This window comes from Polynucleobacter sp. es-MAR-4 (assembly GCF_018882055.1).
Lineage (GTDB): Bacteria > Pseudomonadota > Gammaproteobacteria > Burkholderiales > Burkholderiaceae > Polynucleobacter.
Genome location: NZ_JACVPF010000002.1, coordinates 57,672 through 114,964, shown reverse-complemented (window position 1 = coordinate 114,964; position 57,293 = coordinate 57,672). Strand labels below are relative to the sequence as shown.

Sequence of the window (57,293 nt, the reverse complement as noted above, 5' to 3'; positions counted from 1 at the left end):
ACTAAGCCAGAAGATCAGGCCATCGTTTCTAAGATTGGCTTTGTTTGGCCAAATCAACAGACCAGTGGCACACATATCAATATTGCAGGTGGCGGGGTGGCTAAGAATGCACCGCATTCACAAGCTGCCGTTCAGTTTCTCGAATACCTAGCTAGTGATTCTGCGCAGGAATATTTTGCCAATGGAAATAATGAGTGGCCCGTAGTGAAGTCGGTCAAGATTGAGAATGAAGGTTTAAAAATGTTGGGATCATTTAAGGCTGAAAACATTTCTGTTGCTGCTATCGGCAAGAACCAGATTGCTGCTCAAAGATTGCTCGATAGAGTCGGCTATAAGTGAAATATATTAGGGAAAACCCTTGACTTTTAGGGGGTTTTCGTTTACATTAGAACTTCGCTGAGAGCCGGCTTTCAGCATAAGGAGCGTACAGACTAGAGTTTTACCGCAGTTGTGGAGACTGTCAGTACGCTTCTTAGAAACATCTTCAAAAGCAGTGGTCAGGTTGCATCAGCAACCATCTGAAAATCAGAATTGAGCGGCTGCAAATCAAATAGTATTTAAAAACGAATTCCAATAACAGCAGGGTCTCTGCTCATCTGCATTTTATGTGCCCGCCTTATAAGCGCCAAAGGTCGCTAGAATGGTTCCATTCTTGAAAAGATTTGAGCTTCCCTATGAAAATTATCCTGAGCGCTTCAGTGCTTGCAGTCTCCATTGTGATGCTGGCTTGTGGAACGCCGCCCAGTGAATTTGGGGTCTATCGACAGTCTGATGGAACGGTTGGGGTGCATGCCCCAAAATCCGCTAAAGATAATGAGGCTCAGGCAGCCGCAGCGGAGGAGTGTAAAAAGCTAGGAAAGCGAGGCGCCAATATCGTTGAAACTCGCAAGACAGTGAACGACCGCTTTCCTGTGACCTACATTTTTGTGTGTACCGCCTATTAAGTTACGACTGCTTAGCTAAGCAACCATTTCTTAATCGACTTGTTTACACACATTGCATCTAAAGCTAATCCAAAGAACTCTGAGCCATTAGTGACCATGCTCTCAATAGCCTCAACCTTGCCTGATTTCACGCCACGCAAATACGTTGCTGCACGATAGCGTAGGAAGTGCTCATTCTCACCTTCTTCATTATCTGTTGAGCAGATTTCGAGACTGCCATAGCGGGTTTCAGGATTGATGTTCAGAATAGAAAGGCCTAATGCGCCAATCAACTTTTCTGGCACAGGGATGGGCACATAAGAGTAGAGGGAAACTAGCTGCTCTTGTTCGTCAACTTCAATAATGTGGTCGACATCGAACACATCTTTTTCTGTCAACTCGGTTTCACCGGAATCACCGCCACCAAAGGTGGATTCAAATTGCAACATCGCTGTATTGCTATCTTTGGAGATTTCGATCATGTCAGGGTAGCCAAGCAGGCCTTTCCACCAGTACATCAGTGAGAAGGTGCAAGGTTTTACCTCGACTAAACCTTTATTGGTTGATTTGGCGAAGTACAAGCCGTAAAACTCATCATCTTCTTCGAGGCCATACTGATCGACCTTCAGTTTTTTTGGAGCAGCTGCCTTAGGTGATTTCTTAGTAGCTTTCTTAGGGGCAGGTTTTTTGGCCGCAGGCTTCTTCGCCGCTACCTTTTTAACCGCCTTCTTAGCCGCTGGTTTTTTAGCTGCCGTCTTTTTAGCGACAGGCTTTTTGCTTGCTGGTTTTTTCACTACCTTTTTAACCGTTTTTTTAGTTACCGCTTTCTTGGCGACAACTTTTTTAGCGGCTTTCTTTGCAGGGGCTTTTTTTACCACCTTAGTAGCTACTTTCTTTTTTGCTGGAGACTTCTTTGTAGCCATGGTCTATTACCCTTCCTATTGGTAGTTAATGTGCTTAGCGCACAAGTCAATATTACTTCAGTTCTATCGACTTTTGCTGATACCTATATGGGGATTTACCTGGCAATATCAAGGGTCGATCCCCAATTGTTTTCTAAGTATCAAAAGGAGGGGCGGGTGCTTGAATTTAAATGCCAACTTGCTACACTGGAACGGTGCAGTTATGAATAACCTCAACCTAAAGAGAATCTATGTTCCCTGAATATCGTGAGTTAATTAGTAAGCTGAAAACATCAGATCGTCACTTTTCTCATTTATTTGATAAGCACAACAATCTGGATCAAAAGATTCAGAGAATGGAGGCACATACTGAGCCTAGTACTCCGGAAGAAATTGAGACCCTGAAAAAGGAGAAGCTTTTGCTGAAGGATCAGTTATACGCGGTCTTGAAAAAAGCTAGCACCACTTAAGCAACTCAGACCATCAGAACTTGTTTCGGTTCTGGTGGTCTTTTATAGAGATTTATGCTTTCTTTAAAAAGCAGGCTTTGAGCAACATATTGCCCGCCTCTGTTTTGCAGTCAACCTCGTGATCGCCGGAAACCAGGCGGATGCCTTTAATCTTTGTTCCTACCTTCAGAGTGGTAGATGAACCTTTCACCTTGAGATCTTTAATTAAGGTAACAGTATCGCCGTCAGTCAGTAAGTTGCCATTGGCATCTTTTACGATTAGAGCGCCCTCATCCTCTTCTGTAGCTGCTGTCATTGGCCATTCATGGCCACATTGCGCACAAACAAAATTTTCGCCGTCAGGGTAGGTCATATCCTCTTGGCAGGCTGGACATTTTGGAAGGTTGGCAGTGGTATTCATGATGGGCGCGCGTAAAAGTGATGTAAGTACTAATTTTAGTCTACAGCTAGCGGTGTAATTTAGAATCAGTTAACAATGAGTAAATCAATCAAGATCATCATCAGCGCCGTTGGCGGCTTAGTCATTCTGCTTGGATTGGGGATATGGTACGCATCATCCGCAGTTGACCCAGTGCAAATAACGAAATTACTCGCTTCTTCGGTTAAGGCGGCCACTGGGCGAGATTTAAAAATTACTGGGCCAGTTAAGCTAAGCTTCTTCCCTAGAATTGCTGTTTCAGCAGAGCGCTTGAGCTTAAGCAATGCATCTTGGGCATCCCATCCCGAAATGCTTACCCTTCAGAGTATTGAGTTGGATATTAAAATCCTCCCACTACTCAGTAATCGCATTGAGATTGGTAGTGTCAAGCTGGCTGGATTAGAACTGCTTCTCCAAAAAAATGCATCTGGTAAGGCAAATTGGGAAATGGGTACCGAGGGAGCTAATGCCACTCCCGTTTCTGGCGATAGCACTGCTGATAACTCTTCAGTTAGCGACAACTTAATCTACATGGAGAAGGTTTCCATTGTTGATACTCAGATTCAGTATCAAGATGCCTCTGGCTCTATATCAAGTTATCAAATTAAACGTTTGTCATTGGAGGAGAGTGGCGATAAGACAGCCATTACTCTTAATATGCAAACTCAAGGACAAAGCCTGGATCTTGGCGGAAAAACAGGTTCAGTCTCTAGGCTGTTGAAGCAGTGGGATGTTTCATCAACACAATTCCCGGTAGACCTCAGCCTCAGTATGAATGGCAAGTCGCTACTGATTAAGGGTGAAGTATTGAAGTCTCCCAAGGCGATGCCTACATTCACCTTAGCCTTGGATTCAAAGGCATTTGATTGGCCTAGCTTAGGTGCTACTACCAATCAACCTCCTCTGACTTCAGGTGCTGTGAAAGCCGATCAGGTCACCCGTCAAGCTCCACGACCACAGTCCAAATATTTATTTAGTAACGACACCATTCCTTTTGGGGAGATGCCCCAGGCTAAAGGAAAAGTGTTAATCAACATTGCTGAGTTGGGTATACCAAAGCGTAAGCCAATTGAAAATCTTCAGGCTACCTTGCAATTGGATGGCAGCAATATTGAGATTCCAAATTTAACCTTTCAGATGGGCGGGGGAAGTGCTAATGTACAGATTAGCCTCGCTCAGATGAATGCGGCAAATCCTATTCTGTCAGCCAAAGGGGTGACAAAAGATTTCACCTTGGAGAATTTATTGGCCAGGGTTGATCCCAGCTCGAAAGTCAGTGGGGGCAGTATGAAGTTAGCATTTGACATCAAGGCATCCGGAAATAGTCTTCATCAGATGGCGTCAAATTCCAACGGCAAGATCCAGCTGAGCATTGATCAAGCTCGCATGGGCACAAATTTTTTAAATGACGCCGGAGACTTCGTAGTCACGCTCTTGGACTCCATTAATCCGATGCGCAAAAAAACGAGTGAGACAGTATTGGAGTGTGCAGTAGCCTATTTACCGATTAATAATGGCCAGATCAATATAGCCAATACAGTTGGGGTAGAGACAGATCGCTTAGATGTGGTCTTGGCTGGCTCAATTAATCTGAAAACAGAAGCAGTCAATTTCACTATTGATCCGCGAGAAAAATCAGGTTTCACTACGGGCCTCGATTTAGCGGGTCTAGTGAAGATGGGCGGCACACTCACAAATCCTAAGACAGGCATTAACCAGGCTGGTGTAGTTAACAGCGCTGTTTCAATTGGCCTTGGGTTTTTAACGGGCGGTGCAAGTATTTTGGCAGAAAACGCCAGATCAATGACCTCTAAAAGCCATCCATGCCGCGATGCACTCCACCCCTGGTCGGATATCTACCCTGGGGCGAAGTAATTCTTAAAACAATATTCCGCTGATAAAAAGGCTGAATAAAGAAATAAAGATGCTGGCAAAGAATGCGGTCCAGAAGCTGGAGATCGTAAATCCACTGACAACAGCAGAGACCAGCATGAGTACCAATGCGTTCACTACCAACAGAAAGAGTCCCATAGTGAGGACTGTTAGCGGTAGTGTGAAGAGAATTAATAAAGGCTTTACTACCGCATTGGCAAAGCCAAGTAGTAGGGCGGCGATGAGCAGTGAGCCACCATCAGCAAAGCGTAAGCCACTAAAAAGATAGCTAGCAACCCAAAGGGATAGAGAGGTTAAGCCCCATTGAACTAGAAACGGTACTAAGTTACCCATAATGAGCGTCCTTTTATAAATGAGATGCAATATTGACGTTAAATGTTAGCAGGGCTTTAATAGTGAGGGGGAATTTCATCTTTTGGGCTGCTATTGACTGCGCCATCACCGCTGCTGGCCTGCTCTTTAATTGACTTCAGTTCGCGATATAAAAACTCAATCTGTTGTTGTTGCTTGTAGATAGTTTGATTGAGTTGATCAATTAAATCTTCAGTAAAGCTAAGTTTAATTTCAAGGTTGGTGATGCGGTCTTCAGTCATTTCAGTTCCTCTATATTTGGCTTAAGCATCGATCAATTCAAATCGACCATCTTCCATTTCTGCTTTTGGCCTAATCCAAAAGTCATGCGATTGGAGAGATTCATAGACGTAGGCTGGCTCTAGGTTGGCTTCGATGTTGGCAAGCAGCACTACTTTATAAAAGCCGCCTGTCTTGATGTGCCTTAGTTTGCTGCCTGGCTTGAAGATGCCGTCATCGGCATCAGCCATTTTAGGTTTACTCATGTCAAAAAACCGCTTTCTCAGTATGATCTACGAATGACAAATTCTGTCCCGTACTCCATTCTAGATATATCTCCAATCCCCCAGGGATTTACTGCCGGAGATGCCTTGCGTAACTCCTTGGATGTTGCCCGGCATGCAGAGGCTTTGGGCTATACCAGCTATTGGGTAGCAGAGCATCACAATATGACAGGTAATGCCAGCTCGGCTACCTCAGTCTTGGTGGGCTACATTGCTGGGGGTACCAAAACTATTCGGGTTGGGTCTGGTGGTGTGATGTTGCCAAATCATGCCCCACTAGTCATTGCAGAGCAGTTTGGTACCTTGGCGTCAATCTACCCTGGCAGGATTGAATTGGGCTTAGGGCGTGCACCGGGTACCGATCAAATGACGGCTAGAGCTTTGCGCCGAGATTTACTCGGAAGTGATGATCGCTTTCCCCAGGACGTACGAGAGTTGCAACATTACTTTGGACCGATTCAGGAGGGGCAAGTTGTCCGAGCTATTCCGGGTGCTGATACTGAAGTGCCCATTTGGATATTAGGCTCCAGTTTGTATGGCGCTCAGTTAGCGGCTCATTTCGGTCTACCTTACGCCTTTGCCTCACACTTTGCGCCCGAGCAATTGCTCGATGCAATGTCTACTTATCGTGAATTATTTAAACCATCCGATAAGCTGGCTAAACCCTATTGCGCATTCGTAATGAATGTAGTGGCCGCCGATACGGATGAAGACGCTGCTCATCTTTTTACTACTTTGCAGCAAAACGTGATTCGTATGCGCCGGAATACTCGCGAACAATTACCTCCACCAATTGAAGATTTAGATGATTTCTGTGAGCCTCATGAAAAGGCTACTGCCGCTCATGCTTTACGCTGCTCTGCTGTAGGGTCTTTGCAGACGGTGACTAAGGAGATGCAGTATTGGCTCGATCAAACTGGTGCCAATGAAATCATTATTACGGGTCAAATCTACGATCACCAAGCTCGCTTGAGATCATTTGAGATTGCCGCTGAAGCGGCTAAGGGATTGCGCTTTAGCTCTAAAGTCTAAAGGCTAAAGGCGTTGTAATCGCTGGTAATCAGAATATCTTCTTGAGCAGATCGACCTGCTATCTTGAGTACGGCATTGTCTTTACTAATGAGTATCGATGGCCTTAATTGATAGGCTAGATCCAAGAAGATTTGATCGTCGGGATCTTGGCATTTCCAGGGCGCTGGAGCTAAATGGGAATCATCATGCAGTTGTGCGATGGATTGCCATTGAGTCAAAATACTTGCTTGCGCTCCGCTATCTAGCTGAAAGAGAGGGCGCGAGATGACATCAGCAAACTCCAGTAAAGTTTTTTGACTCGCAATTGCGGAAATGCCCCCATTCACAATCGCCCGTTTGAGATTGGCAGCTCTTTCGTCATTAAAAACAAAAATATCTAGCAAGATATTGGTGTCTAAAACTACCGGCTTCATTGTTGCTGATTGCGCCAGATTTCTGGGGTGATAGTGACTTGGCCCATATCCGAAGAGACGTATGCCTCTCCATCTTGAATATTGACATGCAGAACCATACTGCGCTCGACTAACTTATTGAGTTCTTTAGCCTGCTCTGCTGGTATAGAGATCACCTGCAGATTCCGAGCGCGAGTTAATTTGTTCGCAATACCATCCCACCAGATTTTGCTGGTATGTCCACCATAGCAATAGACGATAACCTGATCAGATCGCCCGCAAGCTTTAAGAATGCGTCGCTCATCGGGTTGACCCACTTCAATCCAAAGCTTGATGGCGTCTGTGAGATCCTTAATCCAGAGGTCAGGCTCATCGGTATCGCTCAAACCTTTAGTAAAAGCTAAATCTTCTTGGGCTTGAAGGGCAAAGGCAATGATACGTATCATCATCCGCTCTTCAGTCTCAGAGGGGTGCTTGGCGATGGTGAGGGAATGACTGCCATAGTAGTGGCGGTCAGAGTCTGCGACGTGGATGTCGGCTTTGTGGATAGTTGCGCGTAGAGCCATGGCGCATTATCGCCTTTAAAAGGGGGTAAGCCAGATCTCCCAGTATTATTTAGAAAATTGCCCTGATTTACTGTGTATCGTAGAGTCCCATGATCCGTATTACCGAACTTCGCCTGCCTATTAACCATGCCCCTGAGGCATTGGAAGAGGCAATCTTGAAGCGCCTGAATATCCAGGCTCATGACTTGATTCGGACGGATGTTTTTAAGCGTAGCTATGATGCAAGAAAAAATGTCGCCCTTGCGTTTATCTATACCGTCGATTTATCGGTAAAAGACGAAGAAAAATTGCTCAAGCAGTTTGCGAATGACATTCACGTTAGACCTTCTCCAGATACAAGTTATCACTTTGTTGCTAATCCCTCACAAGTGAAGGGTTCGGACTTTGTGCGTCCTGTGGTCATTGGGTTTGGCCCCTGTGGAATTTTTGCTGCATTGGTATTGGCGCAGATGGGCTTTAAACCTATCGTATTGGAACGCGGCAAACCAGTGCGCGAGCGCACTCAAGATACTTGGGGTCTATGGCGTAAGAACGTCCTCAATCCAGAATCCAATGTGCAGTTCGGCGAGGGTGGGGCAGGTACGTTTTCTGATGGCAAGCTTTATAGCCAAATTAAGGATCCAAAGTTTTATGGGCGCAAGGTTATTGCTGAATTTATTAAAGCAGGCGCCCCAGAAGAAATTCGATATGTAGCTAAGCCCCATATCGGCACCTTCCGCTTGGTTGGGGTTGTAGAGAGAATGCGCCAAGAAATTATTGAGTTGGGTGGGGAAATTCGCTTCTCTCAGAAAGTGATTGGTTTTGATATTCAGAATGATCAAATTACTGGAGTCAAGATTGAGGGGCATCCAGATTTGCTGGCCAATCATGTAGTGCTCGCCCTTGGGCATAGTGCACGCGATACTTTTGAGGCATTGCATGCGGCAGGTGTCTATATGGAAGCAAAACCTTTTTCAGTAGGCTTCCGAATTGAGCACCCACAATCCCTGATCGACAAGGCGCGTTTAGGGCCGCATGCTGGTAATGAACTTATCGGGGCGGCTGATTACAAATTAGTTCACCATGCCAAGAATGGTCGTGCTGTTTATAGCTTTTGTATGTGCCCGGGTGGAACGGTAGTTGCTGCTACCTCCGAGCCTAATCGCGTGGTAACAAATGGTATGAGTCAGTACTCTCGCAATGAACGTAATGCCAATGCTGGAATCGTTGTTGGCATTACCCCAGAAGACTATCCTGGTGGCCCGCTCGCAGGTATTGAGTTTCAGAGGGCTTTAGAGTCCAAGGCTTATGAGTTAGGTGGCTCCACTTACGAAGCCCCGGGCCAATTAGTCGGGGACTTCCTCGCGGGCAAGGCTTCCACTGAGTTTGGCTCTGTAATGCCATCATATAAGCCCGGAGTTCACCTGACAGATCTCGCTGATGCTCTACCTCCTTATGCAATTGAGGCAATTCGAGAAGCGCTGCCAGCTTTTGAAAAGCAGATCAAAGGTTTTTCAATGAAGGATGCGGTTTTGACCGGCATTGAGACTCGCACCTCCTCTCCATTGCGCATTACTCGAGGTGCAAACTTTCAAAGTATGAACATCAAGGGTCTATACCCTGCAGGGGAGGGAGCTGGTTATGCCGGTGGAATCTTGTCGGCAGGGGTTGATGGGATTAAAGTGGCTGAAGCAGTTGCGCTCGACTACCTATCCCAATAATCCAATAACTTAATTTCTGATGAGCTCTGTACTATCTGCATCCACCCCAAATGAAAAAGAAGTACTTTTTCACCCTGAGCTATTGCAGAAGTTTGATATCAATGGACCGCGCTACACCTCATACCCTAGTGCTGATCGCTTTCATAATGAGTTCAGTGAGCCCGATTATTTGGGAGCATTGCAACGCGTAGCTAAGGTTAATGAGCCGCTATCACTCTATTTCCATTTACCGTTTTGTCCCAATATTTGTTATTACTGTGGTTGTAACAAAATTATCACCAAAGATCATGGTCGGAGTGCTAAGTACATCAAATATTTGGCAAAAGAGATGGCGATGGTTTGTGCTGCCATGGGTGCGCAGAAAAAAATTCCGGTGACCCAGCTCCATTGGGGTGGAGGCACACCGACATTTTTATCTCACGAAGAGATGGTTGAGTTGATGCACCATACGCGTGAACATTTTGATCTACTTCCTGGCGGCGAATACTCGATTGAGATTGATCCGCGACGCGTGACTGAAGCGGATATTGCCTTGCTTGCCGAATTAGGCTTTAACCGTATCAGCTTGGGGGTGCAAGACTTCAACCTCGAGGTTCAGCAAGCAGTACATCGCGTGCAAACTATTGAGGAAACTCAAGCGGTAATGGATTGGTCTAGGAAGTATGGATTTAAGTCCAGAAGCGTCGATTTGATTTATGGCCTACCAAAACAAACGCCCGAGACCTTTAAAGAAACTGTTGATGCCGTTTTGAAGATGAGCCCTGACCGCCTCTCGGTTTACAACTACGCCCATCTGCCCCACATCTTTAAGCCCCAACGTAGGATTGCTGAAGCTGACTTGCCCGGAGCTGCTGACAAGTTGGATATCTTGTCAAACACGATCGAGAGATTGGCTGAGGCGGGTTATGTCTTCATTGGTATGGACCACTTTGCTAAGCCCGATGATGAATTGGCGATCGCGCAAAAAGAGGGTAAGTTGCATCGCAATTTTCAAGGCTACTCAACTCAGGCGGAGTGCGATCTCTTGGCTTTTGGGATTTCATCCATTGGTAAGGTTGACGATAGCTATTCACAGAATGTTCGCACTTTAGATGAGTACTACGCCGCAATTGATGATGGTCATCTACCTACACTTCGAGGCCTGCAGCTTGATAAGGATGACTTATTGCGCCGTGAATTAATCGGCGAATTGATGTGCCAGTTTGCTCTCGATACCGAGCATTTTGCCAAAACTCATCAAATCGACTTCCCAACTTATTTCCAGACGGAGATTGAGGAGTTAAAGCATTTGGAAGAGGCTGGTCTACTGGAGTGGCAGGGCGCCAAGATGGTAGTGCCTATTAAAGGCCGGCTCTTAGCTCGACGTGTGGCGATGACTTTTGATCGTCACCTCAGAGAGTCTCAAGCCAAGGGCACTTATTCCAAGGTAGTTTGATCGATTTGATCCAGATCAAAAACTCTTTAAAACAGTGTTGCTTTAAAACCAATAAAAAATTTCAGCAGCCTCTGCATTTGATTTATATCAAATAGCTATCCCATCTTCAATTTGAAAATAGATCCATCAAATTGATAACAGAAAAGGGGTACATCATGCGCATTAAAACTCTCGTAGCCGCTATGGCAGCAGTAGCTTCATTAGCTCCAATTGCAGCTCATGCTCAATCTTCAAGTGAGAACCCATGGATGGTTCGTGTACGCGCTGTTGATGTTTTATATCAAAATGGTCAGTCTGGTGCTGTGCAGGACTTAAATGTAAAAGCAAAGAACCAGTGGATTCCTGAGTTTGACGTTTCCTACTTCTTCACAAAAAATATTGCCGCTGAGTTAGTCTTGACTTGGCCGCAGCAGGTCAATATCTACGGTAATGCTGGCACTGGCCAGCAAAATATTGGCAAAGTAACTGCATTGCCACCATCATTGTTGGCTCAATATCACTTCACTGACTTAGGTGCTATCAAGCCTTACGTTGGTCTCGGTGTTAACTACACTATTTTCGGTAATCGCCAAAACTTCCCAACTATCGGTAATCAGGCGCAGATCAGTCAATCAAGTGTGGGCGTTGTTGCTCAAGTAGGTGCGGACTATATGTTTGATAAGAACTGGGGTATGAATCTTGATTTGAAGTACGCAACAATGAGTACGGACGTGACCGGTAGCGGTGCACTTGCCGGCGCATCAGGAAAATTGACTTTGAATCCATGGATGCCAGCTGTTGGTGTAACTTATAAGTTCTAAGAATTCAGTTCTTAGTTCTTGAGAAGGAGCCCCTAAGGGGCTCTTTTTTTGTCTGCCATTTATTGAATCAGGTGATCAATTAGCTTTTCAAACTTGGCTTCATCAAAGTGTAGATTATCAAAACGTTGTATTGCAATGTGCTCGGGTGGCTCAACTCTACGTTTAGTGTATTGATCCCAGTGCTCCAATTTGTATTGATCTCTTGGGTCGGCACGTTTTTGCATGCGATGCTTGGCCTCGTTCTCATCTAGGTCAATCCAAGCAATTCTGATGCTCGATACACTGGGTACTCCAAGCTCTTCGGGGTTGAACATCCGACCACTTTGGATTTCACTAGAGAATGGACCTACGAGGATGACGTTGACTCCTAGTTGTAGGTTTTCTTTAGCGATAGCGATGAGACCTGCATATTCCCAATCCCTGAGGTTCTGAAGATAGAAAGGGCTATCGCGATCATTTGGATTATTAGTCGTGAGCTCCATGACATGGGCGCTATAGGCGCCATACACCGTGTCTTTATCCAAAAAGAAAAAGCTCTCACCTGTTTTTTCCACGATGAGAGGGAGGGCTCTTTTGGCTAAAGTAGTTTTACCAGTGCCCGCATGGCCTGCAAATAGGATAAGTCGTGGTGCGCTAGGACTGAGCTTACAGGTCATTTATCTCTTTATTTGAAGGTATCGCTTCAGTAAATTCTACTTCTCAATCCCATGTTTATTGGAAATATCACCACTTTGGATGAAGCGACGATAATGTCGGCATGGCTTTAATCGTACTTACTGATGCAAAACTGGCTTTTGGCCACGTTGACCTCCTCGCAAACACTGCTTTCTCATTGGAATCTGGGGAGCGGGTTGGCTTAATTGGCCGAAATGGCACTGGCAAATCTTCCTTGCTGAAGATCTTGGCTGGCATAGAAAAAATGGATGATGGCTTGCTGCAATATCAGCAGGGCCTCCGAATTGCCTATGTTCCTCAAGAGCCTATATTTGAGGCTGAAGAAACCGTTTTTGATGCGGTATCTAAGGGCGTAGCCCAAGCCAAGGCTCTGCGCGAGGAATATGAAGCTCTGAGTGTAGGAGAGTGGGATGACGCTGCCCACCATCGCCTCGATGAAGTGCAATCCCAATTAGAGGCTTTAAGTGGCTGGAATTGGGAGCAGCGCGTCCATGAAACATTAGATCGCTTGCATTTAGATGCTGAAGTTAAAATCAATACCTTGTCGGGAGGAACCAAGAAGCGTGTCGCCTTAGCGCGCGCCTTAGTTGAAATGCCCGATGTATTACTGTTGGATGAGCCTACCAACCATTTGGATTTAGATTCAATTTCTTGGTTGGAAGATTTACTCAAGGAGTACAAAGGCTCCGTGATCCTCATTACCCATGATCGCGCTTTCTTGGATAACGTTTGCACACAAATTGTTGAGTTAGACCGCGGTATCTTGCGCACCTACCCGGGTAATTTCTCAGCTTACGAAGTACTAAAAGATCAGGAAATGAATTCCGAATCCTTGGCTAATGCGCGTGCGGATAAATTACTCGCTCAAGAAGAGGTCTGGATTCGCAAAGGGGTTGAGGCAAGGCGGACTCGCAGTGTCGCGCGTATTGCTCGTTTGGAAGCGCTTCGAACCACTCGCTCACAAAGACGTGATGCGGTTGGGCAAGTCAAGCTCGCAGTATCCGCTGGAGATAGAAGCGGCAAGATTGTTGCTGATCTCCAGAATGTATCTAAGTCCTATGATCGTCCAATTGTGAAGGATTTCACAGCAACTATTTTGCGTGGCGATAAAGTTGGTCTGCTTGGGCCTAATGGTGCTGGTAAGACCACGCTTCTTAAATTAATTCTTGGAACAATTACGCCAGATTCTGGTACAGCAACCATGGGTACTCGCATTGAAGTGGCCTACTTCGATCAGATGCGCGAAGGTCTCGATCTCAATGCTTCGCTCGAGGATTACATTAGCCCAGGTAGTGAGTGGATCGAAATTAATGGCAATAAGAAACACGTTAAGAGCTATCTAAGTGATTTCTTGTTCGCGCCTGAGCGTACTAATTCACCAGTCAGCACCTTGTCTGGTGGGGAGCGTAACCGTTTGCTGTTGGCGCGTTTATTTGCCCGTCCTGCAAACGTCTTGGTTCTAGATGAGCCAACTAACGACTTGGATATCGATACCCTAGATCTGCTCGAGCAGTTGTTGCAGGACTACAAAGGTACTGTGTTCCTGGTCAGTCATGATCGTTACTTCTTGGATAACGTGGTTACCAGCATCATTGCCAATGAGGGTGATGGATTCTGGCGCGAGTATGAGGGTGGTTACGAGGACTGGAAGATCCAGAAAGCACGCTCAGATAAGATTCGTGCTGCTAATGGCGGCCTTAAGTCCGAGCCGAAACAAGAGCCAAAGATCGAGTCTAAAGTTGAATCCAAGTCTGCAGCTACAAAAAGTGGCGTGCAAAAACTCAATGGCAAAGAGCGCCAGGAGTTAGAGGCTTTGCCTTTGCAGATCGAGACGCTAGAGACGGAGCAGGCAGATATTGGCATTGCAATGAGCGACCCCGATCTTTATAAGAACGAGCCTGAATTAGCGGCTAGCATGCAAGCGAGATTATCTGAAATTACTGCCGATTTGGATGTCAAGCTACAGCGTTGGGAATTGCTCTTAAGTCGCTCAGAATCTTAATGTAACTTGTGGCGCTTGGATTTGAGAAGTGAGAATGCCTCAAGTCCAAAAGAGGCTACAAGGGCAATTAAAAGAGCAATAGCGCTGGATGGTGCGGCCTTGATCGTATTCATCAGTAGGGCGGTGAATAAGCTTAGATTGATTGCAATCACACACCACAAAATTTTTGGACTGGCTCCAGTCTGCTTGTGCACTCGAAGATGTCCGTAGCTAATAACGGCATAAACCAATAAAAACGCTAGGCTCGCCATTTGACCTACTTCGCTTAGAGGGAAGATCAAGGCCAAAACAATGACGCCAATCGAAGAGACGGTAAGCGCGCGAAGCTTGCTCTTCAGCACGGAGTTTCCTAAGGCGCTAGAGACCTCATAGGTCTCTGCAAGATCGGCTGCGATATTAGAGGCTGCAAAAATGGTGGCATTTACTGCTGCAGCGCAGGCTAGTAAAGCGGAAATGCTAATGATAATAAAGCCGAGTTTGCCTGCCACTATTTCTGCTGCGTCAGCAAGGACGTGGCCATTATCTAATTGGATCAAGTTTAGGGGCATGAGTAAGACAACAGCCGTGCTCACTGCTAAGTAAGCAATGGTCACTAAGATCAGTGCAGAAAACATGGCTAGAGGTAATTCTTTTTGTGGACTCTTCATAGCTGATGAAGAATTGGTTACTACTCCGAAGCCTTGGAAATTAATATAAAGAATGCCTGCAGCTACCACAATGCCTTCAAATGAGAAAGGTGTCATGTGGTAGCTTTTAAGATCTGCCTGATGAATTCCCATGGCAGAAAAAACAATGAGGCTGATCACGACTAGAGCAATTACTATCGCTTCAGCTTTGCCAACCAAGCTCGGCCCAAGAAGATTCAGGAATGTACAAATCAAGATGATCGCTGCAGTAATGCATTTGAGTAAAACAGGAGAGAGATCTCCGCCAAAGAGGGTGTTGGTGTATTCAACAAATCCTGCTGCATATAAGGCGGCAGCTATCAGGTAGGCAATATATTGAAATAGATTAATGCCGCCAGAAATAATTCCTGGCCCAAAACTCATGACTGTAAAGGTCGCTGCACCCCCACTGCTAGGGAAAGCAGCACCAAGTTTTGCGTAAGAGTAGACAGAGAATGCGGCTGCAATGGCGCCAATCAGAAAAGCCAATGGCAAATGGCTGCCAGCATGCGAGCTTGCTAAACCGAGCAAGGAATACAAGCCTGCACCCATCATCCCACCAATACCTAGTGCAGTGGCGGAAAAAAGGCTGATGTCCTTAGCTTGTTTGGGATTATGTTTAAGTAAGCTTGTGTTCAATTAGGCTTAATCTAAATTTGTGCGAAGCAGTTGGCTGCGTAAGCGAGTGATCTCATCTAAGAGATCGAGCGCTAAGGCAACCCCAGGAGTGTTGAGCTCAAGGTCATGCGTAAGGTGTGCTGCAGTTTTTGCTCGCTTGAGAGAGTCCCCGCTAAAGCGCCAGTCTTCAGGGGAGGAGCCGGTGGGGCTGAGTACGCCTTCTGTTACCCAAGACATGATGAGATCCTCTGGTGCACGCGTAGCCTGTGAAATCTCCACAATGCTCATATGCACCTCTTCTTCAACGAGACTACCTTCAATCCAGGTGATTTTTGTTTGTGTCATGTTCATCATCCCTTCAGGTGGGTTCTGGGGTTGAAATCAAAAGCTTTCTCTAGTGCTTGATACGCTTCTTTTTGCGCATCAGTTTCAGCGCCAGGCAAAACAATGTTTGGCACTACATAGAAGTCGCCAGCTTCTTTGCTGGGAATACCTTTTCCTTTAAGCCTCATCTTGCGGCCTGTTGCTGTACCGGCGGGAATCTTTAATTCCAGAGTGGACCCTGCAGGGGTAGGGATGTTCACGGTTGTGCCCAGCGCAGCTTCCCATGGGGCAAGAGGTAAATCCAGGTAAACATCTTTACCGTCTACGCGGTAAATGGCGTTTGGATGAAAATCAATCTCAAGATACAGGTCACCTGCACCACCAGAACCCATGCCAGGGCCACCTTGACCAGCTAAGCGTAAATTTTGGCCAGCCTTAATGCCCTTAGGAATACTGACATCAAGTTTGCGCTCTTGGGTGCTGACATGTCCATTAGCATCTTGCGTTGGCATATGCAGTGCAATAGTGCGTTTTGCGCCGTTATAGGCGTCGGCAAGATCAATCAATATTTTGGCGTGATGATCTTGGCCTTTGAAGTCCATGCCTTGGCGTGGATTGCCGCCACGACCCCCTTGACGATGTCGACCTCGACCAAAGAGTGACTCAAAGAACTCACTTTGGTCACCTTCATAACCACCACCAAATCCACCATGACCGCCACCAAAGTTGCCATCGGAGTATTCAAAACCTTCATTCCAGTTTGGTGGAGGGGTGAAGTCTTGTCCATTTTTCCAGTTGGCGCCCATGCGATCGTAAGCAGCACGTTTTTCAGTGTCCTTAAGAACGGAATAGGCTTCGCCGACCGCCTTAAATTGCTCTTCTGCGCCAGCCTCTTTATTAACGTCTGGATGATATTTGCGAGCGAGTTTGCGGTAAGCCGCCTTAATTTCTGCTTCGGTAGCGCCACGTGCTACACCAAGTGTTTCGTAATAGTCCCTGAATTTCATAATCCTAATGAATTCCTGATTAACTCAATAAGTTCAATTCTACAGTCCCCGGCGATGATTTCTAGCTTCTTTTGAGCATAGAAAAAGCGGGCATTTAGCCCGCTCACTTGTTGCCTTGTTGCCTACCCGGCTTAGCTCATGACCCCGATTTGCCAGGGAACGAATTCATAGTCTCCCAGGCCTAACAATTCACTTTTAGATGCCTCTCCCGATGCCGTCCTCAGAAAGAGCTCAAATATCCGTTGCCCCATCTCTTGAACTGAAACCGTACCATCCAAGATCTCACCACAATTGATATCCATATCTTCGGTAAGTCGCTCATACATTGGTGTATTGGTGGCGAGTTTGATGCAAGGCGCTGGCTTTGACCCAAACATGGAACCACGTCCTGTAGTAAATGCAATCAAGTTTGCACCGCCAGCAATTTGACCTGTCGCTGAGACCGGGTCAAAACCAGGTGTATCCATAAACACAAAGCCTTTAGCTTTGACTGGTTCTGCATAGCGATAGACTTCCATCAAAGGTCCGGTACCGCCTTTCATGGATGAGCCCAGAGATTTTTCAAAGATATTGGCTAGACCACCAATTTGATTTCCGGGACTGACTTGCCCATTAATTTGGACATCGCGACCAACAGAGTATTCATCTTTCCACCAACGAATACGTTGGATTAATTTTTCACCGATAGCCTTGCTTGCTGCTCTGCGAGTGAGTGTATGTTCAACGCCATAAATCTCCGGTGTTTCGGAGAGGATGCCAGTACCACCATGGCGCGACAAAATATCAATTGCGGCGCCTAAGGCTGGGTTAGCAGTAATTGAAGAGAAGCCATCCGATCCACCGCATTGCAAACCAACGCAGAGATGACTTGCAGAGACAGTTTGCCTCTTCGCCTTATTGGCTTCCGGGAGGAGTGCTTTGACAGCCTCAATTCCCGCTTCAATTGTTTTGCGAGTGCCACCAGTTTCTTGCATGATGAAAGTATGCAAAGTGGAATTTTCTTCCAATGCCTCTTGCTCCATTAAGCCTTTGAGTTGATTGCGTTCGCAACCTAAGCCAATGATCAGGGCGGCAGCCAGGTTAGGGTGCTGAGCATATCCAGCCATGGTTCGGCGAAGCAGTTGCATTGGCTCACCACTCATTTCCATGCCACAACCAATGCCGTGACTAAAGGCAATAACACCATCGATATTGGGAAAATCTTTTAAGCGTTCAGGGGTAAACCATTCTGCAATTTTGTTGACGACGGTTGCAGAGCAATTTACGGTAGATAGAATGCCGATGAAATTACGAGTGCCTACTTTTCCATTGGCGCGCACATAACCTTGAAAGGTTGCACGCTCAGACTCCGGCAAGAGGGTAGTGGGTTTGTATTCGCTCGCATAGGCATAGTCCCGATCAAATTCACGAAACTCCGTGTTGTGACTATGGACCATCATGCCGGCTTCAATGTCAGTATTGGCAAATCCCACGGTCACGTTGTATTTCAGAATTGGCTCACCCTTGAGGATTTTCTTAGCTGCAATTTTGTAGCCAGCGGGAACCTGGCTGCGGCTGGTGAAATTCTCACTCGGTACCGCTTCACCAATTGCTACATCTACCCTTGCAACTACGATGTTGTCATTAGGGTGGAGCCGAATAATGGGGCCGATTAAGCGCTTTTCTGATATCTCGATCATGAGCTATATTTCAATGGATTGGTTTGTTAGTCAGTGGATCATCGTAAGTCTCAAATGACAAATTTTTAATGACTCAGGTCAAAGATCATGACTTCAGCGCCATTACCGTTATTAATAAGAAGACCGCTTTCATTCTCTATCAATAGCGCATCACCAGTGGATAGGGGTATGCCATTGATCTCTAGGGCGCCTTTCACAAGGTGAACGTAGGCTTTACGCCCTGGATCGAGCTCTAATGTCTGGGATTGGGATTCATCAAATAGACCTGCATATATTCGAGCATCTGCGTGAATTTTGACTGAGTTACCTCCCCCGTCTGGGGATGCTATTAAGCAAAGCTTGCCCTGCTTAGCTGAATGGGGAATTGTTTTTTGTTCGTAGCTGGGCGGGATTTCCAGAATGTTTGGCTCAATCCAAATTTGCAGGAAATGGGTTGTCTGATCTTTAGCGTGATTGAATTCGCTATGGGTTACCCCGGTTCCAGCGCTCATACGTTGAACATCGCCAGGCGGAATGCCTTTCACGTTCCCCATGCTGTCTTCGTGGGCTAATTCACCAGATAAAACATAGCTGATGATTTCCATATTACGGTGACCATGCTTGCCAAAGCCCATGCCTGCCGCTACTCGATCCTCATTAATTACCCTTAAATTGCCCCAGCCCATAAATTGAGGGTCATGGTAACCAGCAAAAGAGAAGGAGTGAAAGCTTTTAAGCCACCCATGGTCTGCATAGCCGCGTTCTTGAGATTTTCTGAGGGTCAACATCTTGGTTCCTTTTCGGAAAGCGAATAAGCCCATTATCATTGGCTTTTCACCTATTTGCTGATTGGCCTTCCATGGGAAGTATCAAACAAGACATTAATGAAACCTACTTGGGGATCTGTGAAACCGCTCAAGAAAAGTGGGGTGACTTCACGCAATTTCTAAAAGAAGCATGGCCAATTCTGGTGACACTCCTTTTAATTTTGCTTGCGATTTGGTTGTATGCAGATCCTCCGCCACCGCGACATGTTGTTATGGCAACGGGGCAGCCTGGTGGATCTTATGATGCCCTGGGTAAAAAGTACGCTGCTTTTTTTGAGAAAAAAGGCATTACTTTGGAATTACTTCCAACTAAAGGTGCGGAAGAAAATATGCGGCGTTTGGCGGATCGGAAAGATCCTGTTCAAGCTGCCTTTATACAAGCTGGTGCATTTAATCCCCATGACATTGTCGGCGTTCAATCGCTGGGGACAATCTCTTACGATCCAATCTGGTTGTTCTATCGAGGTGCCGAGGTAGATTCGACTAATTATCAAGAAGTGAAAGCGCGATCTAGTTACTTTCTTAATTCCAGAATGTCTGTGGGGGAAAAGGGTAGTGGGACTCATGCGCAAGCAATGCAAATTCTGAAGGTAAACGGATATGAAGAGGGCGCTAATTTTCTTTATCTCTCAGGATCAAAATCGGTTGAAGCTTTGCAAAAGGGCGAGATTGATGCCGCCTTTATTGTTGATGCCTATGAGGCCCCCAATGTTCAGACGCTCTTAAAAGATCCAAGCTTGCATTTATCTGCATTTCCTAGGGCGGAAGCATATTCTCGTTTATTCCCCTACATGCAAATTCTGAATGTACCAACCGGTGGATTTAGCTTGATACGTAACTTCCCCTCCAGGGATATTAAGTTAATGGCCTCAACTACAAATCTACTCATTGATGACAGAATGCATCCCGCACTGCAGTTCTTATTCTTAGAGGCTGCGCGTGAGATTAATGGAAGAACTACATTCTTTTCGGATCATGGCGAATTTCCTTCTTTTAAGCATACTGGTCTGCCTGAAAGTCCTGTAGCTTTGCATTATGAGAAAAATGGATCTCCGTTGCTAATGACCTATTTCCCATTTTGGTTGGCAGAGTTGATTAACCGCTTGGTATTTGTGTTGCTTCCATTCTTCGCAATCTCTTACCCCATTTTGTTGACTTTGCCGGGATACCGCAATAAGCGGATGAAGCGAAAAATTAATAAACTTTATGGCACCTTAAAGTCCTATGAGCAAGAATTAACTGATAACTTCAGTTCAGCTAACAAGGATGACTATCTTAAAAAGCTCGACTTATTAGAATATGAAGCACTCCAGCTAAAAGTGTCCAAGAGTATGGCCAGTGATTACTATGCCTTGCGGACTAGTATTGATTACGTCCGTAGTTGCTTAAATCGGGGCGTTCATCCTTATCAAATCGAAGCAGAGTCTGGTGGCGTATAGTTTGCTTATATCCATCAATATGCAGCTCTTATGAAACCTTACGATCATCCCGCTCGAAAACAGTTGCACGAAGAGGTGCATGCACGCCCCCCAATTGCACTTTGGCCAAATGAAAGGGTGCTTTCGCAATCTTTTTTGTTGGATGCGAATTCTCGTCGGACTCAAATTGAGTGGATTCAAAAGTTAAGTAATGCATTGGGTGTGCCTCATGATGAAGAGCAGGATCACTCTTTCAAAATATTGACCCTAGCTCCTGAGCCCCAGAGAGTTCTTCTCAAGTGGGAATTGCATGGTGAGTTTGCAACCATTGCCGCGATTACACATAATCCCGTCAAAATTACTGGGCCTCTCTTAGAGTCTCGTCTTGTGCTTGAGAAGAGCTTGGATAAGTTGTTTCAAAGCTTGGATTGCCCAACAATTGTCGAGGCGGGTGGCGAAAGAATTTCTGCCTTAGATCTCGTATTTGAGCATCGCCCGCTTTTCGCAGAGGCTCAAGAGGTATCTGCCATTTTTAGCGGGAATACTGTACTGGGTAGCTACATCCTATCGAGTAAAAAAGCCCAGCTATGGACGGATTTGCGCCTGGATGAGGATGGCTATATTTCTTACTTTATCCCGCACGATATTTTGGGTTCCCGGCAGGCTGGACGGATAGCGCGAGCCCTCGCTGAAGCGGAAACTTATCGCATGGCTGCCATGATTGCTTTCCCGGTAGCTAAGAGTCTCTCCATGCCACTCAGAAGTGCGGAGTCGGAATTGGCGGACCTCTCTAAAAATATCTCTCAGTTACAAACTGAGCCAGGTGTACATACTGAAAAGGATGGGCAGTTTTTGGGTGAGCTTTCCCATTTGGCCTCAAGGGCCGAACAGTGGATTTCAGGATATGGATTGCGCTTTACCGCTTCTGAAGCCTACAGCCAACTACTCAGTAAAAATTTATACGAGCTAGCAGAATCTCCGATTCCGGGTGTCCAGTCCTTGTCGGAGTTTATGGATCGGCGCTTTCAGCCTGCTATGGGTACCTGCATTTGGACTCAGCGTAGATTAAAAGAATTGTCCGATCGCATCTCAAGAACAACTCAAACTCTCAGAACACGTATTGAGTTTGTAAACGAAGAGCAGACGCAAAAATTACTTGCTAGCATGGATCAAAGGGCGCGCCTGCAATTGCGCTTGCAAGAGACTGTGGAGAGTTTGTCTGTTTTGGTTTTAACTTACTATGCCGTGAGCTTATTGGCCTATGTTGCCAAGGGTGGCAAAGAAGCTGGCCTTGCTATTCATCCGGAAATTGTTGCTGCAATTGCTGCTCCGGTAGTTGCTATCGTCTTCTTGTTCATTAGTAAGCGAAGACGAAAACGAATCATTGAGATGGGTAAATCTATCTAGACATTAAAAAAGAGGCCGAGGCCTCTTTTTTAATGAGCGTCAATACTTCTTAACCCAAGCTATCGGCCCAGATGTTGTGCGCCCAACCCCAAGCATAAACACCCTCAAGGGTGGATGGTGCAGGTGATAAGCCGCCTGATCCCGGAACAGTCTTAAAGGTTTTTTCGGCAGCGTTGTATTGATGAACGCTGGCAACGTGAACTACTTCTCGATCATTCACAAAGCTATAGCAAGTGTTGGTTAGAACTGGCGCTGGATTAACTTCCCAGCCGCTCAATTCTGCAACGATAGCTGCTGCAGCTACTTTGGCGTGTTGGTTGGCCATATGACCAGACTTTGGCATTAAGGGTGCAATCTGAATCGCATCGCCCAAGACGTGAATGTCTTTTCGAGCTGTGGATTCAAAGTTGAGGAAGTTTACATTTACCCAACGACCGTTTGAATTAGCCAATCCTGATTTAATAGCGATTTCACCGGCGGCCATTTGCGGCAGGACATTCAATACATCGGCCTTCACATCATCTTCAACTTCGAGTTTGAGTGTTTTGGTTTTTGCATCAACACCAACTACGTTGCTCTTTGGTCGGTATTCAATAATGCCTGCATACTGCTCCGCCCAGACCTTCTTAAACAAAGCCCCTTTAGAGGTCACATCTTGGTTGGCATCCAAAATCAATACCTTACCCTTAGGGTTGTGCTGCTTTAAATAGTTGGCTACTTGGCAGGCACGCTCATAAGGTCCAGGAGGGCAGCGATAAGGGGCTTCTGGAATCGTAATTGCAAAAGTACCGCCTTCGCGCATAGCGGCAATCTGCTTATGCAATGCCACAGTTTCTGGTCCTGCTTTCCAGGCCTGCAAAGTTACGCCATCCTTGTTGGCTTGAGCGAGGCCTTCAATGCTTTTGAAGTTCAGTGAAACGCCAGGGGACACAACAGCTTTGTCGTAACGCAATGTTTTGCCTGAAGCGAGCGTAACGGTTTTCTTATCTGGATCAATGCTGCTGACGCTATCTTGAATAATCTTGATGCCATGACGCTTGCTGAGAGTGTCATACGGAGAGGTAATTTCAGCTAAAGTGCGCGAGCCGCCAATAACCAAATTAGACATTGGGCACGAGATAAATGAAGTATTTGGCTCGATGAGAGTTACTCGCGCAGTGTTATTGGAGAATAAGCGTAAATATTTAGCGGCAGTGGCGCCACCATATCCACCGCCAATAACGAGGATTTCTGCTTTTTGTAAAGTAGCTGCTTTTGTTTGACTAGAAAGCCCTGCAAGTAGACCTACTGCTGCAGCGCTCTGACCTATAAAATGTCGACGATCCATGGCGCCTCCTTATTGTTTCTTGCCAAGTTGATTGGCAATAGTGGTGAGTTGTTCATCTGTGTAGCCTTTTGTTAGCTGGGGCATGATGGTGCCTTCTAGAGCACCGCTCTTGTATGCCTTGAGCTTAGCTAACATCTCTTGACTGGTGAGGTTGTTAATCAGCGGCATGCCGCCATCAACTACACCTTTGCCATCAGTACCGTGACAATTGGCACAGGTTGCAGCAAGGCCGCGTTTGTATAGTTGGTCAGCAGTCTGTGCGAGGCTGAGTCCGCTCCATTGGCTTAAGCCAATGAGGGTGCTGGCCACCAAAATGGGTTTTAAATACTTCATTTGCATAGGAATAGTCTCCGTCATACATACAACTGTTCTAAGGATGATGCTAATAGATCCTATCTTAATCAGATAGCGGTGGGATTGGTGGTTTTACTTAGACGAATTTTCAATATGCTTAGATTCAAAAACGAGGGTCTGGATGTTGATAGTTTTTAGTATTTCACCCTAAGACCTATAAACTATCGTTATGCGAGGTTCTTTTACTTACCGGAATGCCATTTTCATCCTGATTCTAGGTGTATTCACCTATCTATATGGTTTGGATAGCCGCTTTGCTCCGAAAAATGGGGATGAGTATCCCTATATGCATATTGTTCGCATGACTGCCGACACTGGAAATTGGTTGCCTCTGCAGTCCGAGATGGATGGGATTAAAAACACTAAGCCGCCTTTGGTATTTTGGGAAGGAATTGCTAGTACGGGATGGGGTAGTGATTGGTCGCTTCTGGCACTGCGTTGGCCGAGTGTTTTGTATACCGGCTTGACAGCATTTTTCTTATTTCTGGCAGTTGCTCGCTTTAGCGGCAAAAAACAGACTGGCCTACTGGCGTCTTTAGTATGGCTTTCTTTTTTTGCAACCTATCGCTATGGCCGCCCATTCCTGACGGATCCACCCGAAGTATTTTGGTTGAGCTTGCCATTCTTTGCGCTACTCTATTGGGGTAGGGCTGCATTTGAATCCAAACTTCTATTTCCCATATTGTCTGGGGCCTGTTTTGGTATGGCCTTATTGTCAAAGTCTTTCGCCTATATCGTTCCTGCCACATTTGCCTTGGGCTTGTATTACTGGCGTTGGCGTGAGTGGAGCATTCCAAAAGTCTTACTGCAAGACTTATATAAATTAATTTTGATTGCCATTCTGGCCTTAGGTGTCTTCGCTCTTTGGTTTGCGGTTGATCCATTTCCAGAAGCTGTCTGGAAGGAATTTGTTCTGGGCGAGAATGCCGGTAAGTTCCAGGCACGAAGCTCTAATTATCTTCTTGATCTGGTGCGTGGCGGCGACAGCATTTGGATGCTGGCTTTAACGACCCTGGCAAATGCTGGGCTATTCCTCTTTGTATTGATATCTGCATTGATTCAATGTTGGCGAGGACGGCGTTTTATATCGCTGGAAGAGGGCCTTCTACTACTTTTGATCCTAGCCTTTTTCATCGTATTTAGTTTGCCAAGTCAGCGCTCGGGCCGATATCTGCTGCCAGTGATGCCAGCATTTGCTGCCTTGATTGCAATCTACTGGGATCGATTGCCTTTATGGGGATTCCGGTTTGCATTGCTATTGCAGTTGATCGTGCTTGGCGCTCTCACATGGGTTGGTGGAAATTTACAGTTATCGAATTTCTTAGGCCAGCCCGGCATCTGGAATTATTCCCCTTTGCATTGGGGTTTTATGACCCTGTCGATTGCCTTGGTCTTGCTGGGAATATTCAATCGCAATCGTTGTAAGGCTATCGCCTTGGCAGGATGCTTTCTTTGTTACTGCGCGCTTACTAGTAGTCTTTCGCCTCTTGAGGGTGATTTGGGTCGCTACCCACAATCAACTATCCAAGAGCTTGCTGGGAAAGATGTTTGGGTGCCTTGTGACTATCGCGCCAAGGACGAGGAGTATCGACTTTTATTGCCGGGTGCGGTATTGCATGGTTATTTGGCAAAAGATGCCAACCAAATTGATTTACTGAGCAGCACATATCCACTGGTGGCGCTTCAGTCGCCGATAGGTGTAGAGCCCCCGCTGTGTGAATCTTGCAAGATAGTGGGTAAACGTATGGAGATGCGAGCCCGCCATTCTGATGCGGAGATTCAGGCGATACTCAAAGGTCATATTGGAGAGCACCTGTTTGTGAATGAATATCTAGTTTCCACGCCTGCAACGATTACCTTGCCATTGGCGGGTAAGGATGCTTGTCGATGAGTCGCGTCATTGCCTTTTGTTTTTTATTGCTTGCCTCAGTATTGGCCTATCTGCATATTGATAGTCGACCAGCATGGGTACCGTTTGCAAATGTTTACCCAATCAATAGTGCAAATCAAGCAGACGATGCGCCGGAGTCCCCTGAAAGCAGCAAGCCGGTTAAGACTCTTAAAAGTGCTGTGCCAGCAAAACTCGCTCAGCCAAGTTTGCGGACTGATTGGTTGCCTGACACCGGGGCACCTTCAGTACATGCCGCCTCTCTCATTACACTTAAGGATGGTGCGGTAAGGGCCTTCTGGTTTGCGGGGAGCAGGGAAGGCGCACCAGATGTAGTAATCAATACCGCAGTCTTTGATCCGCAGGCATTTAGGTGGAGCGCTCCAACTGTCGTAATGGATCGCGTCAGCGCAGAAAAAGGTCTGTCTCGCTACATTGCTAAATTAGGTAATCCCGTTCCAGCAAGAATGGCTGATGGCCGCATGCAGCTATTTTTTGTGACCGTGTCTATCGGCGGTTGGGCGGGTAGCTCAATCTCATCAGTGATTTCAGATGATGATGGTTTAACTTGGGGCAGACCTCAACGTTTGATTAGCTCGCCGCTAATTAATCTCAGCACCTTGGTAAAGTCACCAGCTATGGCATTTGCGGATGGGCGGCTGGGTTTGCCGGCTTATCACGAGTGGATTGGTCGCTTTGGTGAGTTTCTCAGAATCGATGCGGGTCAGGTGATTGATAAGCGGCGCATGAGTTCTGGGAGGGGTGCCATTCAGCCTGTAGTCTTTGCTGATGGACCGCAAGACGCAAGCGCTTTCTTCCGCCAAACTCGGTCAGGCTCTCAGCCAAAGCAGATCCCCGTTAGCGAAACCAAGGATGCTGGACAGTCTTGGGCCTTATCAAAAGACCTCGAGATCCCCAATCCAAATTCCGCTCTTGCTGCACTCACTTTGGCTAATGGCACGAGATTGATGGTGCTCAATAATATTGAGGCAGGGCGATATCGCTTGGTAATGGTGATGCGTGAACCAAACTCTGATCAATGGCAAGTGATTCAAGTGCTCGAAGAGGATGAGACCTTGACCAATGGTCAGCATCGAGAGTTTTCTTATCCGTACTTAATTTCTGCCAATGGTGAAGATGTCCATCTTGTTTACACCTGGGATAGAAAAAAGATTAAGCATGTTTACTTTTCAAGTGCTTGGTTTAAACATGCCATTGGCATTTTCAAAGAAAAGGAAGCGCAATGATGACTCCCTACCTACAGCTCATTGCCCTTTTGGAGATGTCGTTGACGTGTGCAGTAGTGCTCGTCATTCTCATGCAAAAACTATCCTCAATGGAGATTCCTTTTGGAGTTCGCTTGCTTGTAGTCTTGTTATTGGGCAATCTATTCTTCTGGCCCCTGGGAATGTCGATGGAGCTGCCTTTATCTGCTTATGTTCGCGGAGTTACCGGTGAGCTGAGTATTGTGAGCATGCTCTTGTTGTGGAGCTCCGTACTTCCTTCTGCCAAAAGCACGCCACTCGGCTTTAAGGTGGCATTGGCATTCATTGCGATTGTGTTTTATCCCTTAGCGCTTGGTTTCGGAATGTTAGATCCTTATGCGTGGGGCTATGGCTCTATTGGATTTCTAGCAACTGTCATTCTCTTCGCCATTATTTGTGGCCTTGCTGGCTGGATCAAGGGTGTTTGGATCATCTCCTTTGCGATGATTGCCTGGGCATTACATTGGCATGAGTCAGCCAATCTTTGGGACTATCTATTAGATCCTTTCCTGGCCATTTGGGCGCTGTTTGCCATCCCTAATGCAATCTATCTCAAGCGTCGTGAAAAGGCGCAGTCAGGTTACCTCTTTAGAGCGGGCTGATGATTTCTAAGTTATTTATTTAGTGAATTTTAGGTAACAAAAAAGCCAGCAGATCGCTGGCTTTTTTGTTTGCTGCTATTTCAGAATTAATCTGGAATGTTAGCTTTACGAATGACTGGACCCCAGACGTTGATTTCTTTCTCAAGGTGATCTTTGAGGCCTTTGGAAGATACCTTCTCCATTGGCACGATATCGATGTTGGAATCATTCAAACGTTTTTGAACGTCAGGTGTATTCAATGCTTTCTTCAGAGCAGCATTGATTTTGTCCAAGATTGGCTGTGGAACGCCTTTTGGAGTGTATACACCGTGCCATACTTTTACTTCAAAGCCTTTGAGGCCTTGTTCGTTCAAAGTAGGAACGTTAGGAATAGCAGGCAAACGCTTCATAGTTGTTGTGCCGTACGCCTTAACACGGCCATCCTTGATGTAAGGAATAGTTTGTGTAGTTTGGTCGCACAAGAGGTCAACTTGACCACCCAATAGGTCTGTCAAAGCAGGGCCAGTTCCTTTGTAAGGAATGTTGGTTAGCTTGATACCTAAACGGCTTTGGAACAACAGACCGCACAGTTGTGACACTGCGCCAGGACCTGCGTTAGCCATGGTCACTTTTGAGCCATTAGCCTTGATATAGGCTTCAAGTTCTTTGAAGTTGTTTGCAGGCAAATCTTTTTTACCAAGCAATACCATTGGTACGTCAGCAACTTGGCCGATGTAATCAAAGTTAGTCATTGGGTCATATGGAAGCTTGTCATACAAAGCTTGTGCTGTAGCCATGCCCATATGGTGAATATAGATTGTGTAGCCGTCTGGAGCTGCGCGAGCAACTTTAGTGGAGGCAATCGTGCCACCAGCACCAGGAACGTTCTCAACAACCACTGTTTGACCTAATGCTTGACCCATTGGCACTGCAATTAAGCGTGCAATGGAATCTGTTGGGCCGCCAGCAGCAAATGGAACAATCAAGGAAATCGGTTTTGTTGGCCAATCCTTTTGAGCGGATGCAATATTGCTGCCCAATAAAGTAGTGGCGCTAACAACTGCAGCAATTCCAGTGAAAAGGGTTTTCTTTAATTTCATTTATGTCTCCGTTAATGTGTAATGCCTGCTAATTTTGCCACTTTTAATTCCTATAGACCCTAGGGTTTTCCAGCAATGGCTAGTGTTCTTTGGGCCAATAAGACAACTGGTCGGTCAATCATGCGGCCATCTAACTTGACGGCACCGCCTTTGGATGCCTTATCAGCCTCAATCACGCGATGCGCCCAAGAGACCTCTGAGGCCGTAGGCATAAAGGAGTCTTTAACCAGGGATACCTGTTTTGGGTGGATGCATAGCTTGCCACCAAACCCCATTCTTTTGGCGCGCTCGGCATCATCTGTGATGCGTTCAATATTGTCAGTGGATGGAGTAACCCCGTCAATTGGAGGGGCAATTTGTGCCAATCGTGAGGCCAGCACAATCTGAAACCGCGCAGTTTGCAGTTCAGTTTCTTGCTCGTCACAGACCATTCCTAAGTCAGCTTGCAAATCAATGTTGCCCAAAGCCAGACGTAATACCTGCTCAGAGTTTGCGATCTCATTGAGACGATCAAGCCCGATGGCAGTTTCAATCATGGGGATGATTGCTGTATTTGGCAAGATTTGTGCCGCACCATTAATTTGGTCGAGGGATTCGCTCTTGGGGATTAACAGGCAGGCTGCATCTAATTCCTGAACCAAGATCAGGTCTGCTGCATAAAAGTGGCTGCCAGGAGAATTCGACCGAATGATCAAACGCTTTTTTTGTTCTGGAGTAAATGTAGACCAAGCTGCGCGTATTGCTGCGCGTGCAGATTCTTTATCTTCTTCTGCAACTGCATCCTCTAAATCGATGATGACGCCGTCAGCACCACTATCTAGTGCTTTAGAAAATCGCTCAGGGCGCGTACCCGGGACAAATAAGAAGGTGCTGCTAAAGCCGATCGGTGTATCTAGTGGGTTCATGTGTAAGGCTTTATTGAGTGAGAAGCAAAAAAGAAAGCAAATATCTGAGTTTTAAGATATCAACAGACCTACCTTAGGCTGTTTACGGATATTCCACAAGCGTTCAATAGCGGAGCTCATCTCACTTGGTGTTGCGCCACCGCTAAATGCAGCAAGACGCATCGCTTTATCTGTAATCTCAGCACGGCTTAGAGTGTTGCCAGGGTCACCCTTGGGTTCATCCACACGACCCTCTAAAACTTCACCATGATTTAAATAAACTTTGACTTTACCAATCCAGCGTTGCGGGTAGGCGCCATCCACTTCGGGATCCAGAATCATGGTGACGCGATCTCGGAAAGCGCAAATAGCTTGATCATGAAAGTGTTGATCAAATTCTTGCAGACCAGCAAATTGATAGTGGGCAACTAGCGCTAATACGGTACCCATTGAGAACTTGGATTGGTGGACTGTGGCGGGATCTGTTACTGGACCAAGCACATCGATTGCACCTTGGTGAACCAGTGTTTCTACTTTGGCAATATCGCTAGGCTTGAGATGGTGTTTCAACATGACTTGCAATAAGGCATCTGCAGCAGGGTGAGTATGGCGACATGAGGCGTGATATTTGAAGCTGGTCTCAGCAATAGTCCAGCGACTTCCCAGGCGATCAATTAATTTGCTTGGATCGGCATCGCTCGACATGCCAGCGGCTAAACCCTGCTTACCTTCTAATATATGTTCTGCACCAGTAAAGCCTGATTGCGCTAAGTAGGCAGACATTAAACCGGTTGAGGCAGCATGCGCTGTATGAAGTTGCTTTGAGTCGGCTGCATCGCGCAGAAACTCCCAAAGGCCAGCAGATTGTGTTCCAGCCGAACCAAAAGCATGCAGCATTTGATTCGGGTTAAGTTTGAGTAGGCGACCTACAGCAGCGGCAGCAGCTAATGTGCCGGCTGTACCCGTAGTGTGAAATGTTTTGTAGTGTGAGCGACCGAGAAACTCCCCAACCCGAATACCAACTTCATAGCCAGCAACTGCAGCTACTAGAAGATCTTCGCCTGAAGCGCCTATCGTTTGTGCAGTCGCCAGTGCCGCAGGAAATACCACGGTTGCTGGATGAAAGACAGAGCCATTGTGAACGTCGTCCTGCTCAGCCACATGTGATGCTGCTGCATTTGCCAGTGCAGCCAAGAAAGGGCTTGAGCTCTTGCGACTAATGAGGATTTCTGCAGAGCCAGGATTGGCAGCATTAAAGCCACCCATGGTTTGTGCAAACTGTGTAATCGTTTCTACTGGGCGCGAACCTTTACCGGCAATCGCAGAGCCAAACCAGTCGACCAGTAAATCTTCAGTGCGCGCAATCACCTCTTCGGGGATGTCGCCAATTTGTAGTTCAGAGGCAAATGTAGCTAAGGCCTTGGATAAGTGTGGGGTAGTCATAACTCAATAGTTCCTAGGCTAAAACTGCAGTAGCCTGCATGGTGAGCCAGCCTTCATGATCCTCAGCCCAAATGGAGATTGTTTTTCCAGAAGGATCTTGTTCTAGATCAGGCTTAGCACTGACTTTAAATACATTGATATCAAAAGTAGGGCGAATAGCGCGGAATTCAAAACTCTTTAGTCTGCAACCCGGAATGCTTTGACGTACAAGATCCACCAACATGGTTGCAATGAGGGGGCCATGAACAATGAGGCCAGGGTAGCCTTCAACTTCAGTAACGTATTTACGATCGTAATGAATGCGATGACCGTTAAATGTCAGTGCTGAATAGCGAAACAATAAAACATCATCAGGCGTAATTGTTTTAGACCACGTAGCTCCAGTAGGCGCTGGTGTTGGCGCAACAGGCTTATCGTCTGGGCTGGGTGCATCGCGATACACAATGTCATGCTCTTCAATTAAAGCTAAACCATTTTGATTGGAGATTGCATGTTTGACTAATACGAAGATAAGGTCGCCAGTGCGACCTGCTTTATGCGTCACCGATTCAATTCTGGATACGCGTTCGATTTCATCGCCTACTGCGAGAGGGGCTAACCACTGAACTCGGCTACCGGCCCACATGCGACGTGGCAATGGAACGGGTGGTAGAAAACCGCCACGCTTAGGATGACCGTCTGGCCCGATCTCAGATTGAATGGCACAAGGCAAGAAATAGAGCCAATGCCATAACTCAGGAAGAAAGGTTCCGTCATTTGGCGCGGGGTCGGGTCGATCGAGCGTCGCAGATAAAGCTTTGACAGGTGCTGCAGTGACGATGTCTTGAAGGGTCTCGGTTTTACCGAGCCATTCTTGGAGATGGGTGATGGTTTGAGGTTCGATTCGCATAAGTTCCATTATGCCAATTCCAGTCTTAAATGCGATGGAGCTAGATCAATAAACTCGCCAGTAAATAACTTAATAAGCCAGCTAGCGCCGAGCCAGTTAATACGCTAATCACACCTTTTTGAAACTTAAAGAGGGCTAGGCCCGCAAGTACAGTAATTGCAATCGAGATCCATGAGATTGAGCCGCCAAGGCCGTGCGGAAAAAAGACGTGATAAGCGAAGAATAGGCCTAGGTTGGCAATGACGCCAACCACTGCGGCAGAGATTGTGGTGAGGGGTGCAGTAAAGCTCAACTTGCCATGGGTTGACTCAATCAGTGGACCACCAACCAATACCAAGAGGAAAGAGGGTAGAAAGGTAAACCAGGTGGCAACACAAGCACCAATGACGCCAAACCAAAATGGATTGCTATTGCCAATCAGATGTTGAATGTGGCCAGCGAGGTAGCCAACAAAAGCCACCACCATGATGAGTGGTCCTGGGGTTGTCTCCCCGAGAGCTAAGCCATCCATCATTTGACCAGCGCTGAGCCAATGAAATTGATCGACTGCACCTTGATAAACGTAAGGCAGAACTGCATAAGCCCCACCAAATGTGAGGAAGGCAGCTTTAGTAAAGAACCAGGCGATTTGTGGGTAGAGTGTTTTCCAGCCAAACACTAGCACTAGAGTAAAAAATGGAATTAGCCAAAGTGCTAGAACCGTCGCACACTTCAGCACTAAACCCTTTTTAGAAAACTTGGCATGATCTGGGGTTGGCGTGTGATCATCGATCAGTGCGGGACTGTGAGCCTCACCAGTTTTTTCTTGAGCGCTGGCTTGCTGAAAATATTCTGGATAGCGTTTGCCTCCCCAGATGCCAATCAGTGCCGCACAGATCACTATGATTGGAAAAGCCAAATTGAAAATAAAGATCGCCAAAAAGGAGCCTAGTGCAATCCAGCGCAGGGCTTGATTGTGAATCGTACGCTTGCCAATGCGGACAGCGGCGCAGAGGACGATAGCAGTAACCGCGGGTTTGATGCCAAAGAAGATTGCAGCAATCCAAGGTACTTGGCCATAGGTGATGTAGACCCAAGATAGGCCAATCAAAATAAATAGTGAAGGTAATACGAATAGCGTGCCAGCCAAGACGCCACCCCAGGTACGGTGCATGAGCCAACCGATATACGTTACCAATTGCTGGGCTTCAGGCCCCGGCAACAACATGCAATAGTTCAGCGCATGTAAAAAGCGCCGCTCGGAAATCCAGCGACGCTTTTCAACAAGCTCTTGGTGGAGGACTGCGATTTGTCCAGCAGGTCCACCAAAGCTAATAAAGCCAAGCTTGGCCCAAAACTTCAGGGCTTCGCGTAGTGGAACACTCAAACTTCATCCATTCCGCCAACAACTTGGCTAAAGCCGTTATCAACGTAAATAATTTCAGCGGTAATGCCGTTAGCTAAGTCAGATAACAAGAAGGCAGCAGTGTTACCCACATCATCAATCGTGACATTGCGACGCAGCGGGGCAGTTTGTTCAACTGCTTCCAAGATCTTGCCAAAACCTTTGATGCCAGATGCGGCCAGAGTCTTAATCGGACCAGCAGAAATGCCGTTAGCGCGGATGCCTTTAGGGCCAACTGAGCCAGCAAGGTAACGAACTGAGGCTTCGAGTGATGCTTTTGCTAAACCCATCGTGTTGTAGTTAGGGACATTCTTCATTGAACCCAAGTAAGTGAGGGTCAGCAATGAAGACTTGTCGCGCAACATTGGGAGAGCCTCTTTTGCCATTGCTGGGAAGCTATATGCGGAAATGTCGTGAGCGATTTTGAAGCCTTCACGAGAAAGACCTTCTAAAAAGTCGCCGGCAATCGCTTCGCGTGGTGCAAAGCCAATTGCGTGAACAAAGCCATCAAACTGCGGCCAAGTTTTTGCTAAATCCTTAAAGAGGGCTGAAATCTGCTCATCGCTGCCAACATCGCAGTCAAAAATCAGATCAGTATTGAATTCTTTGGCGAAATCGACGATGCGGTCTTTAAAGCGCTCTCCCACGTAGGTAAAGGCTAATTCAGCCCCTTCGCGGTGACATGCTTTGGCTATGCCATAGGCAATGGAGCGGTTAGAAAGAAGGCCGGTAATCAGAATTTTTTTGCCAGCGAGAAAGCCCATATTGTGTCCTTTGCTTCAAATGTGATTTGCTATCTACAATTGTTGCATATATGCCCATGCTCCCCACCATCCGTCAAATCCGTACTTTGCTGCTCTTAGCCCTACTGGCTGGGGTGGCGGTCGGTTCGGCCCAGGGTGGTCAGGGAATCGCTCAGTACGGTAAACCCAAATACGCTGATGGATTTAGCCATTTTGACTACGTGAATCCCCATGCGCCAAGGGGTGGGACACTGACCTTACCCAACCCAGATCGCCGGACAAGCTTTGATAAATTCAATCCATTTACCTTGCGGGGTGTTGCTGCCCCTGGGATAGCTCAGCTCATGTTTGAGTCTCTGGCAGTCGGAAGTGCGGATGAGGTCTCTAGTGCCTATGGTCTGATTGCGGAAGATATTCAGGTGGCAGCTGACAAGATGTCTGTGGTCTTTCGGATTCGCCCTGAGGCGAAGTTTTCAGATGGCAGCGCTATCTTGGCTGGCGATGTCAAACACAGCTTTGATACCTTGATGAGCTCGCTTGCCAACCCACAATTCAAAACTGTCTATGCTGATGTCAAGCAAGCGGCAGTTCTTTCTGATCGCGTCATTCGTTTTGATTTTAAGAATCGCAATCCTGAATTGCCGGTGATGGTGGGCACCTTGCCTATCTTCTCTCGTAATTGGGGTAAGAAGCCCGATGGTACGATCACCCCCTTTGATAAGTTAACTTTTGAAATGCCGATTGCGAGCGGGCCCTATGTGATTGAGTCTTACAAGGCTGGCAAGACCATGATCTTTAAGCGCAATCCGAATTACTGGGCTGATCAAGGTGGCAAGACACTCAATGTCCGCGTCGGTTTTTATAACTTTGATCGCGTGAACTACAAGCTCTATAGTGATGATGCCGTTCGCCTAGAAGCCTTTAAGGCTGGGGAGTTTGATGCGCTGGTGGAATACCGCGCTAAGAATTGGGCAAAGAGTTATGTCGGTCCCAGATTTAATGATGGCACTTTAGAAAAGAAAGCTTTCCTCAATCACAACGGCGCAGGTATGCAAGGTTTTGCAATGAATGTGCGCCGTCCGATTTTTCAGGACCCACGTGTGCGACAAGCATTGGGTTATGCACTGGACTTTGAGTGGTTAAATCGTCAGCTTTTCTTTGAGCAATACAGTCGCATTAATAGCTACTTTACTAATAGTGATCTGAGTGCCAATTTCGATGGCCCTCGTAAACCCACTGAAGCAGAATTGAAATTACTCAAACCACTGAAGGCGCAATATCCCAAGTGGGTGCCGGATGCTGTCTTTGGCCCAATGCCTGCTGCACCTTCCACTGCTTCCCCGGATAGCCTGCGTCAGAACCTGCGCAAAGCACGAGACTTATTAGCTCAGGCTGGTTGGCAGTATCGAGATGGGGCCTTACGCAATATGCAGGGCGAGCCCTTCCGTTTTGAGATGGTCGAAGACGGCCCATTTTTCTTGAGGGTGATTTCCTCTTACGTGCGCAATCTGGAGAAGTTGGGTATTCAGGTGGATATTCGGACGAGTGACTTTGCTTTACATCAAAAGCGCATGGATGAATATGACTTTGATATGACTACGATTCGTTTTCCGGATTCACAAAGCCCAGGCAATGAGTTGTGGGACCGATTTGGTAGCCAGGCTGCAAAAGAAAAAGGCTCAGACAATGTCATTGGAGTTCAGTCTCCGGTTGTGGATGCCCTAGTAGATGCGGTTGTCAAAGCCCAGACTCGTGAAGAGTTGCGTGCGGCCACTAGGGCCTTGGACCGGGTGCTTTGGAATAGTTATTACGTGATCCCTCAGTGGTACAACCCAACGCATCGAATCGCGTATCGTAAAGAGATGCGCTACCCAGAGCCTCCTTTGTATTACACCGCTGAATCTTGGATTCTGCTCAATTGGTGGAAAGAGGGGGCGCGCTAATGCAAGGGCAAATGTGGTCTTATATTTTCAAGCGCGTGTTGTTAATGATTCCTACCTTGTTAGGCGTTTTAACTCTCACCTTTGCTGTAGTGCAGTTTGTACCCGGCGGTCCAGTCGAGCAGTTGATGCTGGAGCTCAAAGGTAAAGGCGATGCTGCAGTTAGTGGGGCAGAGTCTTCGGGTGGTGGAAGCAATTATCGTGGCCGCCAAGGTGTGGATGCTGAGCGCTTGGCTGAGGTCAAGGCCTTATATGGCTTTGATAAGCCGCCTGTAGAGCGTTATTTCATGATGCTCAAGCGCTTTGCGCAATTTGATTTAGGCGAGAGCTATTACCAACACCAAAGTGTTTGGCAGTTAGTGATCTCTAAGTTACCGGTATCTATCAGTATTGGTTTGTGGACTTTCTTTTTGACCTACTTGGTATCGATACCCTTAGGTATCGCTAAAGCTGTCAGAGATGGGTCGCGTTTTGATGCAATCACCAGCACGATGATTCTGGTGGGTTATGCCATTCCAGGATTTGTGTTGGGAGTCCTGCTCTTGGTTATTTTTGGTGGCGGTAGTTTCTTGCAAATATTCCCACTGCGTGGGCTGACTTCAGATAACTGGAGTGAGCTGAGCATGATGGGCAAGGTAATGGATTATTTGTGGCATTTAGTATTGCCAATTACTGCTTCAGTTTTAGGTAGTTTTGCAGTCGTTACTATGCTGACTAAAAATTCCTTTTTGGAGGAGATTCGTAAGCAATACGTATTGACTGCGAGAGCCAAAGGTCTAAGCGAGAAGCAAGTCCTCTGGAAGCATGTCTTTCGCAATGCACTCTTGCCCTTGGTGACTGGATTTCCAGCAGCATTCATTGGCGCCTTTTTTACTGGCTCGCTATTAATCGAAACCTTATTTTCTTTGGATGGCTTAGGTTTGCTGTCTTACGAGTCAGTCATGCGCCGCGACTACCCAGTCGTTTTTGGAACGCTCTATCTCTTCACGCTGATTGGCTTGTTTACTAAGTTGATTTCAGATCTTTGTTATGTCTATATTGATCCACGCATTCAGTTTGGTGCTGGAGGTGGTTCATGAGTCGCTGGCATCGATTTAAAAACAGCCGCATGGGTTATGCCAGCCTCTGGATTTTCATGATCTTGTTTGGCCTGTCTATGTGTGCTGAACTGATTGCCAATGACAAACCTTTGGTAGTCCGCTATGAAGGTAAGTTCTATTTCCCGATTGTGAAATCACAACCCGAGAGAGTATTTGGTGGTGACTTTGCGACACCAACCGATTTTTTAGATCCCGATATTCGTCGCAACATTACGAGTAATGGTAATTGGGCAATTTATCCACCAATCCCCTATAGCTATGAAACGCTCAACTACTTTTCAAAGGTGCCCAACCCTGCGCCACCGTCCTTTGATAACTGGTTAGGCACTGACGATCGGGGGCGCGATGTTCTTGCTCGCTTAATTTATGGATTCCGCTTATCGATTTTGTTTGGTTTGGCTCTCACCATCGTTGGCGTGAGTGTGGGCATCATCACCGGCTCTTTGATGGGATTCTTTGGCGGTAAGTTTGACCTTATCTCTCAGCGCTTGATTGAGATTTGGTCGGCGATGCCAGAGTTGTATCTACTCATCATCTTTGCTTCCATCTTTAATCCGAGCATTTGGCTATTAATTATTTTGTTAGCAGCGTTTGGTTGGATGGGTCTGTCTGACTACGTCCGTGCCGAGTTCTTCCGCAATCGCGCTCTAGAGTACGTGCGCGCAGCCCGAGCGCTAGGATTAACGAATTTGCAGATCATGCGTCGTCATATTTTGCCGAATAGCCTGACACCAGTCATTACTTTTTTACCCTTCAGAATGAGTGCAGCGATTTTGTCGCTCACGAGCTTGGATTTCTTGGGCTTAGGTGTTCCGCCAGGCACCCCAAGCCTTGGAGAGCTGCTCTCTCAAGGTAAAAGCAATTTAGATGCTTGGTGGATTTCACTTTCGACCTTTGTAGTCTTGGTTGCTACCTTGCTCTTGCTCACCTTTATGGGTGAGGCCTTACGTGATGCGTTTGATTCTCGCAAGTCAGGCACTATGAGTGGAGGCCGCTCATGAGCGAAGTGAACAACTCCAGTAAACCAGTGGCTCCTTTACTTCGTTATGAAGATTTCTCAATCTCTTTTGGTTCGGGTCGGCGTGAAAAATTTGCTGTTAACCATCTTGACCTAGAGATTGGGGTAGGTGAGCGCGTTGCCTTGGTTGGGGAGTCTGGCTCAGGCAAGACGCTGACTGCTTTAGCACCACTGCGTCTTGAGCCTGAAGGGGCAAAAACATCGGGCCGAATTCTGTGGAACGGTAAGCATGCAAATGCCGGCAACCAACCAGTCAATTTGTTGGATTTACCAATTCAAGGTATTCGTGAGATTCGGGGTCGTGAGATTGCCATGGTCTTTCAGGAGCCCATGACTGCGCTCAATCCTTTGTTCACTATCGGTAATCAAATTGTCGAGGCAGTTCAGATATATCAACCCTTAATCTCCAAGGCAGATTGCATGTCTGCAGCAATTGATCTGCTTCAGAAGACAGGCATCCCGGAGCCAGAGAAGCGCTTCCACTCTTATCCTCATCAGCTATCCGGTGGTCAGCGTCAGCGCGCCATGATTGCAATGGCTTTGGCCTGCAAGCCCAAATTGTTGATTGCCGATGAACCCACTACCGCTTTGGATGTGAGTTTGCGTTTACAGATTCTGGATTTACTTAAAGAGTTGCAAGAAGAATCCAAAGATCATGGTGGCATGGCGATTCTGTTGATCACTCATGATCTCAATTTAGTAAAACATTTTGCTCATCGCGTTGCTGTATTAAATCAGGGTAATCTCATGGAGGTGGGGTATACCAAGCAGGTATTTGAGCATCCAGATAATCCTTATACAAAAGCCCTGGTAAATAGCGAGCCTGTGCGTGATCTAGCGCCTGTAATACCACTAGCGCCAGTTCTACTGAAGACGGAGAATTTATCTGTCTCTTACCCGGGCACTGAAGCGACTACTTGGTTTAAAAAGTCTCCACGTCATCAGGTCTTGCGTAAGGTGAGTTTTGAACTTAAGCAAGGACAGACGATAGGCGTCATTGGCGAATCTGGTTCTGGCAAAACTACTCTCGGTATGGCGGTCTTAGGCTTGCTGGGTGACTCTGCTGCAGAAATTATGGGTGATGTAGATGTGCTTGGCGTTGATTGGCAAAAGTTAAAGCCAGCAGAGCGTCGCGCCATGCGCTCAAGTCTGCAGGTGATTTTTCAAGATCCCTTTGGCTCACTTTCTCCTCGTATGAATGTGATGCAAATTGTTTCAGAAGGTCTAGATGTGCACTTTCCAAATTTGTCTGCAGCGGAACGTGAGTCTCGTGTCTTAGATATTCTGAGGGAGGTTGGCATTGATCGTTCTGCTCTCACTCGTTATCCCCATGAATTTTCAGGTGGGCAAAGGCAGCGCATTGCGATTGCCCGTGCTTTGATTCTGAAGCCGCAGATCCTGGTCTTGGATGAACCCACTTCAGCCTTGGATGTCTCGATTCAAAAACAAGTGCTTGCCTTATTGACTGAGCTCCAGAAAAAATACAACTTGGCCTATCTGATGATTAGCCATGATTTGGCGGTGATTAGAGCCATGTCCCATGAAGTCATGGTTCTCAAAGCGGGCAGGGTAGTGGAGTTTGGTGACACTGAAACTCTCATTAAGCACCCCCGCCAGACCTATACCAAAGAGCTTTTTGCTGCCGCCGAGCTGACCTAGCGCCTTGCCCAAATGCGCTCTTCAAGGCAGCAAATGGGTTCATTTATGCCCCTTTATAGAAAATATTTCATTGAAAACAATGAGTTAGCCCTTGGGCTAGCATTTGGCGAAATAGGTCTTCTTTGTTAGAATGGAATGATGTCCTTTCAAAAAGACCTCCTGCCAAAGGTAGTTAAGCGCACGCCACTGGCTTTGCTGATGACATTTGCCTTGGCTGCAAATCTGGCAATTGCGGCGGATGCCGCCCCGGAGGCAGCAAAGGATGCTCCTGTTGAGGTGGTCAAAGAGACCCCTAAAGAAAGCATGTTCCAGGTAGGCAAGTCTTACTTTGCTCGTGTATCGGATCGATTAGCAGATTCCGTTACTGGTAAATCAGATGAATTGATTAACCGCGCTATGGAAGTAATTGGTGTGCGTTACCGCTGGGATACAGAGTTGCCGCAATCCGGCTTGGATGGCAGCAGTTTTGTGGGTTATGTGTTTAAAGACAAATTAGGTTTTTTATTGCCGCGCAAATCCACGCAAATGAGCCGCGTTGGTAAGCCGATTACTCGCGAAGAATTGCAGCCTGGTGACTTAGTTTTCTTCAACACCATGCGCTTAACTTTCTCTCATGTCGGCATTTATGTTGGCGACAATAAGTTTATCCATTCCCCATCGAAAGGCACTAGCGTACGCGTTGATGATCTTGGGAGTCTCTACTGGGATAAACGTTTTGATGGTGCTCGCCGTTTAGATGGCAGCGACAACTTGGGTGATGCAGAGCGTCAAGAGCTGCTCAACGAAGTGAACAAGCTGAAGCGTAAATCTCAAAGTCTCTAATCTGTTGTAGTGAGTTAGAAACTGGCTGCTAAGCCAATTGAAGTGCCTCGGACGTTCTGTCCAAATTGATAACGAAATACCACTCTCACCCTACTAAACATGGGATCAGACGCACTTCTGTCTACTTCAAATCCTGTGCCTACGGAGGAGAGTGAGTCAAATCCAAGAGCACCTCGTAGCTGCCCAAGAAACTCGGTGTGCGCTAATTCAAATACAGCGCGTAAGGGTCTCTCAAGGACTGTTAGTGGAGTTGGATATCTGGCACGAGCCCACAGGCCGAGACTTTGTGAGTCTGCGGAGCCTTGAACAGCAGTAGAGCTGTCAAAGGTATTGATGGCAATATTCGTGTAACGCAACTCAGCATCGTATTCGCGTTCAGGTTTGTAGTCTTCGTAGTCCAGCATCAAGGAGCCACCTGTACCGTAGGCATTCATGCGACCGCCATTTAAAAATTGCAGATCAATTCCCTTTTGATTATTGAGATAGCGAGAGGCGATTGAGATGTCGCTTTCTACGTGGCCAAGCATGATGTTGGCAATCGGGCGAATGCGTAAGTTATCTGTGAGTGGGAAGTCCCAGCCAACACCACCTGTACCTGTAATGCCATTCCAATGGACGGGTACTGTGACGCCGGTGTTGCCAATCCCATCACTAAATGTTGGGTTATAACGATTCACGGCAATTGTTCCCTCGAGATAGAGTGGAAAGCTAGCGCTAATACGATCACCACCCCCAAGAGAAATCATTTGTAGACTCGGGTTATCTCCACCTTTATCGGTGATCGACAGTGATCCAGTTGTGACATCCGGGGTGAGTGAGTAACCCGTGATGGTCATGAAGGCGTCGGTTCTTTTCTTTAGGAAATTATTGGCTGCTGAGGCTGCTGCCCCTGCCTGAGCAGAGGTGTGATGAGCTTGCATGGCTATGGCCAACAGTATCAAGATTTTAAGGAGGGCGGCGATAGATCTCATAAACAATTGCACCGAATCCTAAATCAATCTCTCTCGCTTGGAAAGTTGGCCCTAGGGCTAGCCTCGCAGCTTCTCTTTCAGGACAGCCATTTGCTCTTGGGTTGCGACTTCGCCGGCGAGAATTGCAGCATTTCTGGATTTAAATTCACCGCTACTCATTTGCTTGAGGTGGGGCGTAATGACGATGTCAGCACTTTTCAGTTCGTATTGATTGATGCTTCGCTGCATGATCGAAATCGTTTGTTGCATGATGCCAAAGGTGCCGCTGGCATCTTGATGAACAGGTTCCGAGGAAATATTGACTGCAATCACCAGTGTGGCACCCATCTGCCGGGCATAGCTGACTGGGACGGGCGCAACTAATCCACCATCAACATACTCTTTGCCGCTAATGACGGCTGGCTGGAATACGCCTGGAACACTACATGAGGCACGTACGGCTAGGCCTGTATTGCCGGAGCGAAACAAAATGCCTTTTCCGGACTGCAACTCAGTTGCGACAATACCTAATGGGATACGCATTTGTTCAATGGATTTATTTTGTACTTCGCGATTCACCATGTTCTGTAGGGCATCCCCTTTAATGAGGCCGCCAAACCTACCAGCGAAAGGAAGTCCCCAGTCGGCAATAGTTGCCTCATCCAGATTTAATGCAAGTCGGTTCAGGTCGTTGCCTGTCGCACCAGAGGCAAGTAGTGCAGCAATCACACTTCCGGCGCTACTACCGACCACAATATCTGGCCTGATGCCCTGCGCTTCTAATGCCTTAATGACGCCGACGTGGGCAAAGCCTCGAGCTGCTCCTGCTCCCAGGGCTAAGCCGACTACAGGCTTGCGGCTACTCATTAAGCTGCACCCAGTCAGGTTTGAACCCCCAATCAGGGCGCCCAAACCAAGGCCTAGGCCCAGAAAGCGGCGTCTTGAGTCAGTCTCGGGGGCTAAAGATTGGGCTAGGGCTGTATTTTCGTGCATGTGGCTATTGTATTGAGCCTCCCTTATAATGGCCAAACGGTGAGCGAAAAAGACTTCGTTTCAGCGCGGACAGCTCTCCCACAAGGATTTTCGGAGATGAATTGCCCGTAGTAGCTAAATAGCGCCACCAGAACACTACCAACCCATTACTGAAATACATTTTTATAGTCTCATCAGGTGATTGCCTGATAGCCCGAATTTTATGGATGATCACAATAAACACGTAATTGAAACAGCCCTCTTGTGCGCGCAAGAACCACTCACAGTTGCTGATCTGACGCGCTTATTTGCCGAAGATATTGCTCCTGGCGAAATTGATGACGCTCTTTTAGAGCTTCAAAAAGCGTGGGAAGATAAAGGCATGGAGTTGGTGCGCATTGCAACTGGCTGGCGTTTTCAGAGCCGATTAGCGATGCGTGAGTACCTTGATCGCTTAACTCCAGAAAAGCCGCCAAAGTACTCTCGTGCCGTAATGGAAACCCTGGCGATTATTGCCTACCGTCAACCAGTGACTCGCGGCGAGATTGAAGAGATTCGTGGTGTTGCGGTCAGCAGCAATGTGATGAAGCAGCTAGAGGATCGTGGTTGGGTTGAAGTCATTGGTCATAAAGAGACTGTGGGTCGCCCAGGCTTATATGCCACCACGAAACAATTTTTAGATGACTTGAGCCTCACGAATTTACAAAGCTTACCAATGCTCGAAGACGCTGCGCCGATGGCTGCAGCAGAGCAATTAGGTCAAGCGGTAATGGAGTTTGATCCGAGTGCTACTGTGGAAACAGTGATTGAGTTGGATGAAGATGGCCAACCCATTATTCAGTCAGCAAGTGAAGAATTAGGGCATGAAGAATCTAGCAACGAAGAATCCAGCAACGAAGAAATTGAGATTGCTGATGTTGAAATCAGCGAAGAGACAAGTGAAGAAGTAGAAGAAGTTTCTCCAGAGTCTGAAGATAAAACAGACGAACAAAAATAATTATTAATGACAAGTCATAACGAAAACGATTCATCTCCGATTAAGCCCACATCGGATAATTCTCCTGGTTCTGAATCTGCATCCAATAATGCAGACGGCGCGAAGGGTGAAGGGCGCGAAGGCGGTCAACGTCGTCCACGCCGCCAAGGCGCCGGCGCTAGTAAACACCCTTTTAATAAGAAACGCCCATTCAATAAAGATCGGCCTCGTCGTGAAGGCGGTGAGTCTAGTGGCGCGCGCGAGGGTGGCAATCATTCCGCCGCTAAGCTAGCGCCGAATCCAGCTGAGAGCGAGGCTTTATTTGCATCAGTGGTTTCTGGAGAATTCGACGCTGCATTAGATGCGCCTGAAGTCCTTGAGGTTAAAAATCCTGATGGTCTAAATGAGAGTGAGATTTCTCATCAGACTGGTGCTGAGCGTCGTGCACAACGAGTGCGCCATGACGAAGATGCCGATACGCCTAGCGACGATGAGATGAGCAGTTTGCAATTTGCAAACATCGATGATTTACCACTGAGCTTGCGTGATGAAGTTTGGTCAGACTTAGATGGTTTGGACGACGACGCTGACGACGAAGATACCGTGAAGTTGCACAAAGTGCTGGCTGATGTCGGTATGGGTTCACGTCGCGATATGGAAGACTTGATTATTCAAGGGCGCGTATCCGTAAATGGATTGCCAGCCCATATTGGCCAACGTATTGGGCCAACCGATCAGGTACGCATTAACGGCAAGCCTGTGCATCGCAAGATTCAGACTAAGCCACCGCGCGTGATCATGTATCACAAGCCTGCTGGCGAGATTGTGAGTCAGTCCGATCCTGAAGGTCGTCCAACAGTATTTGATCGATTGCCAAAACCGCGTCAAGGACGTTGGATAGCAGTAGGGCGTTTGGACTTCAATACAGAAGGTCTCCTACTCTTTACAACTTCTGGTGAATTGGCGAATCGCTTAATGCATCCACGCTATGGTGTCGAGCGCGAATATGCTGTCCGTATTTTGGGTGATTTGAGTCAAGAAAATATGACTCAATTGAAGAGCGGTATTACCTTGGATGACGGCCAAGCCAAATTCTTACGACTTTCTATGGGTGGTGGTGAAGGTGCAAACCGTTGGTACCACGTTGCCTTGACTGAAGGTCGCAATCGCGAAGTGCGTCGTATGTTTGAAGCAGTCGGGCATGTCGTCTCTCGCTTGATTCGTACGCGTTACGGTATTTTCTTATTGCCTCCACGTTTAAGAAGGGGTAAATGGGAGGAAATTGAAGCCGGCGGCATCTACAACCTGATGAAGTTTGCAGGCTTAAAAATGCCTCAGCCGCAAGATAAAGGTCGTGGTCCAGCTTCTGGAGCTCATGGACGTGATCGTAATCCTGCTTCAGGCGGGGATTTCCAGCCAGATCCAATGCAAACCTCAGTTTCTTACTGGGGTTCACGAGATGCATTAACCCAGGCCAGTGGCCATGGTGCTCTAACCCATCAAAGTAGGGGTGGTAAACCTGGTGGCGGTGGTTCGAGCGAAGGCCGAGGCCCTTTCCGAGGTCGTACCCAAGGCGGTCGTCCCGGTGCAGGTGGCCAGGGCGGTCAAGGTGGCGGACAGGGTGGCCAAGGTCAAAACCGCAATAAAGGCAAGAAAGTCCATCATGGACAGTCTGCTTTTGTGACGGCAAGCCCCCAAAGTCCAGGAAATGGCCCTAAACGGGGTGCACCAAAAGGGCGTAAACCTTTCAATAAAGGCCCTAGAAAACCGCGAAATCCAGGCGAAAGCTTCTGATTTCTATCGGTTTTCCTCTAAATCGGCTATAATTTCGGTCTTACAGCAGTTCGCTGCTGTTTTGAGTTGTTACCGACTGATGTTGCGATCAACGTAAGTCGGCCTGTTCTGAATTTCGAGAATATGGGCTTTGAAGCCCATTTTTTTTTGCCGTTTTGGATTGAAGGGTATTCGTGAAGGATCAGCGGATTATTTCTGCAGAAGTAGAAAACCTAGGGTACACGCTAGTGGATATCGAGCGTGAAGCCGGAGGTTTGCTGCGTGTCACGATTGAAAACCCGGATTACGAGCGTTTGATTAATGTCCAGGATTGCGAAAAGGTAAGTCACCAACTGAGCTACACCTTGCCAGTGGAAAACATTCCCTTTGAGCGTCTAGAGATTTCTTCTCCTGGTCTAGATCGCCCTGTGAAGTCAGCGGCTGATTACGAGCGCTTTTCTGGAATGGAAGTGGATTTGAAGTTGCGAGTTGCCGTTGGCGATCGCAAGAAGTTTCGTGGTGTGTTGCAAGGTTTGCTGAGTGGTGAATTAGATTCGCCTGATGCGAAATTTGGTTTGTTGTTTGAAGGTGCTGATGGCACTGAATCTCAATTGGAGTTTTCTTTAGCCGAGGTCGATAAGACTCGGTTGGTCCCTGTTATTGATTTCAAAGGAAGAAAGTCATGAGCCGAGAAGTTCTCATGTTGGCAGACGCCTTAGCGCGTGAAAAGAACGTAGATCAAGCGATTGTGTTTGAGGCGCTAGAAATGGCGTTGGCATCAGCCACTAAGAAACGTTATCCGACAGAAGATGTGGATATTCGTGTATCGATTGATCGCGAGTCTGGTGAATACGAAACCTTCCGTCGCTGGTTGGTTGTTCCTGATGAAGCGGGTCTCCAGGAGCCGGATAAAGAAATCCTCCATTTTGAAGCGCTCGAGCAATTCCCTGACATGGAAGTTGGCGAATTTATCGAAGAGCAAATCGAATCTTTAGCCTTTGGCCGTATCGGTGCACAAGCTGCTAAGCAGGTGATCTTGCAGCGTATTCGTGATGCTGAGCGTGAGCAGATTTTGAACGACTACCTTGAGCGTGGCGAAAAAGTCATGACCGGTACCGTGAAGCGTGCTGACAAGAATGGTTTGATTATTGAGTCTGGTCGAGTTGAGGCGTTGTTACGTCGCGATCAAATGATCCCGAAAGAGAACCTCCGTTCTGGTGACCGTGTTCGCGCCTATATTCTGAAAGTTGATCGTGAAGCCCGTGGCCCACAGATCGAGCTCTCACGTACTTGCCCAGATTTCTTGATCAAGTTGTTTGAGAACGAAGTTCCAGAAATGGAGCAGGGTTTATTAGAGATTAAAGGCGCAGCTCGTGATCCTGGTATCCGCGCAAAAATTGCCGTGATTACTTATGACAAGCGTATCGATCCAATCGGTACCTGCGTTGGTGTTCGTGGCACACGCGTTACTGCAGTGCGTAATGAAGTAGCTGGCGAAGCAGTGGACATCGTGTTGTGGTCAGAGGATCCAGCGCAGTTTGTGATTGGCGCCTTGGCTCCAGCTCAAGTGTCTTCTATCGTGGTTGACGAAGAGCGTCACGCCATGGATGTGGTAGTTGATGAAGAGAATTTGGCAATCGCGATTGGCCGTAGCGGACAGAACGTTCGCCTGGCTAGTGAGTTGACTGGTTGGCAGATCAACATCATGACTCCAGAAGAGTCTGCTGAGAAAACAGAAAAAGAAGCTGCTTCTGTACGTCAATTGTTTATGGACAAATTGGACGTTGACCAAGAAGTTGCTGACATCTTGATTGAAGAGGGTTTCAACACATTGGAAGAGGTTGCTTATGTACCTCTTTCTGAAATGTTAGAAATTGATTCTTTCGACGAAGACACAGTAAATGAATTGCGTACTCGTGCGCGTGACTCCCTCTTGACCATGGAATTGGCTAAAGAAGAGCGCGTTGGCGAAGTCTCACAAGATTTACGTTCCCTCGAGGGAATGACTACTGAGTTGATTGCCAAGCTTGCTGACAATCAAGTTCACACACGTGACGACTTAGCTGAACTGGCTGTTGATGAGCTAGTTGAGGCGACACAAATTGACGAAGAAACCGCGAAAACGCTCATCATGAAAGCGCGCGAACATTGGTTTACTTCATGAGAGGAAGTAGTACATGGCAACAACAGTAAAAGTACTCGCTAAAGAATTAAAACGTACCGCGCCTGACCTTCTGGAGCAATTGAAGGCGGCCGGTATTGAAAAAGGTTCTGAGGACGACAGCATTACCGAAAAGGACAAGACTGTCCTGCTTGAGCATTTGCAAAAAGAGCATGGAAGTGCAGATACAGGTAGTCGTAAAAAGATTACTTTAATCAAGCGCGAAAACTCCGAGATTCGCCAGGCAGATTCTGCTGGTCGTACTCGTACCGTTCAGGTTGAGGTTCGTAAAAAGCGCGTACTAGTTAAAGCAGGAGATAAAGCTCCTGAAGAGACTCCAGCTCCGGTGGCTAAAGAAGTTGCCCCTGCAGCTCCCGCTAAACCTATCCTTTCTCCTGAAGAGTTAGAAAAACGCGCAGCTGAAGCGACTCGTCAAGCTGAGTTACTAGCTCGTCAAGAGGCGGAAATGAAAGCGGCAGAAGATGCTCGCCAAAAAGAAGCTGACGCTGCAGCTGCTGCAAGCGCTGCCGAGCCTGTTGTTGAGAAAGCAATCAAGTCAGATGATGATGGTTCTGCAGCCGCTGCAAAAGCTGCTGACAAGAAAGCGCAAGCTGATAAAGCTGCCAAAGACGTCGCTGATGCCAATAAAGCACAGTTGGCCGATATTACAAAACGTCGTGCTGCTGCTGAGGCTGAAGCTTTAGCGATTCGCGACATGATGAGTGCACCTGCACGTGTTCTCAAGGCGCCAAGTGAAATTGCTGCTGAAGAAGCTAAAAAAGGCACGCTGCATAAGCCTGCTAAAGCTGAAGGTGCTGACGATAAGAAAAAAGCAGTTGCCAAGGTTGGTGGCAAGACAATTAAGTCTGCAGAGACTTCCTCTACTTGGCAAGAAGAGGGTGCCAAGAAACCTGGTGGTCTTAAGACTCGTGGCGACAGCTCTGGCGGTGTAGGTGGTTGGCGTTCAGGCGGTGGCCGAAGAAAGCAACGTCAAATTGCAGAAGCCAACGTCGATACCAATTTCCAAGTTCCAACAGAACCAGTTGTACGCGATGTTCATGTTCCTGAAACTATTACGGTTGCTGAGTTAGCTCACGCAATGGCCGTGAAGAGTGCTGAAGTGATCAAGCTCTTGATGGGTATGGGTCAGATGGTAACCATCAACCAGATCTTGGATCAAGATACTGCCATGATCATCGTAGAAGAAATGGGCCACACTGCTCATGCTGCTAAGTTAGATGATCCAGATTTAGATCTCGGCATTACTGGTCACGATGCAGAGTTATTGCCGCGTCCACCAGTTGTTACGGTGATGGGTCACGTTGACCACGGTAAAACATCTTTGCTCGATAAGATTCGCGCAGCTAAAGTTGCTACTGGCGAAGCCGGTGGTATTACGCAACACATTGGCGCTTATCACGTTGAAACTCCACGCGGCATGATTACCTTCCTCGATACTCCGGGTCACGAAGCCTTTACGGCAATGCGTGCTCGTGGTGCTAAGGCAACGGATATCGTGATCTTGGTTGTTGCAGCCGATGACGGCGTGATGCCGCAAACGAAGGAAGCTATTGCTCACGCAGTTGCTGGTGGCGTTCCTATTGTTGTTGCAATTAATAAGATTGATAAGCCAGAAGCGAACTTAGAGCGCGTTAAGACTGAGTTGGTTGCTGAGCAAGTGGTTCCAGAAGAGTACGGTGGTGATGTGCCATTTATTGGCGTTTCCGCTAAAACAGGTGACGGCATTGATGCCTTGCTTGAGAACGTACTCTTGCAAGCAGAAATTTTGGAACTCAAGGCAGCGAAAGATGCTCCAGCGCAGGGTCTCGTTATTGAGGCGCGTTTGGATAAGGGTCGCGGTCCTGTTGCCACTATTTTGGTTCAGTCTGGCACGCTCAAGCGTGGTGATATGTTGTTGGCTGGTTCAACCTACGGTCGTGTTCGTGCGATGTTGGATGAAAACGGCAAGCCATGTAACGAAGCTGGTCCATCTATCCCTGTAGAGATTCAAGGTTTATCCGAAGTTCCTGCAGCAGGTGAAGCAGTGCAAGTAGTTCCTGACGAGCGTAAAGCGCGTGAGATCGCACTCTTCCGCCAAGGCAAGTTCCGTGATGTGAAGTTGGCTAAACAACAAGCATTCAAACTCGAAACCATGATGGAAAACATGGAAGAGGGTGCTATTGAAGCGAAGTTGTTGCCATTGATCATCAAGGCGGACGTACAAGGTTCTCAAGAAGCATTGTCACAGTCATTGCAAAAGCTCTCTACTGCAGAGGTGAAAGTTCAAATCGTTCACGCAGCGGTGGGTGGAATTACTGAGACCGACGTTAACTTGGCCGTTGCTTCTAAGGCCGTCATTATTGGCTTTAACTCTCGTGCGGATGGTGCAGCTCGTAAGTTAGCTGAGAACAATGGTGTCGATATTCGTTATCACAACATTATTTATGACGCGGTTGATGAAGTGAAAGCGGCCTTAAGCGGCATGTTGACACCAGATAAGAAAGAAGAAATCACCGGTATGGTGGAGATTCGTCAAGTCTTCTTGGTATCTAAAGTTGGCGCGATTGCAGGTTGCTTGGTGCTCGATGGTGTTGTTAAGCGCACCTCTAGTGTCCGCCTCTTGCGTGACAACGTCGTAATCTGGACTGGCGAATTGGATTCTCTCAAGCGCTTTAAAGATGATGCAAAAGAAGTTCGCGCCGGTGTTGAATGTGGTCTGTCATTAAAAGGCTACAACGACATCAAAGAGGGCGATCAACTTGAAGCGTTTGAAGTTACTGAAGTCGCTAGAACACTTTAAGAGTTATTGAGTTAATGCATAAAACTAGTCCTCATCGTAACCAGCGTCTCGCAGATCAAATTCAGCGAGACCTGGCCGAGCTAATTCCTCGTGAATTGCGTAGCCCAAGCCTAGGTTTGATTACTTTGCAAAGTATTGAACTCACGCCAGATTTGGCCCATGCAAAAGTCTTTTTTACCGTCTTAGGCGCTGAGCCTGAAGTGGCATTGAAGGCTTTGCAGGATAAGGCAGGCTACTTACATTCTTTATTGTTCAAGCGTTTGCATATTCATACTGTGCCAACCTTGCATTTCCACTACGACAGTTCTGTTGAGCACGGCATTGAAATGTCTCGCTTAATTGAACAGGCGGTGGATAGTGATCGCAAAGACGAGAACGCGTAAATAGCTATGTCTGTACGTATCGATGGTGTAGTCCTGCTTGATAAACCTGCTGGCATGAGCTCGCAAGGTGCGGTTACTGCCGTGAAGCGTGCATTCAATGCAGAAAAAGCAGGGCATACCGGCACTCTAGATCCGATGGCTACAGGCTTGCTCCCAATTTGCTTGGGTGAAGCAACAAAGTACTCTCAGGATTTATTAGAGGCTGATAAAACTTATATCGCTCAAGTCAAATTCGGTCAGCGTACTGATACCGGAGATGCTGAAGGTTTAGTGATTGAAGAGCTTCCTTTGCCCGCATTTGCTGATGACGCTGCTATTAAGGCTGCATTAGATGCTTTATTGCCAGCTTTTACTGGTCCAATTAGTCAAGTTCCGCCAATGTATTCAGCCCTCAAGCGTGATGGCAAGCCCTTGTATGAGTACGCTCGTGCTGGAGTTGAGTTGGAGCGCGCTCCACGAGATATTACGATTCATGCAATTCGCTGGACTAATGTCAATTGGCCTGAAGCTACTTTAGAAGTCAGCTGCAGCAAAGGTACTTATATTCGCGTATTGGCAGAAGATATTGGTAAGGCATTAGGTTGTGGCGCCCATTTAGTTGGCTTGCGTCGTACCGAAGTTGGCCACCTTACTTTGGAGCAGTCTTTCACAATCGAGTCCATCCAAAAGTGCTTGCAAGATAGCTCAAGTTACATCTTGCCAGTCGATGCACTCTTGCAAACCTTGCCCCACTTAACGGTGGATGAGCAACAAGCAAAACGTTTAGAAATGGGTCAACGAGTCCCACTTAATTTACCTTCGATAGAAGCGCTAGTGCGTATTTATCGTGCAACTGCAGCACCACATAACTTTATTGGCACTGGTGATTGGCGTTCTGGGGTTTTACATCCCAAGCGCTTGATTTCTTCTGCTCATTAAAAAACTTAACCCCTTATTTATTAACCTTATTCTTAACTTCAGAAGCTTCACATGACTAAACGCGCACTTCGTAATATCGCCATCATCGCCCACGTTGACCACGGTAAAACTACTTTGGTTGACCAACTCTTGCGCCAATCAGGCACATTCCGCTCCAATGAAAAAATGACCGAACGCGTCATGGACTCAAACGACTTGGAAAAGGAGCGTGGCATTACTATTTTGTCTAAGAACTGTGCGGTTGAGTATGACGGCACACACATCAACATCGTAGATACACCAGGACACGCCGACTTCGGCGGTGAAGTAGAGCGTGTGCTCTCCATGGTTGACGGTGTTTTGCTTTTGGTTGATGCGGTTGAAGGCCCTATGCCACAAACTCGCTTCGTAACCAAGAAAGCTTTGGCTCTTGGTTTGAAGCCTATCGTTGTGATTAACAAAGTTGACCGTCCAGGTGCTCGTACAGACTACGTGATCAATGCTACTTTTGAATTGTTTGACAAATTAGGTGCAACTGAAGAGCAGTTAGATTTCCCAGTGGTGTATGCATCTGGCCTGAACGGCTATGCTGGCTTGACTGATGATGTTCGCGAAGGCGACATGCGCCCATTGTTTGACACAGTATTGAAGCACGTTCCAGTGCGTGATGACAATCCAGAAGGTCCTTTGCAATTGCAAATTACTTCTATTGAGTACAGCACTTACGTAGGTAAGATCGGTGTAGGCCGTGTAAACCGCGGAACTGTGAAGCCGTTGATGGATGTTGTGTTTATGGACGGCCCTGATGGCGTTCAACGCAAAGGCCGTATTAACCAAGTATTGAAGTTCCGTGGCTTAGAGCGTGAGTTAGTTGACGAAGCTCAAGCGGGTGACATCGTATTGGTAAACGGTATTGAAGACTTGGCTATCGGCACAACGATCTGCGCACCAGATACTCCAGAAGCATTGCCTATGCTCAAGATTGATGAGCCTACTTTGACCATGAACTTCATGGTGAACACCAGCCCATTAGCTGGTCGTGAAGGTAAGTTTGTTACTAGCCGTCAGATTCGTGAGCGTTTAGATCGCGAATTGAAATCAAACATGGCGCTGCGCGTTAAAGAAACTGACGACGACACCGTATTTGAAGTGTCAGGTCGTGGCGAATTGCACCTCACCATCTTGGTAGAAACAATGCGTCGTGAAGGTTACGAGTTGGCAGTTTCCCGTCCACGCGTTGTTTTCCACGAAGTGGATGGCGTGAAGATGGAGCCGTACGAGAACTTAACAGTTGACGTAGAAGACACCACTCAAGGCGCCGTAATGGAAGACTTGGGTAAGCGTAAAGGCGAATTGCTCGACATGGTGAGTGACGGTAAAGGTCGCACACGTCTAGAGTACCGTATTCCTGCGCGTGGTTTGATCGGCTTCCAAGGCGATTTCATGACCATGACTCGCGGTAACGGTTTAATGAGCCACACATTTGATTCTTATGCACCTGCAAAAGACGGCATCTTGGGTGAGCGTCATAACGGCGTATTGATCAGTCAAGATGATGGCGAAGCAGTTGCTTATGCTTTGTGGAAATTGCAAGACCGCGGTCGTATGTTTGTGAGCCCTGGCGATCCTTTGTATGAAGGTATGGTTATCGGTATTCATAGCCGTGACAATGATTTGGTTGTTAACCCGATCAAAGGTAAGCAATTAACCAACGTTCGCGCCTCAGGTACTGATGAAGCTGTTCGTTTGGTAACACCAATCGCGATGAACCTTGAGTACGCTGTTGAGTTTATCGATGATGATGAATTGGTTGAAGTAACGCCGAAGAGTATTCGTATTCGTAAGCGTTACCTCAAGGAGCATGAGCGTAAAAAAGCCTCACGCGACTAAGCTACTCCAAGCTGCACAACAAAAGTCACCTCCGGGTGGCTTTTGTTCTTCATTGAAATCCAAATTCCAAAAATAATAGTAAAAATAGATCCCCATGCTGCCATCCATTGAACAACGCCTTGCCCAAGAGTTATCCGCTAAACCCGCTCAAGTTGCTGCTGCCATTGCTTTAATGGATGAGGGTGCAACCGTACCTTTTATTGCGCGTTACCGCAAAGAAGCAACTGGTGGCTTAGATGATGCGCAGTTGCGATTGCTGGAGGATCGCCTAGGATATTTGCGCGAGCTAGAAGAGCGTCGTAAGGCGATTGTTGCCTCAATTGAAGAGCAGGGCAAGATGACGCCAGAATTGCTGAAGGCCATTATGTTGGCCGAGGATAAGACGCGCTTAGAAGATCTCTATCTTCCATATAAGCTCAAGCGACGTACTAAGGCGCAAATTGCCCTAGAGGCAGGATTAGAGCCTCTAGCAAATGATTTATTGGCTAACCCCATGCTGAACCCGGAAGTGGAGGCCGCTAAGTACCTCAAAGAGGCATTTAAATCTGATCAGGGTGATAACCCCGGTGTGGTCGATACCAAAGCTGCGCTCGAAGGTGCTCGTCAGATTTTGATGGAGCGCTTTGCAGAAGATGCCGGTTTAGTGCAATCTCTCAGAACGTATTTACAAGAGCATGGTGTTGTTGAATCTAAAGTGATAGCTGGCAAAGAACAAGAGGGTGAAAAATTTGCCGATTACTTTGATTACTCTGAGCCTATTTCTGCAATTCCGTCACATCGCGCGCTAGCTCTATTTAGGGGGCGACGTGAACAGATGCTGATGGTCAACCTACGTCTCGATACTGAAGAAGAAAAGCCGAAATGGGATGCGCCGCATAACCCATGTGAATCCCGCATTGCCAACCAATTTAAGATTAAGAATGAAGGTCGCCCTGCAGACCAATGGCTAGCAGAGACTGTGCGTTGGACTTGGCGTATTAAGTGCTCCATGCATTTGGAATCAGAGCTGATGAGCGCCTTACGCGAGCGCTCTGAGACTGAAGCGATCAATGTATTCGCACGCAATCTGAAAGATTTGCTATTGGCTGCACCCGCAGGCCCTAAAGTCACAATTGGCCTAGACCCAGGCATGAGAACGGGTGTGAAGGTGGCTGTGGTCGATGCCACCGGTAAAGTGGTGGATACCGATGTAATCTACCCACACCAGCCTAAGAACGATTGGGATGGCTCATTGCATACGCTTGCTAAATTAGCCGAGAAGCATAAGGCGACTTTAATTTCAATCGGCAACGGTACAGCTTCACGCGAAACAGACAAGTTGGCGCAGGATTTAATCAAAGCTAAGCCAGAACTGAAGCTCACCAAGATTGTTGTATCAGAAGCAGGAGCATCGGTTTACTCCGCCTCTGAGTACGCCTCAAAAGAGTTGCCTGGTATGGACGTGTCATTGCGCGGTGCGGTATCGATTGCGAGAAGGTTGCAAGATCCTTTGGCAGAGTTGGTAAAGATTGATCCGAAATCGATTGGCGTAGGTCAGTACCAGCATGATGTGATGCAGACTCAGCTAGCCAAGTCATTAGTGGCGGTTGTGGAGGATTGTGTGAATGCGGTGGGTGTAGACGTTAACACGGCATCAGCGCCTTTACTGGCGAGGGTTTCAGGGCTGAGCAGCACGGTTGCTGAGGGTATTGTTACTTACCGAGATAGTAATGGCGCATTTCAGACGCGGGCAGATTTGCGTAGCGTGCCGCGCTTAGGTGAGAAGACTTTTGAGCAGGCAGCTGGTTTCTTGCGCATCATGAATGGTAAAGATCCATTGGATGCATCAGCGGTCCATCCTGAATCCTATCCCTTGGTAGAGAAAATCCTGAAAGACATCAAGAAGGGCGTCAAAGAAGTCATTGGTGATGCAGCTATTCTGAAAGGCCTCAGCCCAGAAAAGTATGCTGATGAGAAGTTTGGTGTTCCCACCGTCACTGACATCATTAAAGAATTAGAGAAGCCTGGTCGTGACCCACGTCCCGAGTTCACTACCGCAACGTTTAAAGATGGCGTAGAAAAAATCAGCGATCTCAAGACGGATATGATTTTGGAAGGCGTTGTGACAAACGTTGCAGCCTTTGGTGCATTCGTGGATATTGGCGTTCATCAAGATGGCCTGGTGCATATCTCTGCATTGGCTAATACCTTTGTGAAGGATCCGCACACCGTAGTTAAAGCTGGGCAAGTTGTTAAGGTAAAAGTGCTGGAAGTGGATGAAAAGCGTAAGCGGATTGCACTGACGATGAGGCTCTCTGATGAAGCCCCTAAAGCATCCGCAGGCGCAAAACCTGAGCAAAGACCGAACCGACCAGGCGCCCCGCGAGCCTCAGAACCGAGAAGGCCTCAGGAAGACAGAAGATCTGCACCTCCAATGAATAATGCAATGGCAGATGCCTTGCGTAAACTCAAGGGCGGTAGTTAGTAAAAAATCGTTACACTATTGAAAATAGAGTGAAACAAAAGATAGTCATAGAGATAAAGAGCAAATAATCCTCATGAAACATATCCTGTCAGCTTTATTGGCCTTCTATGCCTTCGTGTCAATTTCATGGGCCCAAACCGCGCCAACAATAGCTGCAGCCTCAGATCTCAAGTTTGCTTTAGAAGAAATTGCTGCCAACTACAAGTCTGATAAAGGGCAGGATGTGAAGTTGGTGTTCGGCTCATCAGGTGTCCTCTGGCAGCAGATTAAAAATGGCGCACCTTTTGGTTTGCTCATGTCTGCTGATGAAGCTTATATAGATGACTTGTATAAAAATGGCCTAACAGTAGATGAGGGCAGTCTTTATGCAATCGGCAGAATTGTTCTCTTGCAAAAAAAAGGCAATTCAATCAAGCTCAGCGCTGACAAAGATGGCCTAATTAAAGCGATTCAGGCGGCAAAGAAAATCGCCATAGCCAATCCAGATCATGCCCCTTACGGCAGGGCTGCAAAGGAATATCTCATGAACATTGGGGCTTGGGATCAGGCTCAGCCTAAGTTGGTATTTGGGGAAAATATTTCTCAGGCGACGATGTTTGCTCTGACGGGATCGGCTGATTTTGCGATCTCCGCTTTATCTCTAGCCTCATCACCACAAATTCAGGCTCAGGCAAATGATGTGTTGATACCAGATAGCCTTCATAAGCCGCTGAAGCAAAAGATGGCTCTGATTAAAAATACCGCCCCAAGCGCTAAGGATTTCTACCTCTACCTTAGAGGGCCCAAATCAAAGCAAGTAATGACACGTTATGGTTTTGCCGTTCCGTAGTCATCAATTTGTAATATAGTTCGATTATTATCGAATTATGAAAAATACCGAAGCTATTCAGGCATTTATTGCCTTGGGACAAGAGTCACGTTTAAACGTGTACCGCCTCATTGTTCAAAAAGGGGATCAGGGTCTGTTGCCATCGCAAATCCATGAAATGTTGGGCATTCCGAACGCGACGCTCAGCTTTCACCTAAAAGAGCTGTATCAGGCCAATCTCATTAATGTTGAGCGCCAAAGCCGCAATCTCATCTATAGGCCAAACCCTGGCATGGTTGAAGAACTCAGCGAGTTTTTATTGGCTAACTGTTGTGGCGGTAAATCATGCAAAACCACTAAATCTACCAAGAAAGCAAAGGCGTCATGAAGCAATACAACATTCTTTTCTTATGTACCCATAACTCAGCTCGTTCGGTACTGGGTGAGGCATTAGCGTCCACCCATCCTAGCGGTAAGTTTGTGGGTTATTCAGCTGGCTCAACACCAGGTACGAGCGTTAATCCAATTGCTGCTGATATTGCAGAGGAGCTGGGAATGGACCGTACTCTTTTGAGATCTAAAAGTTGGGATGAATTTGGGCTAAAAGATGCACCCAAGATGGATTTTATTGTGACAGTTTGCGATAACGCTGCTGGCGAGGTATGTCCATTTTGGCCCGGTCAACCTGCTACTGCCCACTGGGGCTTCCCTGATCCATCAAAAGTGCAGGGAACTGATTTAGAGAAGCGAGCCGCTTTTAATGAAGTGAAGAATGGACTTAAAAGACGTTTAGATATTTTGGCTGCAATGCCATTGGAAAAACTCGACTCCATGAG

The 57,293-nt window shown here is 47.1% G+C and carries 54 protein-coding genes (2 of these 54 cut by a window edge); 31 read left to right on the top strand and 23 right to left on the bottom strand.

The genetic code is table 11. The features are described 5' to 3' along the window. Positions 1-339, top strand: the 3' portion of a protein-coding gene (locus tag ICN16_RS06640; protein ID WP_255533721.1) for an extracellular solute-binding protein. Its footprint begins 669 nt before the window's first position; the window shows 339 of its 1,008 coding nt (coding positions 670-1,008); its start codon lies beyond the left edge, outside the window; its stop codon occupies positions 337-339. A gap of 335 nt (positions 340-674) precedes the next feature. Then, complete coding sequence (locus ICN16_RS06635) at positions 675-944, top strand: hypothetical protein (RefSeq protein ID WP_216135892.1); 270 nt, start codon at positions 675-677, stop codon at positions 942-944. A gap of 11 nt (positions 945-955) precedes the next feature. Here ICN16_RS06635 and ICN16_RS06630 read toward each other — a convergent pair whose 3' ends face one another. Beyond that, positions 956-1,846, bottom strand: a complete 891-nt coding sequence (locus ICN16_RS06630) for a hypothetical protein (protein WP_216135891.1) — start codon at positions 1,844-1,846, stop codon at positions 956-958. A 230-nt stretch (positions 1,847-2,076) separates the two neighbouring features. On the opposite strand from ICN16_RS06630, the gene ICN16_RS06625 reads away from it, so the two are divergent. Continuing rightward, on the top strand, positions 2,077-2,295 hold the full coding sequence (locus tag ICN16_RS06625; RefSeq protein WP_216135890.1) for a YdcH family protein: 219 nt from the start codon (positions 2,077-2,079) through the stop codon (positions 2,293-2,295). A 52-nt stretch (positions 2,296-2,347) separates the two neighbouring features. Here the strand turns inward: ICN16_RS06625 and ICN16_RS06620 are convergent, their stop codons facing one another. Continuing rightward, positions 2,348-2,695, bottom strand: a complete 348-nt coding sequence (locus ICN16_RS06620; protein WP_216135889.1) for a zinc ribbon domain-containing protein YjdM — start codon at positions 2,693-2,695, stop codon at positions 2,348-2,350. Between the two features lie 75 nt (positions 2,696-2,770). On the opposite strand from ICN16_RS06620, the gene ICN16_RS06615 reads away from it, so the two are divergent. Then, on the top strand, positions 2,771-4,588 hold the full coding sequence (locus tag ICN16_RS06615; protein WP_216135888.1) for an AsmA family protein: 1,818 nt from the start codon (positions 2,771-2,773) through the stop codon (positions 4,586-4,588). A gap of 3 nt (positions 4,589-4,591) precedes the next feature. Here the strand turns inward: ICN16_RS06615 and ICN16_RS06610 are convergent, their stop codons facing one another. The 3 genes from ICN16_RS06610 to ICN16_RS06600 are packed head-to-tail and all read right to left on the bottom strand — an operon-like array spanning position 4,592 to position 5,442. Beyond that, complete coding sequence (locus ICN16_RS06610) at positions 4,592-4,942, bottom strand: phage holin family protein (protein ID WP_216136838.1); 351 nt, start codon at positions 4,940-4,942, stop codon at positions 4,592-4,594. A 53-nt stretch (positions 4,943-4,995) separates the two neighbouring features. Then, a complete protein-coding gene (locus tag ICN16_RS06605) occupies positions 4,996-5,199 on the bottom strand; it encodes a SlyX family protein (protein ID WP_216135887.1) in 204 nt (67 codons plus the stop codon). 21 nt (positions 5,200-5,220) lie between these two features. Continuing rightward, positions 5,221-5,442 (bottom strand): hypothetical protein, encoded by a 222-nt coding sequence (locus ICN16_RS06600; protein WP_216135886.1) that lies wholly within the window; start codon positions 5,440-5,442, stop codon positions 5,221-5,223. A gap of 33 nt (positions 5,443-5,475) precedes the next feature. Here ICN16_RS06600 and ICN16_RS06595 point away from each other — a divergent pair, with 33 nt between their 5' ends. Further along, positions 5,476-6,492 (top strand): LLM class flavin-dependent oxidoreductase, encoded by a 1,017-nt coding sequence (locus ICN16_RS06595; protein WP_216135884.1) that lies wholly within the window; start codon positions 5,476-5,478, stop codon positions 6,490-6,492. Here ICN16_RS06595 and ICN16_RS06590 read toward each other — a convergent pair. Further along, a complete protein-coding gene (locus ICN16_RS06590) occupies positions 6,489-6,905 on the bottom strand; it encodes a putative toxin-antitoxin system toxin component, PIN family (protein ID WP_216135882.1) in 417 nt (138 codons plus the stop codon). The genes ICN16_RS06595 and ICN16_RS06590 overlap by 4 nt on opposite strands. Next, positions 6,902-7,450 carry a YaeQ family protein gene (locus ICN16_RS06585; RefSeq protein ID WP_216135880.1) on the bottom strand — a complete coding sequence of 183 codons (549 nt, stop codon included), beginning with the start codon at positions 7,448-7,450 and terminating at the stop codon, positions 6,902-6,904. The genes ICN16_RS06590 and ICN16_RS06585 overlap by 4 nt, the downstream gene beginning before the upstream one ends. An 89-nt stretch (positions 7,451-7,539) precedes the next feature. On the opposite strand from ICN16_RS06585, the gene ICN16_RS06580 reads away from it, so the two are divergent. The 3 genes from ICN16_RS06580 (at position 7,540) to ICN16_RS06570 (ending at position 11,385) form a co-directional block, all read left to right on the top strand. Continuing rightward, a complete protein-coding gene (locus ICN16_RS06580; protein ID WP_216135879.1) occupies positions 7,540-9,150 on the top strand; it encodes an NAD(P)/FAD-dependent oxidoreductase in 1,611 nt (536 codons plus the stop codon). 19 nt (positions 9,151-9,169) lie between these two features. Next, positions 9,170-10,585, top strand: coding sequence for an oxygen-independent coproporphyrinogen III oxidase (hemN, locus tag ICN16_RS06575; RefSeq protein ID WP_216135877.1), 1,416 nt, complete (start codon positions 9,170-9,172; stop codon positions 10,583-10,585). Between the two features lie 155 nt (positions 10,586-10,740). Next, positions 10,741-11,385, top strand: coding sequence for an OmpW family protein (locus ICN16_RS06570; protein ID WP_216135874.1), 645 nt, complete (start codon positions 10,741-10,743; stop codon positions 11,383-11,385). 59 nt (positions 11,386-11,444) lie between these two features. Here the strand turns inward: ICN16_RS06570 and ICN16_RS06565 are convergent, their stop codons facing one another. Beyond that, a complete protein-coding gene (locus tag ICN16_RS06565) occupies positions 11,445-12,041 on the bottom strand; it encodes an ATP-binding protein (RefSeq protein WP_216135872.1) in 597 nt (198 codons plus the stop codon). Between the two features lie 101 nt (positions 12,042-12,142). Between ICN16_RS06565 and ICN16_RS06560 the strand changes: the two genes are divergently transcribed. Continuing rightward, positions 12,143-14,062, top strand: a complete 1,920-nt coding sequence (locus tag ICN16_RS06560) for an ATP-binding cassette domain-containing protein (protein WP_216135870.1) — start codon at positions 12,143-12,145, stop codon at positions 14,060-14,062. Here the strand turns inward: ICN16_RS06560 and ICN16_RS06555 are convergent. From ICN16_RS06555 to ICN16_RS06535, 5 genes are all read right to left on the bottom strand, one after another. Continuing rightward, positions 14,059-15,366 carry an APC family permease gene (locus ICN16_RS06555; RefSeq protein WP_216135868.1) on the bottom strand — a complete coding sequence of 436 codons (1,308 nt, stop codon included), beginning with the start codon at positions 15,364-15,366 and terminating at the stop codon, positions 14,059-14,061. The two genes, ICN16_RS06560 and ICN16_RS06555, sit on opposite strands and share 4 nt — an antisense overlap. A gap of 6 nt (positions 15,367-15,372) precedes the next feature. Beyond that, entirely contained in the window at positions 15,373-15,690 is a 318-nt protein-coding gene (locus tag ICN16_RS06550) for a chaperone modulator CbpM (protein ID WP_216135866.1), read from the bottom strand. Positions 15,691-15,695: 5 nt separating this feature from the next. Then, a complete protein-coding gene (locus tag ICN16_RS06545; protein WP_216135864.1) occupies positions 15,696-16,676 on the bottom strand; it encodes a DnaJ C-terminal domain-containing protein in 981 nt (326 codons plus the stop codon). Between the two features lie 131 nt (positions 16,677-16,807). Beyond that, a complete protein-coding gene (locus ICN16_RS06540) occupies positions 16,808-18,355 on the bottom strand; it encodes a UxaA family hydrolase (RefSeq protein ID WP_216135860.1) in 1,548 nt (515 codons plus the stop codon). A gap of 65 nt (positions 18,356-18,420) precedes the next feature. Continuing rightward, on the bottom strand, positions 18,421-19,122 hold the full coding sequence (locus tag ICN16_RS06535; protein ID WP_216135859.1) for a pirin family protein: 702 nt from the start codon (positions 19,120-19,122) through the stop codon (positions 18,421-18,423). Between the two features lie 71 nt (positions 19,123-19,193). On the opposite strand from ICN16_RS06535, the gene ICN16_RS06530 reads away from it, so the two are divergent. Both ICN16_RS06530 and ICN16_RS06525 read left to right on the top strand, forming a co-directional pair. Continuing rightward, positions 19,194-20,600, top strand: a complete 1,407-nt coding sequence (locus ICN16_RS06530) for a TAXI family TRAP transporter solute-binding subunit (protein ID WP_216135858.1) — start codon at positions 19,194-19,196, stop codon at positions 20,598-20,600. Between the two features lie 30 nt (positions 20,601-20,630). After that, positions 20,631-21,986 carry a DUF3422 domain-containing protein gene (locus tag ICN16_RS06525; RefSeq protein ID WP_216135857.1) on the top strand — a complete coding sequence of 452 codons (1,356 nt, stop codon included), beginning with the start codon at positions 20,631-20,633 and terminating at the stop codon, positions 21,984-21,986. A 49-nt stretch (positions 21,987-22,035) separates the two neighbouring features. Here the strand turns inward: ICN16_RS06525 and ICN16_RS06520 are convergent, their stop codons facing one another. Continuing rightward, a complete protein-coding gene (locus ICN16_RS06520) occupies positions 22,036-23,313 on the bottom strand; it encodes an NAD(P)/FAD-dependent oxidoreductase (protein ID WP_216135856.1) in 1,278 nt (425 codons plus the stop codon). A 9-nt stretch (positions 23,314-23,322) separates the two neighbouring features. Beyond that, on the bottom strand, positions 23,323-23,652 hold the full coding sequence (locus ICN16_RS06515; RefSeq protein ID WP_216135855.1) for a c-type cytochrome: 330 nt from the start codon (positions 23,650-23,652) through the stop codon (positions 23,323-23,325). A 184-nt stretch (positions 23,653-23,836) separates the two neighbouring features. Between ICN16_RS06515 and ICN16_RS06510 the strand changes: the two genes are divergently transcribed. From ICN16_RS06510 to ICN16_RS06500, 3 genes are read left to right on the top strand one after another with little or no spacing between them, the layout of a single operon-like run. Then, positions 23,837-25,558, top strand: coding sequence for a glycosyltransferase family 39 protein (locus ICN16_RS06510; protein WP_216135854.1), 1,722 nt, complete (start codon positions 23,837-23,839; stop codon positions 25,556-25,558). Then, entirely contained in the window at positions 25,555-26,802 is a 1,248-nt protein-coding gene (locus tag ICN16_RS06505) for an exo-alpha-sialidase (RefSeq protein ID WP_216135851.1), read from the top strand. The genes ICN16_RS06510 and ICN16_RS06505 overlap by 4 nt, the downstream gene beginning before the upstream one ends. Then, on the top strand, positions 26,799-27,422 hold the full coding sequence (locus tag ICN16_RS06500) for a hypothetical protein (protein WP_255533672.1): 624 nt from the start codon (positions 26,799-26,801) through the stop codon (positions 27,420-27,422). The genes ICN16_RS06505 and ICN16_RS06500 overlap by 4 nt, the downstream gene beginning before the upstream one ends. An 86-nt stretch (positions 27,423-27,508) precedes the next feature. On the opposite strand, the gene ICN16_RS06495 is transcribed toward ICN16_RS06500, so the two are convergent. From ICN16_RS06495 to fabI, 6 genes are read right to left on the bottom strand one after another with little or no spacing between them, the layout of a single operon-like run. Further along, a complete protein-coding gene (locus ICN16_RS06495) occupies positions 27,509-28,501 on the bottom strand; it encodes a tripartite tricarboxylate transporter substrate binding protein (protein WP_216135848.1) in 993 nt (330 codons plus the stop codon). Between the two features lie 59 nt (positions 28,502-28,560). Next, positions 28,561-29,406, bottom strand: a complete 846-nt coding sequence (locus ICN16_RS06490; RefSeq protein ID WP_216135846.1) for a CoA ester lyase — start codon at positions 29,404-29,406, stop codon at positions 28,561-28,563. Positions 29,407-29,457: 51 nt separating this feature from the next. Continuing rightward, positions 29,458-30,828 carry an MmgE/PrpD family protein gene (locus tag ICN16_RS06485; protein ID WP_216135843.1) on the bottom strand — a complete coding sequence of 457 codons (1,371 nt, stop codon included), beginning with the start codon at positions 30,826-30,828 and terminating at the stop codon, positions 29,458-29,460. A 13-nt stretch (positions 30,829-30,841) separates the two neighbouring features. Next, positions 30,842-31,726 (bottom strand): MaoC family dehydratase N-terminal domain-containing protein, encoded by an 885-nt coding sequence (locus tag ICN16_RS06480; RefSeq protein WP_216135840.1) that lies wholly within the window; start codon positions 31,724-31,726, stop codon positions 30,842-30,844. A 31-nt stretch (positions 31,727-31,757) separates the two neighbouring features. After that, entirely contained in the window at positions 31,758-33,083 is a 1,326-nt protein-coding gene (gene chrA, locus ICN16_RS06475) for a chromate efflux transporter (RefSeq protein ID WP_216135837.1), read from the bottom strand. After that, positions 33,080-33,865 (bottom strand): enoyl-ACP reductase FabI, encoded by a 786-nt coding sequence (gene fabI, locus ICN16_RS06470; RefSeq protein ID WP_216135834.1) that lies wholly within the window; start codon positions 33,863-33,865, stop codon positions 33,080-33,082. The genes chrA and fabI overlap by 4 nt, the downstream gene beginning before the upstream one ends. A 50-nt stretch (positions 33,866-33,915) precedes the next feature. Here fabI and ICN16_RS06465 point away from each other — a divergent pair, with 50 nt between their 5' ends. From ICN16_RS06465 to ICN16_RS06445, 5 genes are all read left to right on the top strand, one after another. Continuing rightward, the gene (locus ICN16_RS06465) at positions 33,916-35,787 is read left to right on the top strand and encodes an extracellular solute-binding protein (RefSeq protein ID WP_216135831.1); all 1,872 of its coding nucleotides are present in this window, start codon (positions 33,916-33,918) and stop codon (positions 35,785-35,787) included. An 11-nt stretch (positions 35,788-35,798) separates the two neighbouring features. Next, complete coding sequence (locus ICN16_RS06460) at positions 35,799-36,863, top strand: microcin C ABC transporter permease YejB (protein ID WP_216135829.1); 1,065 nt, start codon at positions 35,799-35,801, stop codon at positions 36,861-36,863. After that, on the top strand, positions 36,860-37,885 hold the full coding sequence (locus tag ICN16_RS06455; protein ID WP_216135826.1) for an ABC transporter permease: 1,026 nt from the start codon (positions 36,860-36,862) through the stop codon (positions 37,883-37,885). The genes ICN16_RS06460 and ICN16_RS06455 overlap by 4 nt, the downstream gene beginning before the upstream one ends. Continuing rightward, positions 37,882-39,561, top strand: coding sequence for an ABC transporter ATP-binding protein (locus ICN16_RS06450; RefSeq protein WP_216135823.1), 1,680 nt, complete (start codon positions 37,882-37,884; stop codon positions 39,559-39,561). Before ICN16_RS06455 ends, ICN16_RS06450 begins: the two co-directional genes overlap by 4 nt. Before the next feature lie 198 nt (positions 39,562-39,759). Continuing rightward, positions 39,760-40,383, top strand: a complete 624-nt coding sequence (locus ICN16_RS06445) for a C40 family peptidase (RefSeq protein ID WP_370625630.1) — start codon at positions 39,760-39,762, stop codon at positions 40,381-40,383. Positions 40,384-40,397: 14 nt separating this feature from the next. Here ICN16_RS06445 and ICN16_RS06440 read toward each other — a convergent pair whose 3' ends face one another. Together ICN16_RS06440 and ICN16_RS06435 are read right to left on the bottom strand one after the other, a co-directional pair. Beyond that, the gene (locus ICN16_RS06440) at positions 40,398-41,303 is read right to left on the bottom strand and encodes a hypothetical protein (protein WP_216135820.1); all 906 of its coding nucleotides are present in this window, start codon (positions 41,301-41,303) and stop codon (positions 40,398-40,400) included. A gap of 108 nt (positions 41,304-41,411) precedes the next feature. Continuing rightward, a complete protein-coding gene (locus ICN16_RS06435; RefSeq protein ID WP_216135818.1) occupies positions 41,412-42,326 on the bottom strand; it encodes a patatin-like phospholipase family protein in 915 nt (304 codons plus the stop codon). A 202-nt stretch (positions 42,327-42,528) separates the two neighbouring features. Here ICN16_RS06435 and scpB point away from each other — a divergent pair, with 202 nt between their 5' ends. From scpB to ICN16_RS06375, 12 genes are all read left to right on the top strand, one after another. After that, positions 42,529-43,302, top strand: coding sequence for an SMC-Scp complex subunit ScpB (gene scpB, locus ICN16_RS06430; protein ID WP_216135817.1), 774 nt, complete (start codon positions 42,529-42,531; stop codon positions 43,300-43,302). A gap of 6 nt (positions 43,303-43,308) precedes the next feature. Next, positions 43,309-45,075 carry a 23S rRNA pseudouridine(2605) synthase RluB gene (rluB, locus tag ICN16_RS06425; protein ID WP_216135815.1) on the top strand — a complete coding sequence of 589 codons (1,767 nt, stop codon included), beginning with the start codon at positions 43,309-43,311 and terminating at the stop codon, positions 45,073-45,075. Positions 45,076-45,248: 173 nt separating this feature from the next. Beyond that, positions 45,249-45,740: a ribosome maturation factor RimP gene (gene rimP / locus ICN16_RS06420; protein WP_215303141.1), complete on the top strand. Its 492-nt coding sequence runs from the start codon at positions 45,249-45,251 to the stop codon at positions 45,738-45,740. Then, on the top strand, positions 45,737-47,218 hold the full coding sequence (nusA, locus tag ICN16_RS06415) for a transcription termination factor NusA (RefSeq protein WP_216135813.1): 1,482 nt from the start codon (positions 45,737-45,739) through the stop codon (positions 47,216-47,218). The genes rimP and nusA overlap by 4 nt, the downstream gene beginning before the upstream one ends. Before the next feature lie 13 nt (positions 47,219-47,231). After that, the gene (gene infB / locus ICN16_RS06410; protein ID WP_216135811.1) at positions 47,232-50,015 is read left to right on the top strand and encodes a translation initiation factor IF-2; all 2,784 of its coding nucleotides are present in this window, start codon (positions 47,232-47,234) and stop codon (positions 50,013-50,015) included. A gap of 14 nt (positions 50,016-50,029) precedes the next feature. Beyond that, positions 50,030-50,398: a 30S ribosome-binding factor RbfA gene (gene rbfA / locus ICN16_RS06405; protein WP_216135809.1), complete on the top strand. Its 369-nt coding sequence runs from the start codon at positions 50,030-50,032 to the stop codon at positions 50,396-50,398. 6 nt (positions 50,399-50,404) lie between these two features. After that, a complete protein-coding gene (truB, locus tag ICN16_RS06400) occupies positions 50,405-51,316 on the top strand; it encodes a tRNA pseudouridine(55) synthase TruB (protein ID WP_216135806.1) in 912 nt (303 codons plus the stop codon). Between the two features lie 51 nt (positions 51,317-51,367). Then, positions 51,368-53,185 carry a translational GTPase TypA gene (gene typA, locus ICN16_RS06395; RefSeq protein ID WP_216135803.1) on the top strand — a complete coding sequence of 606 codons (1,818 nt, stop codon included), beginning with the start codon at positions 51,368-51,370 and terminating at the stop codon, positions 53,183-53,185. Positions 53,186-53,279: 94 nt separating this feature from the next. Beyond that, complete coding sequence (locus ICN16_RS06390) at positions 53,280-55,649, top strand: Tex family protein (RefSeq protein WP_216135800.1); 2,370 nt, start codon at positions 53,280-53,282, stop codon at positions 55,647-55,649. Positions 55,650-55,722: 73 nt separating this feature from the next. Continuing rightward, entirely contained in the window at positions 55,723-56,478 is a 756-nt protein-coding gene (gene modA / locus ICN16_RS06385) for a molybdate ABC transporter substrate-binding protein (RefSeq protein WP_216135797.1), read from the top strand. 37 nt (positions 56,479-56,515) lie between these two features. Then, complete coding sequence (locus tag ICN16_RS06380) at positions 56,516-56,845, top strand: helix-turn-helix transcriptional regulator (RefSeq protein ID WP_216135794.1); 330 nt, start codon at positions 56,516-56,518, stop codon at positions 56,843-56,845. Next, on the top strand, positions 56,842-57,293 hold the 5' portion of the coding sequence (locus ICN16_RS06375; RefSeq protein ID WP_216135792.1) for an arsenate reductase ArsC. Its footprint extends 28 nt past the window's final position; 452 of the gene's 480 nt are visible here — the first part of the coding sequence; its start codon is at positions 56,842-56,844; its stop codon lies beyond the right edge, outside the window. The genes ICN16_RS06380 and ICN16_RS06375 overlap by 4 nt, the downstream gene beginning before the upstream one ends.

What these genes read in the sequence shown, in the direction of transcription:
- ICN16_RS06625 (WP_216135890.1), top strand. Translation starts at nt 2,077, where the DNA reads ATGTTCCCTGAATATCGTGAGTTAATTAGTAAGCTGAAAACATCAGAT.
- modA (WP_216135797.1), top strand. Translation starts at nt 55,723, where the DNA reads ATGAAACATATCCTGTCAGCTTTATTGGCCTTCTATGCCTTCGTGTCA.
- ICN16_RS06585 (WP_216135880.1), bottom strand. Translation starts at nt 7,450, where the DNA reads ATGGCTCTACGCGCAACTATCCACAAAGCCGACATCCACGTCGCAGAC.
- typA (WP_216135803.1), top strand. Translation starts at nt 51,368, where the DNA reads ATGACTAAACGCGCACTTCGTAATATCGCCATCATCGCCCACGTTGAC.
- ICN16_RS06510 (WP_216135854.1), top strand. Translation starts at nt 23,837, where the DNA reads ATGCGAGGTTCTTTTACTTACCGGAATGCCATTTTCATCCTGATTCTA.
- scpB (WP_216135817.1), top strand. Translation starts at nt 42,529, where the DNA reads ATGGATGATCACAATAAACACGTAATTGAAACAGCCCTCTTGTGCGCG.
- fabI (WP_216135834.1), bottom strand. Translation starts at nt 33,865, where the DNA reads ATGGGCTTTCTCGCTGGCAAAAAAATTCTGATTACCGGCCTTCTTTCT.
- ICN16_RS06435 (WP_216135818.1), bottom strand. Translation starts at nt 42,326, where the DNA reads ATGCACGAAAATACAGCCCTAGCCCAATCTTTAGCCCCCGAGACTGAC.
- ICN16_RS06530 (WP_216135858.1), top strand. Translation starts at nt 19,194, where the DNA reads ATGGGAAGTATCAAACAAGACATTAATGAAACCTACTTGGGGATCTGT.
- rluB (WP_216135815.1), top strand. Translation starts at nt 43,309, where the DNA reads ATGACAAGTCATAACGAAAACGATTCATCTCCGATTAAGCCCACATCG.
- ICN16_RS06595 (WP_216135884.1), top strand. Translation starts at nt 5,476, where the DNA reads ATGACAAATTCTGTCCCGTACTCCATTCTAGATATATCTCCAATCCCC.
- ICN16_RS06635 (WP_216135892.1), top strand. Translation starts at nt 675, where the DNA reads ATGAAAATTATCCTGAGCGCTTCAGTGCTTGCAGTCTCCATTGTGATG.
- infB (WP_216135811.1), top strand. Translation starts at nt 47,232, where the DNA reads ATGGCAACAACAGTAAAAGTACTCGCTAAAGAATTAAAACGTACCGCG.
- ICN16_RS06495 (WP_216135848.1), bottom strand. Translation starts at nt 28,501, where the DNA reads ATGAAATTAAAGAAAACCCTTTTCACTGGAATTGCTGCAGTTGTTAGC.
- ICN16_RS06525 (WP_216135857.1), top strand. Translation starts at nt 20,631, where the DNA reads ATGAAACCTTACGATCATCCCGCTCGAAAACAGTTGCACGAAGAGGTG.
- ICN16_RS06570 (WP_216135874.1), top strand. Translation starts at nt 10,741, where the DNA reads ATGCGCATTAAAACTCTCGTAGCCGCTATGGCAGCAGTAGCTTCATTA.
- nusA (WP_216135813.1), top strand. Translation starts at nt 45,737, where the DNA reads ATGAGCCGAGAAGTTCTCATGTTGGCAGACGCCTTAGCGCGTGAAAAG.
- ICN16_RS06580 (WP_216135879.1), top strand. Translation starts at nt 7,540, where the DNA reads ATGATCCGTATTACCGAACTTCGCCTGCCTATTAACCATGCCCCTGAG.
- ICN16_RS06485 (WP_216135843.1), bottom strand. Translation starts at nt 30,828, where the DNA reads ATGACTACCCCACACTTATCCAAGGCCTTAGCTACATTTGCCTCTGAA.
- ICN16_RS06465 (WP_216135831.1), top strand. Translation starts at nt 33,916, where the DNA reads ATGCCCATGCTCCCCACCATCCGTCAAATCCGTACTTTGCTGCTCTTA.
- ICN16_RS06445 (WP_370625630.1), top strand. Translation starts at nt 39,760, where the DNA reads ATGACATTTGCCTTGGCTGCAAATCTGGCAATTGCGGCGGATGCCGCC.
- ICN16_RS06540 (WP_216135860.1), bottom strand. Translation starts at nt 18,355, where the DNA reads ATGATCGAGATATCAGAAAAGCGCTTAATCGGCCCCATTATTCGGCTC.
- ICN16_RS06440 (WP_216135820.1), bottom strand. Translation starts at nt 41,303, where the DNA reads ATGCAAGCTCATCACACCTCTGCTCAGGCAGGGGCAGCAGCCTCAGCA.
- ICN16_RS06620 (WP_216135889.1), bottom strand. Translation starts at nt 2,695, where the DNA reads ATGAATACCACTGCCAACCTTCCAAAATGTCCAGCCTGCCAAGAGGAT.
- truB (WP_216135806.1), top strand. Translation starts at nt 50,405, where the DNA reads ATGTCTGTACGTATCGATGGTGTAGTCCTGCTTGATAAACCTGCTGGC.
- ICN16_RS06455 (WP_216135826.1), top strand. Translation starts at nt 36,860, where the DNA reads ATGAGTCGCTGGCATCGATTTAAAAACAGCCGCATGGGTTATGCCAGC.
- ICN16_RS06500 (WP_255533672.1), top strand. Translation starts at nt 26,799, where the DNA reads ATGATGACTCCCTACCTACAGCTCATTGCCCTTTTGGAGATGTCGTTG.
- ICN16_RS06515 (WP_216135855.1), bottom strand. Translation starts at nt 23,652, where the DNA reads ATGCAAATGAAGTATTTAAAACCCATTTTGGTGGCCAGCACCCTCATT.
- ICN16_RS06380 (WP_216135794.1), top strand. Translation starts at nt 56,516, where the DNA reads ATGAAAAATACCGAAGCTATTCAGGCATTTATTGCCTTGGGACAAGAG.
- ICN16_RS06535 (WP_216135859.1), bottom strand. Translation starts at nt 19,122, where the DNA reads ATGTTGACCCTCAGAAAATCTCAAGAACGCGGCTATGCAGACCATGGG.
- ICN16_RS06520 (WP_216135856.1), bottom strand. Translation starts at nt 23,313, where the DNA reads ATGGATCGTCGACATTTTATAGGTCAGAGCGCTGCAGCAGTAGGTCTA.
- ICN16_RS06450 (WP_216135823.1), top strand. Translation starts at nt 37,882, where the DNA reads ATGAGCGAAGTGAACAACTCCAGTAAACCAGTGGCTCCTTTACTTCGT.
- ICN16_RS06560 (WP_216135870.1), top strand. Translation starts at nt 12,143, where the DNA reads ATGGCTTTAATCGTACTTACTGATGCAAAACTGGCTTTTGGCCACGTT.
- ICN16_RS06590 (WP_216135882.1), bottom strand. Translation starts at nt 6,905, where the DNA reads ATGAAGCCGGTAGTTTTAGACACCAATATCTTGCTAGATATTTTTGTT.
- hemN (WP_216135877.1), top strand. Translation starts at nt 9,170, where the DNA reads ATGAGCTCTGTACTATCTGCATCCACCCCAAATGAAAAAGAAGTACTT.
- ICN16_RS06505 (WP_216135851.1), top strand. Translation starts at nt 25,555, where the DNA reads ATGAGTCGCGTCATTGCCTTTTGTTTTTTATTGCTTGCCTCAGTATTG.
- ICN16_RS06480 (WP_216135840.1), bottom strand. Translation starts at nt 31,726, where the DNA reads ATGGAACTTATGCGAATCGAACCTCAAACCATCACCCATCTCCAAGAA.
- ICN16_RS06490 (WP_216135846.1), bottom strand. Translation starts at nt 29,406, where the DNA reads ATGAACCCACTAGATACACCGATCGGCTTTAGCAGCACCTTCTTATTT.
- rbfA (WP_216135809.1), top strand. Translation starts at nt 50,030, where the DNA reads ATGCATAAAACTAGTCCTCATCGTAACCAGCGTCTCGCAGATCAAATT.
- ICN16_RS06565 (WP_216135872.1), bottom strand. Translation starts at nt 12,041, where the DNA reads ATGACCTGTAAGCTCAGTCCTAGCGCACCACGACTTATCCTATTTGCA.
- ICN16_RS06615 (WP_216135888.1), top strand. Translation starts at nt 2,771, where the DNA reads ATGAGTAAATCAATCAAGATCATCATCAGCGCCGTTGGCGGCTTAGTC.
- ICN16_RS06605 (WP_216135887.1), bottom strand. Translation starts at nt 5,199, where the DNA reads ATGACTGAAGACCGCATCACCAACCTTGAAATTAAACTTAGCTTTACT.
- ICN16_RS06545 (WP_216135864.1), bottom strand. Translation starts at nt 16,676, where the DNA reads ATGAAATTCAGGGACTATTACGAAACACTTGGTGTAGCACGTGGCGCT.
- ICN16_RS06460 (WP_216135829.1), top strand. Translation starts at nt 35,799, where the DNA reads ATGTGGTCTTATATTTTCAAGCGCGTGTTGTTAATGATTCCTACCTTG.
- ICN16_RS06630 (WP_216135891.1), bottom strand. Translation starts at nt 1,846, where the DNA reads ATGGCTACAAAGAAGTCTCCAGCAAAAAAGAAAGTAGCTACTAAGGTG.
- ICN16_RS06600 (WP_216135886.1), bottom strand. Translation starts at nt 5,442, where the DNA reads ATGAGTAAACCTAAAATGGCTGATGCCGATGACGGCATCTTCAAGCCA.
- ICN16_RS06390 (WP_216135800.1), top strand. Translation starts at nt 53,280, where the DNA reads ATGCTGCCATCCATTGAACAACGCCTTGCCCAAGAGTTATCCGCTAAA.
- ICN16_RS06550 (WP_216135866.1), bottom strand. Translation starts at nt 15,690, where the DNA reads ATGACACAAACAAAAATCACCTGGATTGAAGGTAGTCTCGTTGAAGAA.